Here is a 55,597-nt window from a genome sequence, read left to right as displayed (position 1 = left end):
CGGCAGTCTGGTGCAGGGTCGCGTTGTAGCGGCCTTCGGAGTGGGCGAAATGCTTGCCACCGTTGAGCAGTAAAACGTTTTTCATTGCAGCTCCCGAGTCGTTCGAGGGCGGCAGCTTAGACAGATCCCGCAAGGCCCGACAGCCGACATCAAGCAAATGAGTTTTGCTGAAAAGTCAGTAATGGACGCCAGGATGTTGCGTTAGCGTGCCCCCCAACCCATACGGAAACTCTTATGTCAGCGCCCTGCGGATTCATCCTCCACGCCCACGTCAAACCCGAGAAAGCCGAGGCTTTCGAGACGCTGTTCCGCGCCTATGTCGAGCCCAGCCGTGCCGAGCCTGGCTGCGTCGAATACCACATGCTACGTGACGCGCAGGACCCTAACCTGTTCATCTTCTTCGAGGTCTGGGCCTCGCCCGAGGCCTTCGCCGCGCACACTGCACTGCCGCACATGCAGCGTTTTCACGAACAGCGAATGGACTACCTGAGCCAGGATTTCGTGATACGTCCGATCGAGATGCTCAGCCAGGCATCAGCAGCCGCGGCGGCACCCGCTCGAACGTCTGTCGGCCAGCCTTGAAACCCATCAAGGGCGGACGGATCTCGGCGATGATCGCCGCTGGCGAGGGCGCGTCGAACACCACGAAATCGGCACGGCATCCCGGCGACAGTCCATAGTCCGGCAGACGCAGCAGGCGGGCGGATTCACTGGAGATCCAGCCGAGGCAGTCGAGCAGCTCCGCCTCGGTCGACAGCTGCGCAACATTGGCGAACAGGTTGGCCTGGCGCACCAGCGACGCATCGCCATAGGGCGTGAATGGATTGCCGATATTGTTGGTCGACACCGAGCAGGTCACGCCACACCGATGCAGATGGGCCAGCGGGGCGACACCCCTGGGTTTGTCATGGAAACGCTCCCGCGCACCCAGAAAGAGATCGGTCGAGGGCAGCGCGGTCACGCTCACGCCCGCCTGCGCCAGGGCCAGCGCAACGCCTTGCAAGTCTGCCAGGGGCAACGCGGAAAGCTTGGTCGCATGCCCGACCGCAACGCGGCCACCCCAGCCGTACCGCTCGGTACAGCGAATCACCTCGCTGATGGTCATGCCATTGGGGTTCAGGTCGAAGTCCAAGTGGAAGTCCAGGTCGCGCTCATAGCGAACCGCCAGTTCGAACAGTCGGCGGATCTGCGCCACCGGGTCAGCGTCCGTGTAGGGGCAACCCCCAAGCACCTCGGCGCCTTCCTCCAGGGCCTGGCACAACAGCGACTCGGTGCCGGGGTTGTTCAGCAACCCCTCCTGCGGGAACACGCAGATCTCGAGGGTGACAGCCCAGGCATAGTCCGCCTTGAGTCGACGGACCGCACGAAAGCCCGTCAAACCGATGCCCGGATCGATCTCCACATGGGTGCGCATGTGCGTGGTGCCCTGCACGATCGCCTGGTTCAGCACCTGCGCGCCACGGGCGTAGACATCCTCCTCGGTAAAGGACGCCTTGGCGTTGCGCGTCTGCGCGATGGCCTCGCCGAGCGTGCCTTCGGCCAAGCGGCAACGCTCCAGGATGCAGGCCTTGTCCAGGTGGATGTGGGTCTCGACCAGGCCGGGTACCACCAGCCGCCCTGCCAGATCGAGCCGTGCGGGCGAGCTCGCGGCGTCGAAGCGGCTGACGAAGCGCCCGTTTTCGACTCGCAGCTCAACCAGCGGAGCCTCGCTCCCCAGGCGCACGTTGAGCAGGCGCAAGGCGCTCATGCCGCGGCCCCCTGGCCCAGGTAGGCGGCTTCCAGCTCGCGATCGCCACGCAGCGCCTCGGCGGCACCGGATTTGACGATTCGGCCGGTCTCCAGCACGTAGGCACGATCGGCGATCTGCAGGGCCAGGTTGGCCATCTGATCGACCAGCAACAAGGTGACGCCTTCGTCCCGCAATGCCGCGAGCGCGTCGTAGAGTTCGCCGATCATTGCCGGCGAGAGGCCGAGGGACGGCTCGTCGAGCAAAAGGATCTTTGGCTTGGCCATCAGACCTCGGCCTACCGCGACCATCTGCTGTTCGCCTCCGGAGAGCAGGCCGGCAGGGCTGTCGATACGATCGCGCAAGCGAGGAAAGCGCCTGAGGATGGCTTCTATTTCAGCCTCGGCATCGAATGCCTCGGTACGCGAATAGCCGCCCAGTAACAGGTTGTCGCGCACGCTGAGTTGTGCGAACACCTGTCGCCCTTCCGGCACCAGCGCCAGGCCCCGCGAAGCGATGGCACTGGCGTCCAGGTGGTCGATGCTCTCGTTATCCAGCAGGATGCTGCCGGCGGTAGGGCGATGCAGCCCGGCCAGGCACTTCAAGATGCTCGACTTGCCGGCGCCGTTGGCGCCCAGTATCGCGATCAGCTCGCCGGGATTGACGACCAGGTCGACGCCCTCGACCACCGGGGCCGCGCCGTAATCCACCACCAGGTCCTTGATATACAGACGCGCGTCGCGCGAGCCGGACCAAGGTGCCTGCCGGGGGCTGGCCTGGTAGCTCGTGCCGCCCAGATAGGCGGCGACCACCCTGGGGTTGCCGCGGACCTCTTCGGGCGTGCCCGACGCGATCGGCTTGCCGGCATCCAGCACCAGGATGTGCTCGGAAACGGCCATGACCAGCGCCATGTCGTGCTCGACGAGAATCACTGCGATATTGAAGCGGGCCAGCGTCTTGAACAGCTCGGCAAGGCGGTCGGTATCGCCTCGGCCAAGGCCGGCTGCGGGCTCGTCCAGCAGCAGCACGGCCGGGCGCAAGGCCAGCGCGCGGGCAATTTCCACCAGGCGCCGGTCCACGTGCGGCAGGTCGTCAGCCGGGGTATTCAGCGAACCGCGATAGCCAACCAGTGCCAGCAGGTGCATCGCCAGCTCTCGCTCCTCTGCGCCCGGCCGCCGGAAGATACTGCCGAGACGGCCCTGCTGCAGCCCGGCGAGCACGTTCTCCAGCACCGTCAGCTCACCGAACAGCTGAGTCGTCTGATAGGTACGCGAGATACCGGCGCGCGCGATCTGCCAGGCGGACCGCCCGGAAACCACCTCCCCGAGCCGGATCTGGCCACTGTCCGGACAGTAGTAGCCGCTGATCATGTTGAGCACCGTGGTCTTGCCAGCGCCATTGGGGCCGATGATGCTGGTGATACTGCCTGGCCGCGCCTTGAGGCTGACCTTGTCGGCCGCTTGCACGCCGCCGAAACCGATGCTGATGCTATCGACCTCCAGCCCGGCACCTGACCGGCCCTCGCCGAAGAACGCCGCGAGCCGTGCCTGATCGGCGACCGCCGGTGGCAGCACGTTCACCGGACGCAACCACAGCCGAGCAAGGCTACCGAGCACGCCGCGCGGCGCCACCCAGAGCACCGCCAGCAGCAGCGCTGAAAACATCAGCAGGCGGTACTCGGCGAAGTCCGCCAGCATCTCGGGCAGCAGCACGATCAGCAGGGCCCCGAGCAGCGGGCCGAACAACGTGCCTGCCCCGCCGACGATTACCGCGAGCACGAACAGGATCGACTGGGAAAAGGGGAAGGACGCCGGGTTGATGAACATCATCAGCGGCGCCACCAAGGCCCCGGCGAAACCCGTCAGCGCCGCCGACAAGGCGAACGCCAGCGTCTTGGTCTGCACCGGATTGAAGCCCAGCGAACGTGCGGCGATTTCCGACGCCTTGACCGCGCGCATCGCCATTCCCCAACCGCTTTGGCGCAAACGCAGGTAGAACGCCAGGGCACCGACCATCATGGCCGAGGCCATCATCGCCATCACCACCGCCGGGTCCAGCGCGCCGGTATCGGGCATGGGGATGCCCATCAGCCCGTTCGCGCCGCCGGTGAGCCCGCGCCATTCGATCAGCCCGTGGTGAACGACCAGGGCGAAGGCGATGGTGATCATGGCCAGGTATGGCCCGCTGACACGCAACGCCGGAATCGCCAGCAGCGCCCCGACCAGGCCGCAGACCATGGCGGCCAGGATCATCGCCGGCCCGAGAGGGAAACCGGCCATGGTCAGCAGCGCCGTGGTGTAGGCGCCTATGGCGTAGAAGGCGATATGACCAAAGGAAATCTGCCCGCTGAGGCCGATCAGGATATTCAGCCCGACGCCCACGACCACGGTCAGTGCAAAGAAGCTGAAGACCAGCAGCGAATAGCTGTCGAGCGTCAGCGACAGCACGAGGCCGGCAACAGCCAGCAGGCCAATGCCTGCCGGCGCGAGAATCGTTGTCTTCATACTTTCACCAGTGTCTTGCTGCCGAACAGCCCGTTGGGCCTGACCGCCAGGGCCAGGATGACCAGCGCGAAGGTGAACAGCTGGGTAAAGGCCGATCCGAAGTAGAGGGTCACCACCGCCTCCACCAGGCCGAACAGCAAACCGGCGGCGAACACCCCACTGGCGCTGGCAATGCCGCCCAGGATGGCGACGGCGAACGCCTTGAGCCCGAACAGCGTGCCCATTTCGGCACTGACGTTGAAAAGCGGAGCGATCAGCAGGCCGGCCACGGCGGCGAACACGGCCGAAACGGCGAACGAGATCCCCACCACACGATTGACCCTGATGCCCATCAGCCGAGCGGCTGCGGCGTTCTGCACGCACGCTTCGAGCACCTTGCCCAGGCGCGTGTAGCGCCGCACCAGCAGCAGCGCGAGGGCGATGCCGGCGCCAACCAGAGGGATCAGCACCTGCAGCCAGGAGACATTCGCACCGAGCAGCGCGACCTGACTGTTGGCCAGTTCGGAAGTGAACTGCCTCGGCTCCTTGCCGAACGTGAACAGCGCCAGGTTGTCGACGAAGATCCCCGCCGCCACCGTCGCCATCAGCCAGGCTTCCGAGCCGCGCGAATGGAAGGGGCGAACGAGAAAGCGCTCGACCGCCAGCCCATAGAGCGCGCAGAGCGCCAGCGTCACCGGAATGGCCAACCACACGGGCCAGCCCCAGGTGATGGAGAAGCTGTACCCCAGCACCGCGCCGACCATCATGGCGCTGCCCTGGGCAAAATTGACGGTTCGCGAGACCACATAGGTCATGTGGAAACCCAACGCGAGCAGGGCATACATGCTGCCCAGCCCGAGTCCGGTGACGATGGCGGCGGTAATCATGAAACACACTCCTCGCAGGCGCCCCGGTCGATCGGAGCGCGCCGATCAGTTCAGGGCTGCAGCGGTACGATCTGCCCGTCGACGAACTGAGTGAACAGGTAGTCATCCGGGCCCAGCGCGTCATGCTGACCCGGCGAGAACGGCTTGCGGTACGGCTTGATCAGGCCGTCGTACTGCTCGATGGCGTAAAAGCCGTCGCGCACCTCACTGCCTTTCACCGACCCGGCCTTCTCGATCGCCAGCGCTGCCAGGTGCATGCCGTCATAGGCATTGGCGATGCCCACGGCCGGCGTGACATCGGCAAGCGACTTGATCTCCGGATAACGTTGCTTCAGCGCCGCCATGACCGCGTCGCCCTTCGCGCTGTTCTGCTCGCCGAATACGTAGGTCTGGATGAAGTGCACCCGACTGGCGTTGGGGCCCGCCAGCTCACTGAAACGCCCGCCTGCCGGGCCCCAATGCGAAATGACCGGCACATCCCAGCCCATGCGATCGAGGGATTTCACCACCTGCGCCGATGGGCCGACGTTCCCCACCATCAACAGCGCATCGGCACCGGCGCGCTTGAGTCGAGTCAGTTGAGGCACGACGTCCAGATCGCTGTCCTCGATCCGCTCGATGCCGGCGTACGGCATGCCGCGCTTCTCCAGGGCAGCCCTGAAACCGGCCTCGTTCGACTCGCCCCAGGGGTTGTTGACCAGGATCATGCCCGGCTTCTGCATGCCCTGCTGCTTGACGCCATAGTCCACCAGCGCCTCGTCAACCAGTTCGTCCACCGCCGAGACCCGGAAGACGTAATTGTCTTTCGCGCCATTGCGAGTGATGCCCGTGCCTGCGGCCCAGACGCCCATGAAGGGGACCTTGAGCTGGTTCGCCAGGGGCACGATGGCCAGGGATACGGGGGTATCCAGACCGCCGAACAAGACGGTGACCTTCTCCCGCTGAATGAGCTCGCGCGCGGCGAGCATGCCTTTGGCCGGGTTACTTTCATCGTCTCGGCGAATCAGCTCCACCGGCCGGCCGAGAATGCCGCCCGCCGCGTTGAGTTCGTCGATGGCAACGCTCAGTCCGCGGGTCAGCGCTTCCCCGGACTTGGCCGACTGACCGGACAGCGCCGCGACCAGGCCGATCTTGATGGGCTCCTCGGCATGAGCCGGCGTCTGCAACAACAGGCCAAGGGTGCCGATGGCTGCCGCTTTGGGCCACTGGCGGAGAAATCTGGACAGCTTGAACATGAGGCGACACTCCTGATAGCTAGCATTTGTACGAACTTTGCTAGCAAAGTAGGTGCCATCAGTCTCGAGCGATGCAAATCAACGACTTAGTCGACCCGAGGCGCGCTGGGCGCACCCTATTCGTGCGCCGCGCACTGATTGCAGGCAATCCCAATACTCAAGAGAGCCCCCATGAAATTCGAAAACGAAGCCGTTCAGATTGTTAGCGATTTCCTCGAAGCGTCGATGGCGCCGGACCCGATTCGGGCCGCGACCTACATGTCGGCGGACGTGCGCATCACGTTCACTGGCGGCAGAGTCATGCCCAGCACCACGGAGATCACCGCGTTCAATGCAGGTCGCTATCGCTGGGTAAAAAAGCAGCTGGGCGCATTCGACTGGGCCGAACACGAGGACCACACGGTGGTGTATTCCAACGGCACGCTGTATGGCGAGTGGCCCGATGGGAGCAGCTTTTCGGGCAACCGATACCTCGACCGTTTCGAGGTCCGCGACGGCAAGATCACCCGCATGGACGTCTGGAACGACAGCGCCGAGTGGATCCTGGCACCCGAGATCGCCAGGCCTTGAAGTGCACGTAGGCGCCATTGCAACAGTTGCAGCCAGACCGACCGGCACAGTTCATACGCTGCAGGAACTGCACCAGCACAATTCCCACTCCCTGTGACTGTTGCGCCACCGCCCCTCGCGCGACGCTATGAGCCCATCACCCATCCCCGTTTGACGCGGGAAGGAGCGGCTCATGGAGCGCGTACTGGTCCACAAGGCATCGACGGCAATCGGCCTGCCGTCCTTTGCCCACCTAGCACGGTTGTTCCACCTCTGGCGGTATCGCGCTCGCTCGCGGCGGCAGCTGGCGGCGCTCGATGAGCGCCTGCTAGCCGACGTGGGCATCAGCCATAGCGAGCGGCAGGAAGAGCTGAGCAAGCCCTTCTGGCGCTGAGGCAGCGCTTTACCGGCCATGACTTCGGGTGCCAAGCTGAACGGCACCCTCGCCCGACGGTCGAAGCGGCTATCGGCGGGGTGCCGTATCAAGCCTGGAGAACGCTATGAACAAATACCTGTTGTCACTCGCCACTGCTGCTTGCCTGGTGGCGGGCACCGCTTCGGCCGGAAGCGTCACCGGCACCCTCGATGCGATCGGCGGCTCGCTGGTCAACACCATCGAAGGCACCTCGGACATCACCTCCAACGTCGGCGACGACAAGCTGGTGCGTGACGCCCGCGACGATGCGGCGCGCTTCGTCGCCAGCGAAGGCCAGGCTCGCGGCGCTCAGCTGGAAGCCGCGCTGCAGCATATCCGCCGCCAGGCGCCCAGCCTGCAGGCGAGCGACCTGCAACTGGCCGAAGCCATCCTCGCGCTCTGAGGGCACCTGCGGGCGGGGCGAGCGATTGCCGCTGGCCCTGCCGCGGACGTTTCGCTAGCCTTGGCGGCTGTTTTTTGCCCGCACCAGGTTTCACATGCGTTCGCTCCTCCTTGCGCTCATCGGCTGCTGCCTCGGCGGCCACGCTCAGGCCTTCGATAGCCTCACGGCCGGCACGGTGGCCTCCAGTTATGTGGCCAGCCAATTGACCAGCGCCCCGTTCGACAACAAGCTGAACCTCGACGCTTACGATGACGCGGCCCGCTTCGTCGCCAGCCACGGCCAATGGCGTGGCGCGCGCCTGGAGGCGGCACTGCACCGACTGCGCGCGCAGTATCCCGAGCTGGCCGCGAGCGACCTTGAACTGGCCGAGGCCCTCCTCGTCCAATGACCCACCCGTTGTCTCGAGCAGGTTTCATGAATCTCAAACTGATCGTCCTTCCAATCGCCCTTGCCCTCGCCAGCGGCGCCCAGGCCCAGACACTCGTCGCCACCAGCAACATCGTGGTCAATGCGCTGGATCGCAGCATCAATTTCACCTCCGACGTCACCAGTCGCATCAGCGACATGAAGGTGGTCAGCGAAGCCCGCGACGAGGCCGCCGGCTTCGTCGCCAGCGGTGGCGAGATCCGTGGTGCACGGCTGGAAGCCGCCCTCGGCCGCTTGCGCGACCGCTTCCCCGAAGCGCAGCACGCCAGCGACCTGGCGTTGGCCGAAGTCATCCTCGCCCAGTGACAACCTTGCGTGCCTGGTGCGCGGCCGCGGCGCTGTCGCTGGTCGCCAGCCTGTGCCAGGCCGATCTGCGCCTGAGCCTGGACGACCGCGACCTGGCGCCCGCCGAGCGTGCCGCCAGCCAGGCGCTGATCGACCAGGCCATGGCCGTGCTGCCGCCAAGGATGGTCGAACGGCTCGACCGGAACGTACGGGTGCGCTGGCACCAGGGGTTGGTGCATGACGTCTATGGCAGCGCCGGCGGCAACCTCATCCTGCTCAACCGGCGCCTGCTGGACTCGCTGACCGATGGCAGCGCCGCCAGCGAACGCACCGAACGCCCCCACGGCACGGTGCGCCAGGAACTGCTGGCGACGCTGATCCACGAACTGGCGCACCTGTATGACCGCGCCCGCCTCTGGGCGCCGGAGGATCACCGGCAACTGGGCGTCTGTCGCCAGCGCGCTCGCAGCCTCGGCCCGGTCGGGCTGCCGGACGACTGCCGCGGCCAGACCGAGCGCCGCTTCACCCTGAGCGACGATCCTCGCCTGCTCGATCTCGCCGGCTGGCCCCAGCGGGTCGGGCAACGCGGCGAACGGGAGCATGACAACGCGCAGGATGCACGGAGTCCGGATCGTTACGAGCTGACCAGCCCGCTGGAATTCGTCGCGGTCAACCTGGAGTATTTCCTCCTCGACCCCTCCTACGCGTGCCGTCGGCCCTCGTTGCACCGATATTTCAGCGAGCATTTCGGCTGGCAGCCTAGCGGCGCCCAACCCTGCGCCGAGGGGCTGCCGATCCTCAACGCGGGCCACGATTTCGCGCGGACGCCGCTGGTCAAGCTCGACCCCGAGCGGGTCTACGAAGTCGATTACCTGTTCGCCGAAGCCAATGACGCCTGGGTCAGCCGCTGGGGCCACAGCATGCTGCGCCTGGTCATTTGCGCCCCTGGCCGGCCACGCGGACCGGATTGCCGCCTGGACCTGGACCATCACCTGGTGCTGTCTTTCCGTGCCTTCGTTGGCGACCTGCAGTTGTCCAGCTGGGACGGCCTGACAGGGGTGTATCCGTCGCGCCTGTTCGTGCTGCCCCTGGGGCAGGTCATCGATGAATACACCAAGGTCGAGCTGCGCAGCCTGGCCTCGGTCCCGTTGAAGCTCAGGCGCGAAGAGATCGAGCAGCTGGTTACGCGCAGCGCCGAGCTGCACTGGAGCTATGACGGGGACTACTACTTCCTCTCCAATAACTGCGCGGTGGAAACCCTCAAGCTGCTCCGCAGCGGGACGGCACGACCGGAGCTGACCGCGCTGGACAGCATCCTGCCCAGCGGCCTGCTGGAAATCCTGATCAACCGCGGCCTGGCCGACGCCCGCGTACTCGACGATCCGCGCGAGGCGCTGCGCCTGGGCTACCGCTTCGACTCCTACCGCGACCGCTACCAGGCGATGTTCGCGGTGCTGCGCCAACGCCTGGGACTGCCGCAGACCGATGTCGAACAGTGGCTGGCGTTGCCAGCGACACAACGCCAGCCCTGGATCGAAAAAGCCGACCTGCGCGCCAGTGCCGCCTTGCTGCTGGTGGAGCAGGCTGCCTTGCGCCGGCATCTGCTGCTCGCACAGGAAGAGCTGAAGAACCGTTATCTCGGCGCGCGCGGAGACGCCAGCCTGGCGCGGGCCGACGAGACCCTGCAGGGTATTCTCGCCAACAGCGGTTTTTTGAGTCAGCCGGCGCAACTGCTCGATGACGACGGCTATGGGCTGCCGCTGGCCAGTGAATGGCAGCGCCTGGAGCAGGAAAGCAGTCAGCGCCAGGCCATGCTGAACCAGCTCACCGAAACCTTGAATGAGGAAGTCCGCCGTCTGCTGGGCGAGGAGCGGCAACGGGAACTGGATGCCGTCGAGGCCAATCTCGCGCAGATCGGCACCCACCTGCGTGCGCTGCACAAGGCCGGAGGCGGGCTTCAGCTGCCCTGACGCGCGCATTACGCCACAGGCTTCGATGCCTGTTTCGTAGGCGCCAGCGCTGGCGATCCATATCCGCGCATCGCATTGAGCGTTGGGCAGCGCCGAGCATCGCGAGCAAGTACTGCCGTCCCTCGCCCCTACAAAGAGCGAAGCGGGGCGACATCCCATGGCAGGTAAGGAAATGCGCGATTTTGCGAGAGCCCGTTGCAGCCTTCCGCCACTTTTCCCGGGGCGAAAAAAAACCTCGAACTTCGTTGGGGGAGGGGGAAGTTCGAGGTCCAAGTCCGGAACGCCATGGGCGTTTCCAGAGATCTGCCAACACTTAACACAACAAGGAGCATCGAAGAGCTTTTACACCCTTCGTAGCCTAGGACCGGGCGATTGCTCCAACAGTTCAACCCGAGATGAAAAATATTTTCACTCGCTAGAAACCGCGGTCTCGGGCTTCAGTGCGCCTCGTCCCAGTTGTTGCCCACGCCGGCCTCGACCAGCAACGGCACGTCCAGCTGGGCCGCTTCACTCATCAACGGACAGATCCGCTCGCGCACCTGCTCGATCAGGTCCTCGCGCACTTCCAGCACCAATTCATCGTGGACCTGCAGGATCACCCGCGCATCCAGCCCGCTGTCCTGCAGCCAGCCGTCCACGGCGATCATGGCGCGCTTGATGATGTCCGCCGCGGTGCCCTGCATCGGCGCGTTGATCGCGGTGCGCTCGGCGCCCTTGCGCATGGCGCCGTTCTTCGAATTGATCTCCGGCAGGTACAGCCGCCGACCGAACAGCGTCTCGACATAGCCCTGCTCGGCGGCCTGGGTGCGGGTGCGCTCCATGTAGGCGAGCACGCCGGGGTAGCGGGCGAAATAGCGGTCGATGTACTCCTGCGCTTCCTTGCGGCCGACGTCGATCTGCTTGGCCAGGCCGAAGGCGCTCATGCCGTAGATCAGGCCGAAGTTGATGGCCTTGGCGCTGCGGCGCTGGTCGTTGCTGACCTGCTCCAGCGGTACGCCGAACACCTCGGCGGCCGTGGCGCGGTGCACGTCCAGGTCGTTCTGGAACGCGTGCAAGAGGCCGGCATCCTGCGCCAGGTGGGCCATGATGCGCAGCTCGATCTGCGAGTAGTCCGCCGCCAGCAGCTTGTAGCCCGGCGCCGCGACGAAGGCCTGGCGAATGCGCCGCCCCTCAGCGGTGCGGATCGGGATGTTCTGCAGGTTCGGGTCGCTGGAGGACAACCGGCCGGTGGCGGTCACCGCCTGGTGGTAACTGGTATGGATGCGCCCGGTGCGCGGGTTGATCTGCTGCGGCAGCTTGTCGGTGTAGGTGCCCTTGAGCTTGCTCAGGCTGCGGTGCTGCATGATCACCTTGGGCAGCGGGTAATCCTGCTCGGCCAGTTCGGCCAGCACGCTCTCGGCGGTGGACGGCTGGCCGCCGGCGGTCTTGGAGATCACCGGGCAGCCGAGCTTGTCGTAGAGGATCGCGCAGAGCTGCTTGGGCGAGCCGAGGTTGAATTCCTCGCCAGCGATGTCGAAGGCTTCGCGTTCCAGCTGCACCAGCTTGTCGCCCAGCTCGACGCTCTGCTGGCCGAGCAGCTGTGCATCGACCAGCGCGCCGTTGCGCTCGATGCGCGCCAGCACCGGCACCAGCGGCATCTCGATCTCGGTCAGCACCTTGAGCAGCGATGGCGTCTGCTCCAGCTTGCCGAGCAGGGTCTGGTGCAGGCGCAGGGTGACGTCGGCGTCCTCGGCGGCATACGGGCCGGCCTGTTCGATGGCGATCTGGTCGAAGGTCAGCTGCTTGGCGCCCTTGCCGGCAATGTCCTCGAAGCGGATGGTGCCGCGGCCGAGGTACTTGAGGGCCAGGCTGTCCATGTCGTGGCGGGTGGCGGTGGCGTCCAGCACGTAGGATTCGAGCATGGTGTCGAACGTCATGCCGCGCATCTCGATGCCGTAGTGCATCAGCACGTTCATGTCGTATTTGCCGTGTTGGCAGATCTTGGTCTTGGCTGGATCTTCCAGCAGCGGCTTGAGCGCGCCGAGCACGGCATCCAGCTCGAGCTGCTGCGGCACGCCCATGTAGGAATGGCGCAGCGGCACGTAAGCCGCCTGGCCCGGCTCGACGGCGAAGGACACGCCGACCAGCTCGGCGCGCTGCGCATCGAGGCTGGTTGTTTCGGTATCGAAGGCAAAGCATTCGGCCGCGTTCAGACGCGCCAGCCAGCGCTCGAAATCGGCCTGCTCCAGCAGCGTCTCGTACTGCGCCTCGGCCTGGATCGAACAGCCTTCGGGCTGCACCTCGCAGTTCTCGCCCGCCGCCTTGGCCTCGCGCAGCAGCTCGTCCAGCCATTGCTTGAATTCCAGCTCGCGATACAGCGCGATCAGCGCCTCGCGGTGCGGCTCACCGGGCATCAGGTCCGCCACCTCGACATCCAGCGGCACGTCGATCTTGATGGTCGCCAGTTCGTAGGACATGAACGCCGCCTCGCGGTGTTCCTCCAGCTTGGCAGCCAGCGACTTGGCGCCGCGAATCGGCAGCCCGGCAACCTGATCGAGGTTCTCGTACAGGCCCTTGAGCCCGCCCGGGATGCCGTTGAGCAGCCCGCACGCCGTCTTCTCGCCTACGCCCGGCACGCCGGGGATGTTGTCGACCTTGTCGCCCATCAGCGCGAGGAAGTCGATGATCAGCTCGGGCCCGACACCGAACTTGGTTTTCACACCCTCGATGTCATAGACGCTGCCGGTCATGGTGTTGACCAGCGTGACGTGCGGGCAGACCAGCTGGGCCATGTCCTTGTCACCGGTGGAGATGATCACGTCGCGGCCGAGCGCCGCGCACTGGCGCGCCAGGGTGCCGATGACGTCGTCCGCCTCCACGCCATCGACGCACAGCAGCGGCATGCCGAGCGCCCGGACGCTGGCGTGCAGCGGCTCGACCTGCGAGCGCAGGTCATCGGGCATGGGCGGGCGGTGGGACTTGTAGTCAGCGAACAGCGTGTCGCGGAAGGTCGGGCCCTTGGCATCGAAGACCACCGCGAAGGGGCTGTCCGGGTACTGTCGGCGCAGCGACAGCAGCATGTTCAGCACGCCCTTGACGGCGCCGGTCGGCTTGCCGGTGGACGTGGTCAGCGGCGGCAGGGCGTGAAAGGCGCGGTAGAGGTACGAGGAACCGTCCACCAGAACGAGGGGCGCTTGGCTCATGAGCGGGATCAACCTTTTCGGCGGGTCCGGGGCTAGAATGCACCGGACAACGTGTCGACAAAGGGGCAAGGTTATCATGCGTTCGATCAAAGCTTGGCTGCTGGCCAGCCTGCTGGTTGTGGTCCCGCTGAGCGGCTTCGCTCAGGAGTCGGTCGAGGGCGAGCCGGACGTCACCATCCGCCAGGAAGGCGAACGTACCGTCGAGGAATACCGCGTCAACGGCTTCCTCTACGCCGTGAAAGTCACGCCCAAGCACGGCAAGCCCTATTTCCTGGTGCGCGCCGACGGCGACAGCAACTTCATCCGCAGCGATCGCCCGGACATGCTGATCCCCGCCTGGGAAATCTTCAGCTGGTAAGCCACGCATAACGGAACGCTCCCCATGTCGGTTTTCACGCCCCTGCAACGCGACGAACTTGACGCCTTTCTGGCGCCCTACCGGCTCGGCCGGCTGCGCGACTTCGAGGGCATCGCCGCGGGTAGCGAGAACAGCAACTTCTTCGTCAGCCTCGAGCGCGGCGAATACGTGCTGACCCTCGTCGAGCGGGGGCCGGTCGCGGATCTGCCGTTTTTCATCGAGTTGCTCGACGTGCTGCACCAGGCCCGGCTGCCGGTGCCCTTTGCCATCCGCACCGAGGCCGGCGAGGCGCTCCGCAGCCTGGCCGAAAAGCCCGCGCTGCTGCAGCCGCGCCTGGCCGGCAAGCATGTGGCCTCGCCGAATGCGCACCATTGCGCCGAAGTGGGCCGGTGGCTGGCACGGCTGCACCTGGCAACGCGCGATCGGATCATCGAACGGCGGAGCGACCGTGGCCTGGACTGGATGCAGCAGGAAGGCCCGAGCCTGGCCATGAGCCTGCCGCCGGAGCCACTGGAACTGCTGCGCGACGGCCTGGCCGAGATTGCCGAACTCAAGCCGAAGATCCTCGCGCTACCACGCGCCAACCTGCATGCCGACCTGTTCCGCGACAACGTGCTGTTCGAAGGCAGCCACCTGACCGGGGTGATCGACTTCTACAACGCCTGCTCGGGACCGATGCTCTACGACCTTGCCATCGCGGTGAACGACTGGTGCTCGCACCCCAACGGCGAGCTCGACGAAGAGCGCAGCCAGGCGCTATTGGCTGCGTACTCCGCCCTGCGGCGCTTCAGCCCAGCCGAGGCCGAGCTGTGGCGGCCCATGCTGCGGGTGGCCTGCGTGCGCTTCTGGCTGTCGCGCCTGATCGCCAAACAGAACTTCGCCGGCCAATCGGTGCTGATCAAGGACCCGGATGAATTCTGCCGCCTGCTCGCCGCTCGCCAACGCTGCCATAGCGCCCTGCCGTTTGCCTTCTGAAGCGCGCCCGCCGCGGCAGGCTCAACGCCAAAGCCGTGCAATCAAACGGCCACACCCGTTGTCGAAGCCTCTGACACGGATCGCCAGACCGGAGGCTCGCATGCCCCAACCAGCGCCTGCCCAGCAGGCACTTCGAGGAACGTTTGTCCCGGTTCGGCGTCAAGTGAATCCTGCCCGCACGCGCCACCGCGAGCGGGAAACGACAACCGGGTCGATCACCGCGACGGTCGTCGACCTTGCCCGCCGGCCAGAGCGCCGTGCCGGCCCCCACGACCCGATTCACGCATCGCCGCCAACGGCGTCGATGCCTACCATCCCGATGCAGCGGCCCTTGCGGTGTGCGCTGCGTTGTTTCAAGGGAACAGAACAATGACCCAACGCTATGTGATCAACGCCTCGGTGAGCCCCAAGGGCAGCCTGGAGACCCTTTCCCAGCGCGAAGTGCAGCAACTGAGCGAAGCCGGTAACGGCAGCACCTATACGCTGTTCCGCCAATGCGCGCTGGCGATCCTCAACACCGGCGCTCGCATCGACAACGCCAAGACCATCCTCGAGGCCTACGACGACTTCGAGGTGCGGATCCATCAGCAAGACCGCGGCGTGCGACTGGAATTGCTCAACGCGCCGGCCGATGCCTTCGTCGATGGCGAGATGATCGCCAGCACGCGCGAAATGCTGTTCAGCGCCCTGCGCGACATCGTCTACACCGAGAGCGAGCTGGACAGCCCGCGCATCGACCTCGGCAGCTCACAGGGCATCACCGACTACGTCTTCCACCTGCTGCGCAACGCCCGCACGCTGCGCCCCGGTGTCGAGCCGAACATGGTGGTGTGCTGGGGCGGGCACTCGATCAGCAGTGAGGAATACAAGTACAGCAAGCGCGTCGGCCACGAGCTGGGGCTGCGCAACCTGAACATCTGTACCGGCTGCGGACCGGGCGTGATGAAGGGCCCGATGAAGGGCGCGACCATCGCGCACGCCAAGCAGCGCATCGTCGGCGGCCGCTACCTGGGCCTGACCGAGCCGGGCATCATCGCCGCCGAGGCACCGAACCCCATCGTCAACGAGCTGGTGATCCTGCCGGACATCGAGAAGCGCCTGGAGGCCTTCGTACGTGTCGGCCACGGCATCATCATCTTCCCCGGCGGCGTCGGCACGGCAGAGGAATTCCTCTATCTGCTCGGCATCCTGCTGCACCCGGACAACCGTGACCTGCCCTTCCCGGTCATCCTCACCGGGCCGGAAAGCGCCGCGCCCTACCTGCGCCAGCTGCGTGAGTTCGTCGGTGCCACGCTCGGCGAAGAGGCACAGGAACTCTACCAGGTCATCATCGACGACCCGGCCGAGGTGGCCCGGCAGATGGCCGAGGGACTCAAGGCGGTCAAGCAATTCCGCCGCGAGCGCAACGACGCCTTCCACTTCAATTGGCTGTTGAAGATCGAGGAAGGCTTCCAGCACCCCTTCGACCCGACCCACGAGAACATGGCCAGCCTGCAACTGACCCGCGATGTGCCGCCGCACATCCTGGCGGCCAATCTGCGGCGCGCGTTTTCCGGCATCGTCGCCGGCAACGTCAAGGACAAGGGCATCCGCCGTATCGAGCAGTACGGCCGCTACGAAATCCATGGCGCCCCCGCGATCATGAAACCGCTCGACCAGTTGCTGCAGGCGTTCGTCGAACAGCACCGCATGAAACTCCCCGGCGGCCGCCCGTACGAGCCGTGCTATCGCGTGGTGACCTGACGGCCAGCTGGTGGCCGGGCAGCCGATCGGCTGCCCGGCTCACACTTCAGGAGCGCTGCTGCGGCGCGGCCCTGAACACCAGCGCCAGCCCCACGAGGATCGCGCCCATGCCCAGCAGGCCAAGGCGCGACAAGGCATTGCCGAGAAACAGGTAATCCATCCCAACAGTCACGACCGGCACCAGGTAGAACAGGCTGGTGACGTTGACCAGATTGCCGGTCTGGATCATCCGATACAGCAACAGCTGCGCCGCGACCGAGATGACCAGGCCCAGCCAGAGAACCGGCACGATGAAGCCGGCGACCGCTTCGAATCGCACTGGTTGAAAGGGCACGAAGAGCAGGCACAGCGACAAGGTCACTGCGTACTGCAGGGGCAGCACCTCGACCGGGCTCTGGCGTATCTGTCGCTGGAGAATCGCACCGAGTGTCATGCAGAGCAGCGCGCCAAAGGCGAACAGCATCCCGTTCAGTGAGAAGCACGCCAGCACCAGGCTCTGAAAGACGACTGCCGCCAACCCGAGCAGCGCCAGTAGCAAGCCCGCGAGACGTAGCAGCGAGAAGCGGCGTTCCAGCAACACCAGCGTAAGGATCGGCTGGACGCCAAGCAGCGTCGCGATCACTCCGGGCGTGATGCCGAATGCCATGGCCTGGAAGTAGCAGATCGAATAACAGCCAATCATCAGCAGCCCCGTGGCCGTCACGTGCAGCCCGGAGCCCGGGGCAGGTTTCAAGCGGCGCCGATACAGCCCGATGCTGACGACCGCTGCCAGTGCCAAAGCGAACCGTACGATCAGCAGCGCAAACGGGGTGCCGTGATCCAGCCCCCAGCGGGTAAAGATGGCCGCGCTGCCCCAAAGCAGCACGAACAGCGTCATGACGCCGTAGGACGTCCAAAGCGATTTGTCGAAATTCATGAATCATCACCTGTCGAATCGAAACAGGCCTCAGCCGAGGGCAAGCAAGCACGCGCATCGGCTCGCAAGGGCCGAATTGCCGAGGCTGAAGCTGTGAAGTGGGCGAATCAGCCCAGCGCTACCGCCTGTGGAGGTGGCGGCGCGATTGCCAGAACGGCAACGACAGATGAAGGGGGTGCGATCGCGCACAGCCGCGCCATGCCGAGACCGGCTGGCTTCGATGAAACAGGGCTGTGGGCAATGGAAGGCATCAAACGGGAACCAGGGAAGGTGGTCGTGGAGCAAAATTAGCAGAGCCGGGCCCGCCGGGTAAAGGGGCCTGGCGGCGTAGCTGGTCAGGCTACAAGGCGCACCGGCTCAGCCGCACTTTGAATTGCCACAATTCAGGCAGGTTGCGCAGCCGTCCATCTGCACGACCGCCTGCGTGCTGCACTTGCTGCACAGCTGAGCGCCCGGCGGAAAGCCCTCGCCCGGCTCCACAGTCGCACCGCCCTGGCTGGCCTCATAGGCGGCGCGCTTCTCGGCCAGGTACTGGCGCTGGGTTTCGTCGAGCGCCTGCCCTTCGAGCAGGCCGATGGCGATCAGATGACGTTCCAGCACCGCGCCAATCTCGGCAACGATCGACGGCATGTAGACGCCGCCCTTCTTGAGGTAGCCGCCGCGGGGATCGAATACCGCTTTCAGCTCTTCGACGAGGAAGGTGCAATCACCACCCTTGCGGAACACCGCGGACATGATCCGCGTGAGCGCTACGATCCACTGAAAGTGATCCATGTTCTTCGAGTTGATAAAGATCTCGAACGGCCGGCGCTGCTCATGAGGCGTGCCGGCGTTGAGCACCACGTCGTTGACGGTGACATAGAGCGCGTGCTCGAACAGCGGCGACTTGATCTTGTAAGTCATGCCGACCAGCGTTTCGGGGCGCTGCAGGCTTTCGTCCATCTCCACCACGGTGACCTTGCCGCTGGCGTTGTCCGGCGTGACGGCCGGGCGTTCCAGGGTTTCGTCGACAACCTTGAAACCCTTGATGCGCTGGGTGATCTTGACGGTCATTGCACTTCTCCATCCGCACGGCGCGCCGCGCGGTTATCAGACGGGGCTCAATATTTGCCGTAGTAGCCTTCTTTCAAGGCATCGAACAGGTTCGCGGCGGTGTTCACTTCGCCGTCGTATTCCACTTCCTCGTTGCCCTTGAGTTCGACCACGCTGCCGTCCTCGAGGATGAAGCGATAGAGCGTCTTCTCCAGATCGGCCTCCTTGACCAGCACGCCCTGGAAGGCCGCCGGGTTGAAGCGGAAGGTGGTGCAGCCCTTGAGGCCCTGGTGCCAGGCGTAGCGGTAGATATCCTTGAACGCTTCGAAGGGGTAATCGGTCGGCACGTTGGCGGTCTTGGAGATCGACGAGTCGACCCACTTCTGCGCCGCGGCCTGGATGTCCACATGCTGGGTCGGGCTGACGTCATCGGCGGTGATGAAGTAGTCCGGCAGCTTCTCGCCCGGCTCGTCGGACCCGGGTCTGGCGCGCGCGTTGATCAGGGTGCGGTACGCCAGCAGCTCGTAGCTGAACACCTCGATCTTCTCCTTGGCCTTGCGCCCCGGGCGGATCAGATTGCGCGAGTACTGATGGGCGAAGCTCGGCTCGATGCCGTTGGAGGCGTTGTTGGCCAGGCTCAGGCTGATGGTGCCGGTCGGCGCGATGGAACTGTGGTGGGTGAAACGCGCGCCCTGCTCGGCCAGGGCGTCGACCAGATCCGGGGCGAATTCGGCGACCTTCTGCATATAACGCGAATAGCGGGCATGCAGGACACGGCCGAGGGCCCTGTCGCCGACCTTGTAGCCGTCCTTCTTCATCTCGGGACGCTTGCGCAGCATCTCGGCAGTGACCTCGAAGGTCTCGGCCAGTAGCGGTGCAGGGCCCTTCTCCTTCGACAACGCCAGCGCCTCTTCCCAGCCGACCAGCGCCATCTCGCGGGCCACCTCTTCAGTGAACACGCAGGCTTCCGGGCTGCCATAACGCAGCTTGAGCAGGGTCAGGGCCGAGCCGAGGCCGAGGAAGCCCATGCCGTGACGGCGCTTGCTCTCGATCTCGTGGCGCTGCTGCTCCAGCGGCAGGCCGTTGATCTCGACGACGTTGTCCAGCATGCGGGTGAAGACGCGCACCACCTCGCGGTACCTGTCCCAGTCGAAGCGCGCCTCGGCGCCGAACGGGTCGATGACGAAACGGGTCAGGTTGATCGAACCGAGCAGGCAGGAGCCGTACGGCGGCAACGGCTGCTCACCGCAGGGGTTGGTGGCGCGGATCGCTTCGCACCACCAGTTGTTGTTCAGCTGGTTGACCCGGTCGATGAGGATGAAGCCCGGCTCGGCGTAGTCGTAGGTGGAGACCATGATCATGTCCCACAGATGCCGCGCCTTGACCCGCCCGTAGGTCTTGCAGGCGACCAGACCGTCCTCGCGGACGACGTAGCCGTCGTGGCTCGGCCATTCGCGCCAGAGCACCTGCTCCGGGTCGCCGAGGTCGTGGTCGGCCTTTTCCTTGAGGTGCAGCGGAAAGATCAGCGGCCATTCGGCGTCGCTTTCCACCGCTTGCATGAATTCGTCGGTGATCAGCAGGCTCAGGTTGAACTGACGCAGACGGCCGTCCTCGCGCTTGGCGCGGATGAACTCGCGCACGTCCGGGTGGCCGACGTCGAAGGTGCCCATCTGCGCACCGCGGCGGCCGCCGGCCGAACTCACGGTGAAGCACATCTTGTCGAAGATATCCATGAACGACAGCGGGCCGCTGGTGTGTGCACCGGCGCCGGAAACGAACGAGCCGCGCGGGCGCAGGGTGCTGAACTCGTAGCCGATGCCGCAGCCGGCCTTGAGCGTCAGCCCGGCTTCATGGACCTTGCCGAGGATGTCGTCCATCGAGTCGGCGATGGTGCCGGACACGGTGCAGTTGATGGTTGAGGTGGCGGGTTTGTAGTCCTGCGCGCCGGCGTTGGAGATGATCCGCCCGGCCGGGATGGCGCCGTTGCGCAGCGCCCAGAGGAAGCGCTCGTACCAGTGCTCGCGTCGCTCGGCCGGCTCGACATCGGCCAACGCGCGGGCGACCCGCTGCCAGGTGGCGTCTACGCTGTCATCGACGGCGCTGCCATCCTTGCGGGCCAGGCGATACTTTTGCGACCAGATGTCCTCGGAGGCCGCCTGTAGGGGGATGTCGGGAGTGGTCTTCGTCTCTGCCGCGATGGGCCCGTCCGTCTTCGCCATGCGCTGCGCATCCTCGTGTCGATGAAATCCAGATCACGAAGGATAGTCAGCAGCGCCAGCGGCACTATGACGTGCATCAAGTTGACCGACGGATGACCCCTGCTCCGCCCGACGGCAGCGGCCGGGTTGCGCTCAAAGCGACTCCAGGCACCCGGCCAGCGAGCTTCCGAGGGTGTCGATCAGGAGCTCATAGCCCTGCGCGGTCGGCGCGATCTCATAGCCCAGTGCGTCCAGCTCCGCGACCTTGGCCGGCAGGCCGCGGACTAGGCTGTCGGCCAGACGCGGGCGCACCGGCGGTTCATAGAACACGCAGCTGGGGCCGGCCTGCTCCAGACGCTCGCGCATGGCAGCGACGTGGCGCGCGCCGGGCTGCGCTTCGCCACCGGCACTGAACACGCCGGCATGGCCGAGGCCATAAGCCGCCTCGAAATAGTCGTAGGCTTCGTGGAAGACGAAGTAAGGTTTGGCGCGCACCTTGCCCAGGCGTGCCTGCAGCCGCTCATCGAGCGCGTCCAGGCGCTGGCGGAAGGTGGCCAGGTTGGTGGCGTAGCGCTCGGCGTTGGCCGGATCGATTTCGGCAAGCTGATGAGCCATGTCTTCGGCGATCACCCGTGCGTTGGCCGGCAGCAGCCAGAGGTGAGCATCCAGACTGCCGGGGCGGTGGTCATGGTCATGCTCGTGGGTATCGGCGGCTGGCGCATCGTGATCGTGATCGTGATCGTGATCGTCATGCTCGTGGTTATCGTGGGCGGCATGGGCTGCGTCGCCATGCGCATTGTGCGCATGCGCGTCGCCGAAATGGCGCAAGGTCATGCCGGGCAGCGCCTGGACCGCGATGCTGGGTTTCTCGCGCCCCCTGAGTACCGGTGACAGGAAGCTCTCCATGTCCGGGCCGATCCAGTAGAACAGATCGGCACTGCGGATCTGCCGTACGTCGGATGGCCGCATCGCGTAATGGTGCGGCGAAGCGCCGGGCGGAAGCAGAACGGCGGGTTGGCCGACACCGTCCTGAACGGCCGCGGCAATCAGCTGCAGCGGCTTGATGCTAGTCAGCACCTCGACCTCGGCATGGGCCTGGACGCTGCCGAACAGCAGGGCGGAAACGAACACGGGGAGCGAAAAAAGACGGAACACGGGCAACACTCGATTGAACTGAATGGGTAACATAATAACGTCTCCCAGCTACAGCGTCTCCGCCCATGCCCAAGTCCCCGCTGGCCTGCACGCCTCATGACCACGAGCACTGCGTCAGCAGTGCACTGGCCGAAGCCGACCAACTTTGCGAGCGCTCCGGTGTTCGCCTGACCGCCCTGCGCAAACGCGTGCTGGAACTGGTCTGGCAGAGCCACAAGCCGCTCGGCGCCTATGACATCCTGGCCGAGCTGAGCGCCCAGGACGGTCGCCGCGCCGCCCCGCCTACCGTCTACCGAGCACTCGACTTCCTGCTCGAGAACGGCCTGGTGCACCGCATCGCCTCGCTCAACGCCTTCATCGGTTGCAACCATCCGGAGCACCCGCATCAGGGTCAGTTCCTGATCTGCCGTAACTGCCACACCGCCATCGAGCTCGAGCAGCCAGCGATCAGCGAGGCCATCGACGAAGCGGCGCGCGGCGTCGCTTTCCAGGTCGAGGGCCAGACGGTGGAAGTGGTCGGTCTTTGCGGTCAGTGCCGGAAAGCGGCATGAGCGACGCGCTGATCCGCCTGGATGACATCCATGTGCGCTTTGCCAATCAGGCCGTGCTGGAGGGGGCTCAACTGCAGGTGCACCAGGGCGAGATCGTCACCCTGATCGGCCCCAACGGCGCGGGCAAGACGACGCTCGTACGGGCAGTGCTCGGCCTGCTGAAGGCCGACAGCGGCACGGTCTGGCGCAAGCCACGGCTGCGCGTCGGCTACATGCCGCAGAAGCTGCACGTCGACGCCACCCTGCCCTTGTCGGTGCTGCGCTTCCTGCGGCTGGTGCCCGGCGTGGACCGTGCCGGTGCCCTGGCCGCGCTGAGCGAGGTCGGCGCCGAACATGTAGTCGATAGTCCGCTGCAATCCGTTTCGGGGGGCGAGATGCAACGGGTGCTGCTGGCCCGCGCCCTGCTGCGCCAACCGGAACTGCTGGTACTGGACGAACCCGTACAGGGCGTGGACGTTTCCGGGCAGGCCGAGCTCTACCGGCTGATCGGTCGATTGCGCGACCGCTACGGTTGCGGCGTGCTGATGGTGTCGCACGACCTGCACCTGGTGATGAGCGCCACCGACCAGGTGGTCTGCCTGAACCGCCACGTCTGCTGCTCGGGCCATCCGGAACAGGTCAGCACCGACCCGGCCTTCGTCGAACTCTTCGGCCAGGACGCGCGCAGCCTGGCGGTCTATCACCACCAGCACGACCACAGCCATGACCTGCACGGCAGTGTCGTCACCGGCACCCCTCACGTCCACGGCCCGAACTGCAAACACTAGTAGGGCCTATTGATGCTTTGTCACGGCCGCGCCGGATCCAGTTTTAGCGCGGGGCAAGGCATGAGGAGAGAAGTTTGGTTATGCCAAATAAACGACGAACAACGCAGCCCCGCGCTAAAACTGGCCCGGCCCTTCGGGTTGCGCGTCAAAGCATCAATAGGCCCTAGCATGCCCGACTTTCTTCTCAACGCCCTGCTCGCCGGCCTTGCCCTGGCGCTGGTGGCCGGCCCGCTCGGCTCCTTCGTGGTCTGGCGGCGGATGGCCTACTTTGGCGATACCCTCTCCCACTCAGCCCTGCTTGGCGTGGCCCTCGGGTTGATGCTCGACGTCAACCTGACCCTGGCCGTGACCTTCTGCTGCGTGCTGCTCGCGGTCCTGCTGGTCACGCTGCAACAGCGCCAGCCACTGGCCTCCGATACCCTGCTCGGCATCCTCGCCCATAGCAGCCTGTCGCTCGGGCTGGTGTCGCTGAGTTTCATGCAGAACGTGCGCATCGACCTGATGGGCTATCTGTTCGGCGATCTGCTGGCGGTGAGCCTCACCGATCTGGCGTGGATCGTCGCCGGCTGCGCCCTGGTTCTGCTCGCCCTGATCCCGCTGTGGCGCTCGCTGCTGGCGGTCACGGTGCACGAGGAGCTCGCCCGCGTCGAAGGGTTGCCGGTGACCGCGATCCGACTCGCGCTGATGCTGTTGATCGCCATGGTGATCGCCGTGGCGATGAAGATCGTCGGCGTGCTGCTGATCACCTCGCTGCTGATCATTCCCGCGGCCGCCGCGCAGCGCCACGCCCGCACGCCGGAACAGATGGCGCTGGGCGCGAGCATCCTGGGCATCGTCGCGGTGTGCCTGGGGCTGACGCTGTCCTGGTACGAGGACACACCGGCCGGCCCGTCCATCGTGGTCAGCGCCGCCGCGCTGTTCCTGCTCAGCTTCGCCTGGCCGAAGCGTTAGTGGCCGACTGTTCAGCGGGTCAATTTCCGCGAAATTGCCCTCAACCAACTCACCGCGTAGGCCACAGAGCATGACCGATCTCAAGTACCTGCGCGGCTACCCCGAGCCGCTGTTGGCTCAGGTGCGCCAGCTGATCGCCGAGGATCGCCTGGGCGACTACCTGTCACGACGCTATCCGGGGCGCCATCAGGTGCAGAGCGACAAGGCGCTGTACGGCTACGTGCAGCAGCTCAAGCAGGACCATCTGAAAAGCGCGCCGCCGATCGATAAGGTGCTCTACGACAATCGGCTGGACCTGACCCATCGCGCGCTGGGCCTGCATACCGCGGTGTCGCGGGTGCAGGGCGGCAAGCTCAAGGCGAAGAAGGAAATCCGTGTCGCCGCGCTGTTTCGCGAGGCGGCACCGGAGTTTCTCAAGATGATCGTGGTGCACGAGCTCGCCCACCTGCGTGAAAGCGAGCACAACCGCGCCTTCTACAAACTCTGTGAATACATGCTGCCGGACTACGGGCAGATCGAGTTCGACCTGCGCTGCTATCTGCATTTCCGGGAGCTGGCGACGCTCTGAGACCCCAGGTGTTGAGGGCAGCGCTTCGCCAGCAAGCAGGCTCGTGCGCAAAGCGGGCCGGGACAGCTGGTAGCCGGCCCAACCGCCGCATCGTGTAGAGGGCTACGGCCAACCACCTACGGCCGCGGAGCCGCCACGCCACACGAATCGCCCCGCCGGAGCGCCTGTCGTGAATCGACCGACGCCCCGAGCCAAGGTGCAGGCCGCTCGCCCAGCACGCTGGCGTCTACGTAGAGCGCTACGCCGGCACTTGCGCTGCCACTGCCTCGCGCGCCCAGATGCGGTGCTGCGCCAGCGCCTTGGCGAAGGCGCTGAACACATTACCCAGATCGCCCGCATCGCCCGCCACCAGGCCGGTGTCCTCCGGCAGGTTGAGCGCCGTGAGCAATTGCCGGGCATCACCCAGCACGGCGATCGGCTTGAGGTGCTTGTAGGCCTCGAGCAGGTAGTGCTTGGCCACGCCGGAGCCGAGCATTGCCTGCACGCTTTGCGCACCGCCGGGTACGAACACCGCATCGAAGGCGATCGACGGCATGCCATCCATCGCTGCGTCGGGGGTGAGCGTCTGCCCATCGGCGGTCTTCACCGGAGCCGGTGACGGCCCGATCAGCTTGGCCAGCGCACCTTCGTCGGCGAGCTTCTGCTTGAAGGCATCGATGGCCGCGCCATCCACGCCGTTGCCAATGAGGATCGCCACCTTGCGCGACTTGATGTTGCCGGACAGGTGATTGAGCAGGCTCAGCGCGGGCGAGCTGGCCGGTGTCGGCTGACGGGTCTGGACGGTCGGTGCCGTCGGCGGCGTGACGCCGATGTTTTCGGCCACCCGGCGCGCCAGTTCCAGGTCGATGTTGGCGAGGATTTCGTTGACCTGACGCTCGCGGATGAACACCCGCTCGACCTTGCCCAGTTCGAAGCTGTAGGCGCCGATGATGTGCTCCTTCTCCGCCGTACTCATGCTGTTCCAGAACAGCGTGGCCTGGGAGAAGTGATCGCCGAAGGATTCGCTGCGGTTGCGGATCTTGTGCCCCTCGACGCGTTCCGGGTAGCTCTCGAAACCGCCGCCCTGGGCTGCCGGCGGGGTTTCCTTGGGCCAGCCGCTATCGATGGAGTTGGGCTCGTAGTTGGCGCGCCCCTTGTTGATGGTCTGCCGGTGGAAGGCGTCGCGCTGGTTGTTATGCACTGGTGCAACGGGGCGGTTGATCGGGATTTCGTGGAAGTTCGGCCCGCCGAGACGCAGCAGCTGGGTATCGGTGTAGGAGAACAGCCGGCCCTGCAGCAGTGGGTCGTTGGTGAAATCGATGCCCGGCACGATGTGGCCGATGTGGAAGGCGGCCTGTTCGGTTTCGGCGAAATAGTTGTCCGGGTTGCGGTTCAAAGTCATCTTGCCGAGCTTCTGCACCGGCACCAGTTCCTCGGGGATGATCTTGGTCGGGTCGAGCAGGTCGAAGTCGAACTTATGTTCGTCGGCTTCCTCGACCACCTGCACGCCCAGCTCCCATTCGAAGTAGTCGCCCATCTCGATGGACTCCCACATGTCGCGGCGGTTGAAGTCCGGGTCCTTGCCGGCCAGCTTCAGGGTTTCGTCCCAGACCAGCGAGAAGGCGCCGGCGACCGGCTTCCAGTGGAATTTGACGAAGCGGCTGACGCCTTCGGCATTGATCAGGCGGAAGGTGTGCACGCCGAAGCCTTCCATCGCCCGGTAGCTGCGTGGCAGCGCGCGGTCGGACATGGTCCAGAGCACCATGTGCGCCGATTCGGGCGTCAGCGAGACGAAGTCCCAGAAATTGTCGTGGGCCGACTGGCCCTGGGGAATCTCGTTGTGCGGCTCGGGTTTGACCGCATGAACGAAGTCCGGAAATTTGATGGCGTCCTGGATGAAGAACACCGGCATGTTGTTGCCGACCAGGTCGAAATTGCCTTCGTCGGTGTAAAACTTGGTGGCGAAGCCGCGCACATCACGCACGGTATCGGCCGAGCCGCGCGAGCCCTGCACCGTGGAGAAACGCACGAACACCGGCGTCTCCTTGCCCTTCGCCGAGAGAAATGACGCCTTGGTCAGCGCGCTGTGGTCGTCGTAGCTGACGAACACGCCATGCGCCGCCGCGCCGCGGGCATGGACGATACGCTCGGGGATGCGCTCGTGGTCGAAGTGGGTGAGCTTCTCGCGCATGATGAAGTCTTCGAGCAGCGACGGCCCCCGGTCGCCGGCCTTCAGGGTGTTCTGGTTATCGGCGATCTTCACGCCCTGGTTGGTGGTCAGCGCTTCGCCAGTGGCATCGCTGCGGGTGACATCGAGGGCATCGAGCTTGGCATTGTGATTCTTGCGGTCGACGGTATCGGTACCGGCGAGCTCGCTGTGCTTGGGATCTTTGGACTGGGTCATCATCGGCCTCGGTTGAGCGTTCTGAGCTGAACCGCGAACGAACCTGGCCGCGACACGGGGCGGCCGATTGTGCGATCAATTCACGGCGTACCGGTTAGTGACCTGCGGCAAGGCTGCAAGGTTGCGCTGCGCGACGATTTACTCCATCTATCGAACCGATGGCTTGTCTCAATCAATGCCCGGCGTGCTACGCCGATGCGCTGCAAACGCGTAGAATGCTCGCCTTTCGCCGAGCATCCAGGCACTTACGACCGCACCCACAAGGTTCGCCCGTGATCGAATTCCAGCAAGTCCACAAAACCTATCGGACCGCCGGCCGCGATATTCCCGCGCTGCAACCGACGCAGCTGGAAATCGCCTCCGGTGAAGTGTTCGGTCTGATCGGCCATTCCGGCGCGGGCAAGAGCACCTTGCTGCGCCTGATCAACCGGCTCGAGGAACCGTCCGGCGGGCGCATTCTGGTCAACGGCGAGGACGTCACCGCGCTGGATGCCGATGGCCTGCGGCGCTTCCGCCAGCGCGTCGGAATGATCTTCCAGCACTTCAATCTGCTGATGTCCAAGACCGTGGCCGACAATGTCGCCATGCCGCTGCGCCTGGCCGGCATCCGCTCGCGCAGCGAGATCGACGCCCGCGTCGCCAGTCTGCTCGAACGCGTCGGACTCAAGGACCATGCCCGCAAGTACCCGGCGCAGCTTTCCGGCGGGCAGAAACAACGGGTCGGCATTGCCCGCGCGCTCGCCACCGAGCCGGACATCCTGCTCTGCGACGAGGCCACCAGCGCGCTGGACCCGCAGACCACCGCCTCGGTACTGCAACTGTTGGCGGAGATCAACGCCGAACTGAAGCTGACCATCGTGCTGATCACCCACGAGATGGACGTGATTCGCCGCGTCTGCGACCGCGTGGCGGTGATGGACGGCGGCGCGATCGTCGAGCAAGGCCCGGTCACCGAGGTCTTCCTGCACCCGAAACATCCCACCACCCAGCGATTCGTGCTCGAAGACGAGGCGGTCGACGAAGGCGAGCAGCGTGACGACTTCGCCCACGTGCCGGGCCGCATCCTGCGCCTGACCTTCCAGGGCGACGCCACCTACAAGCCGCTGCTGGGCACCGTGGCACGGGAGACAGGCGTGGATTTCAGCATCCTCTCGGGGCGCATCGATCGCATCAAGGAAACGCCCTACGGCCAGTTGACCCTCGCCCTGGTGGGTGGCGACATGACCGCCGCCCTGGCGCACCTGGACGCCGCTGACGTGCACGTGGAGGTACTGCGCTGATGGAAGCCCTCTTGGCAAACGTCGACTGGTACGAGATCTGGCTGGCCACGCTGGATACCCTGCTGATGCTCGGCGGCTCGCTGCTGTTCACCATTCTCCTCGGCCTGCCGCTGGGCGTGCTGCTGTTTCTCAGCGCCCCGCGCCAGCTGTTCGAGAACGGCCCGCTGTATGCCTTCCTCTCCTTCGTGGTCAACGTGCTGCGCTCGCTGCCGTTCATCATCCTCTTGATCGTGATGATTCCCTTCACCGTGCTGATCACCGGGACCTCGCTGGGCGTGGCCGGTGCCATCCCGCCGCTGGTGGTGGGCGCTGCACCCTTCTTCGCGCGACTGGTGGAAACCGCCCTACGCGAGGTGGACCGCGGCATCATCGAGGCGACCCAGGCGATGGGTGCCACCACCCGGCAGATCATCTTCAATGCCCTGCTGCCTGAGGCGCGTCCGGGCATCATCGCCGCCGTGACGGTCACTGCCATCACCCTCGTCTCCTATACCGCCATGGCGGGCGTGGTGGGCGCGGGCGGGCTGGGCGACCTGGCCATCCGCTTCGGCTACCAGCGCTTCCAGACCGACGTCATGGTGGTCACCGTGGTGTTGCTTCTGGTGCTGGTGCAGGTGCTGCAGAGCGTCGGCGACAGGCTGGTCACGTATTTCTCAAGAAAATAACTGCCTAACCGGCATCGCTACAGGAACCCACAAGGAGCCCTTCATGAAAAAACTGCTTGCCGCCCTGACCGCTGTCGCGGCCTTCTCCGCCCAGGCTGCCGACGAACTGAACGTCGCCGCCACTGCCGTTCCGCACGCGGAAATCCTCGAATTCGTCAAACCCCAGCTGGCCGAACAAGGCGTCGATCTGAAGGTCAAGGTCTTCACCGATTACGTCCAGCCGAACATCCAGGTCGCCGAAAAGCGCCTGGACGCCAACTTCTTCCAGCACCAGCCGTACCTGGATGAATTCAACAAGGGCAAGGGCACCGAGCTGGTCAGCGTGGCGGGCGTGCACATCGAGCCCTTCGGCGCCTACTCGAGCAAGCTGAAGTCGCTCGACGAGCTGCCCAAGGGCGCCACCGTGGTCATCCCCAACGACGCCACCAACGGCGGCCGCGCCCTGCTGCTGCTGGCCAAGGCCGGCGTGATCACGCTGAAGGACGGCGCTGGCATCACCGCCACGCCGAAGGACATCGCCGAGAACCCGAAGAACATCAAGATTCGCGAGCTGGAAGCCGCGACTCTGCCGCGCGTGCTGACCCAGGTCGACCTGGCGCTGATCAATACCAACTACGCGCTTGAAGCCAAGCTCAACCCCACCGAAGACGCCCTGTACATCGAAGGCAGCGACTCGCCCTACGTGAACATCCTGGTTGCCCGCCCGGACAACAAGGACAGCGCCGCCATGCAGAAGCTGACCGAGGCGCTGCACAGCGAAGCGGTCAAGCAGTTCATCGGCGAGAAATACAAGGGCGCCGTGGTTCCGGCGTTCTGACGCCTAAGAGCTGGCCCAACGAACCCCGCCCTGTGCGGGGTTTTTCGTGAGCGTAGATGCCCCGTGTAGATAAATTGGCCAGCTGCGCAGCTGAGCGCTTCGCGGCCAGGCTCACGCCTGCAAACCCGGTTTGGGTTTGAGCGCCTGTAAGGTTCTAGCGCACCACCACCAGCGGATGCCCCCGCTCGGGATGGCGCTGTACCAGTACATCCAGGCCGAACACCTCGCGCAGGGGCTCGGCCCGCAGCACGGCGTCGACCGAGCCCTGCAGGTGCGCACGCCCTTCGTGCAGCAGCAGCAGCCGATCGCAATAGCGCGCCGCCAGGTTGAGATCATGAAGGATCACCAGCACCGCCGCGCCGCGCTCGGCAAAGCCACGTACGGCCTGCAAGGTGCTGTGCTGATGCAAGGGATCGAGGGCAGAGGTCGGCTCGTCGAGCAGCAGCACCCGGCCTTCAGCGCCGGGCCAGAGCTGCGCCAGCACCCGCGCCAGGTGTACCCGCTGGCGTTCGCCCCCGGACAGCGACAGGTAACTGCGACCCTCGAGGTGGCTGGCATCAGCCGCCGCCAACGCCTGCTCGACGATCAGCCGATCCGCCGAACGCCCTTCTGAGTGGGGCAGGCGGCCCATGGCGACGACCTCCTCCACGCGAAAGCCAAAGCTCAGGCCGGACTGCTGCGGCAACACCGCCAGACGCTGGGCACGTTCGCGCGAAGGCCACTCATGCAGCGGGCGATCCGCCACCAGGACGCGCCCGGAGCTGGCCGTCAGTTCTCCGCTGAGCGCGCCGAGCAGGCTGCTCTTGCCGGCACCGTTCGGGCCCAGGACACCAAAGACCTCACCGGCTCGCAAGTGCAGATCGATGCCCTGCAGGACGCAACGGGCTCCGCGGCGCACCTCTAAGCTTTCCGCGCGGAGCATCAGTTGCGCCCCCGAACCAGCAGGAAGAGAAAGAAAGGCGCGCCGAGCAATGCGGTGACGATACCGATCGGCAGCTCGGCTGGTGCCAGCAGCAGCCGTGCCAGCAGGTCGGCGAACAGCAGCAGGCTGGCACCCGCCAAGGCCGACGCGGGCAGCAGCACGCGATGATCCGGCCCGCTGAGCAGACGGATCAGATGCGGCACCACCAGGCCGATGAAGCCGATCAACCCCGCCGCCGCTACCGCCGCACCGACGCCAAGGGCGGTGAGAAACACCAGTTCACGCTTGAGCGCTTCGACCGAATAGCCCAGATGACCGGCTTCGGATTCACCCAGCAGCAAGGCATTCAGCGCTGCCGCACGACGCGGCAACCAGAGCGCCACGCCCATGACGATGACCAGCAGCGGCCAGAGCCGGGCGTAGCTCGCACCGTTGAGGCTGCCCAGGTTCCAGAAGGTCAGGGTCCGCAGGGTGGCGTCATCGGCGAGGTAGGTGAACAGGCCAATGGCCGCCCCCGCCAACGCCGTCAGGGCGATACCGGCTAGCAGCATGGTGGCGACGCTGGTCTGCCCATCGCGCCGACCCAGGCGGTAGACCGTGGCGGTCACCACCAGCCCGCCCGCAAAGGCGCTCGCCGACAGCACGTAGGGTTCGAACGCGGAGGGCAGCCCGCCGAGCGCCGCGCCGAAGACGATGGCCACCGCGGCCCCCAGCGCCGCGCCGCTGGAGACGCCGATCAGCCCCGGATCGGCCAGCGGATTGCGAAACAGCCCTTGCATCGCCACCCCTGTCAGCGCCAGCACCGCACCGACCGCGAGCCCCAGCAGCGTGCGGGGCAAACGGATCTGGCCGAGGATGAGTTCGGCCTGGGCCAGCCCGGGGTCGGTCCCACCAAGCCCGAACAGGCTGAGCGCGGCGCGCCAGGTGTCACCCGGAGCAAGGCTCACCGGCCCGAGCGCGAGTGACAGCCAGATCGAGAGCAACAGGAGGACCGCCAGCAGCACGAACAGCAGGCGCGGAGGCAAGACGCGGGTCATCGGGACATGTCGGTAAGGGCCTGGGCGTGAGGATAAAAGGCTGCGGACAGCACCGCCAGCTCCAAGGGAAAGGGCGGCCCGAGCCGCCGACCAGCAAGGCCGGGTCGAGACTGTCGAGCCGTGGCGCGCGTGGCCACAACGAAGCCGGTGCCAAATGCCGCGCCGACGAGGCATCACGCTCAAGCCCCGTGTCGACCTACAACGCTGCCAAGCTGGCACAGACCTGCACGACCATGAGCGAACGGGCTGACTCAGTGCCACCAAGCTCGACCGCTGACGCGCCGGTTACTCTGGTCTGACTCCACTGGCACAGGCGGGTATTCAGCCGTCCTGGCCGATCACCGCCGGGAGCTGCTCAGCGAGCTTTTCGGTGCGCAACGGCGCGCGGATGAAGCCGCGCAGGCGGCCGTCGGGGCCGATGAGGGCGAGGTTGCCGCCGTGGTCGACGGTGTAGTTGTCCTTCGAGGTATCGGCGGGGATGAAGGGCACGCCCACGGCGTTGGCCAGGGTCTGGATGTCGTCCAGTGGGCCGGTGAGGCCGATGAAACCGGCCTTGAAATAGTCCAGATACATCTTGAGCTGCTCGGGCGTGTCCCGGTCAGGGTCGACACTGACCAGAATCGCCTGCATCCGCTGGCGCGTCTCGTCGGGCAGCATGCCCTGGAGCTGGCGCAGCTCGGCGAGGGTCGCCGGGCAGATGTCGGGACAGAAGGTGTAGCCGAAGAACAGCAGGTGCCAGCGGCCTTGCAGCTGCGCCGTGGTCATCGGCTCGCCGTCCTGGTTGGTCAGGGTCAGGTCCGGCACGTCGCGGCCCTGGGGCAGCATGACGATGCCGGCATCGAGCAGCGCGGCGGTATCGACCTGCTGGCCGGTATTGAGGACACGGTAGGCCGTCAGGCCAATGACCAGCGCAACCAGCGCCACGAGGATGAGTACGGTTTTCTGGATGCGGGTCATGAGATCCTGGGCCGAGCTAGAAGGTCAGCGGTAGATAATGATCAACGAGCAGGGCAATGAACAGGGCGAACAGGTACCAGATGCTGAACTTGAACGTCTTGATCGCCGCATGGGGCCGGCTGTCGCGGTAGAGCACGACCGCCCAGAACAGGAAGCGCGCGCCCAGGAGCACCGCGGCCGCCAGGTACAGCACGCCACTCATGTGAATGGCGAAGGGCATGACGCTTACGGCGAGCAACATCACGGTATAGAGCAGGATGTGCACCTTGGTGTAATGCTCGCCATGGGTCACCGGCAGCATCGGTACATTGACCTTGGCGTATTCGTCCTTGCGATGAATCGCCAGCGCCCAGAAGTGCGGTGGCGTCCAGGCGAAGATGATCAGCACCAGCAGCAAGGGTTCGGCGGTGATCTGCCCGGTCACGGCGACCCAGCCAAGCAACGGCGGCGCGGCGCCGGCCAGACCGCCGATCACGATGTTCTGCGGCGTGGCGCGCTTGAGAAAGCCGGTGTAGACGACGGCGTAGCCGACCAGCGAAGCCAGCGTCAGCCAGGCAGCCAGCGCGTTGGTGAAGGTCAGCAGCAGGCTCATCCCGGCCACGGCGAGCAGCAGCGCGAACAGCAGTGCCGCGCCCGGGGCTACCCGCCCCTCGGCCAGCGGCCGCTTGTGGGTGCGCGCCATCACCGAATCGATGCGACGGTCCACGACATGGTTGATTGCCGCCGCGCCGCCGGCACACAGGGCGATCCCCAGGTTGCCGAACAGCAGCACCGTCCAGGGCACCCCGGCACGGGTCGCGAGAAACATGCCCACCAGCGAGGTGATGAGCATCAGCAGCACCACCTTGGGCTTGGTCAGCTCGAGATAGTCGCGCCAGCTGGCCTGGGCGCCGCGTTCGCTGAGTAGAGTCGCCATGGAGGTTCTCCTTGTGGTCAAGCGCGGGGCAGGTCGAGCCCGCCCGTCGAGTTCGAATTCAGGGGTGACCGGCGCGTGGCGGCAACGGTCGCCGGGGCGCTCAAGTGCAGGCGGTGATTGATCAGCACGGTGACCAGCAGCAGCAGCGCGCCGCCGCCGTTGTGCGCAACGGCCACGGCAAGCGGCAGGTTGAGCAATACGTTGCTGATGCCCAGGCCGATCTGCAACGCCAGCGCTGCCAGCAGCAACGCGGCCAGGCGAGCGAGACCATGCCGCCAGAGCCGCCAGGCGAGCGTCAGCAGCACGAGGGTCACGACCAGCGCGCCAAGCCGATGCGTGAGGTGGATGGCCGTGCGTGCCTCGCCGTAGAGCAGGCCGCCGAGGTAGTTGGGGCCGATGTCATGGTGCGCGAGGTTGAAGGCGTTGGCGAAATCCATCGCCGGCCACCACTCGCCGTGGCAGGTCGGAAAGTCTGTGCAGGCGACCGCCGCGTAGTTGCTGCTGACCCAACCACCCAGCGTGACCTGAGCGACCACCACGGCCATGCCGATCGCCGCCAGCACCCTCAAACGGCTCGGCACGGGCGGGATCGCCGGTCGTCGTCCGGACAGCCGCAGGCTCAGCAGAAACAGCAGGCTCAGGGTCGCGAAGCCGCCCAACAGGTGCGCAGTGACCACCTGCGGCCACAGTTGCAGGGTGACCGTCCACATGCCGAAAGCGGCTTGTGCGATGACCACGGCAAGCAGCAGCAACGGCAGTTTCAACGGCTGGCCCGGCTGCGCCCGCTGCCGCACGGCCTGCACCGCAAGCCCGAGGATCACCAGCCCCAAGGCGCCGGCGAAGTAGCGATGGACCATCTCGTTCCAGCCTTTGTGCACCTCCAGCGGCGCCTCGGGAAAGCGCTGCGCCGCCAGGCTCTGGGCCTGTTCGCTCATCGGCACCGCGAGAAAGCCGTAGCACCCGGGCCAGTCCGGGCAGCCCAGACCGGCGTGGGTCAGCCGCGTGTAGGCGCCCAGCAACACCACGACCACGGCCAGTAGCGTGGCGATCACGGCGAGGCGGTATCCGGGTTTTGCCATGGTGTTCTCCTTGGGCGACCTCATTGGGACTTCAGCGAGGCGGGCGAGTGCCTTGATCAGCCGATCTGCGAGATCTTCAACAGGTGTTTGAGATCGTCCAGGATCGCCTTGCCCTTGGCATGCTCGTCGTAGCGCAGCACCAGATTGCCGAGCGGGTCGACGATCCACAGCTGCGCGCCTCTGGGCAGCGCGGCGTTCGCGTCATAGACGGCAGGGTCCAGCGTGTAGCGCTTGAGCTGCGGATACTCGCGCGTCAGGCGCTGTTCGTAGGCGTCTTCCAGCGCGGCCCCGACGGCCAGCGCATGGCCGGCACGCCCCGCCTCTCGCGCCAGGCCGATGTTGATCTGCCGCGCCAGGTACACCAGGTCCTGGCAGGCCTCGGCGCAGCCGTGCGGGGCCGTCACCAGCAGCTCCCAACGCGGTTCACTGGTCACCGGCGCGGTAATGCCGAGCGCGTCGCGCCCCTCCCCCGTGGCGATCAGTACACCGTCGTAACTGCGCGACTCGGGCACCCAGAAGCCAAAGCGATACATGGCCGAAGCCAGCAGCATCGGGCCAAGCACCACGGCGACGATGAGCAGCAATTGCAACCGACCACGGCGGCGCTGCGAGTGAGAGGGGTGAATGCCTGAGCTCATCGTGTTCATGGTCGGGTCCCCCGTGCCTGGTGCACGCCGAAATAGATGAACAGCGCCAGCAAGGCCACCGCCAGCGCGAACCACTGCACGGCGTAGCCAAGATGTTGCTGGGGTTGCATGGTGGTCACTGGCCAGTCGGCCCGGTACGCGGCCGGCCCCGGCTCGAGGCGCAATTCGTAGCCGATGCCATCGCGGTCGAGGGTCTGCCAGAGCGCCTCGATGTCGACGTGGTTGATCAGCCGCGGCCAGCCCTCGGCTTGCCGCCGGTTCAGTACGAACGGCTGGCCAGAGGGCGCATAGACCCAGGCGGCCAGTTTCAGAGGGCGATCGGGCGTGTCGAATTCGGGTGGGACGCGACGATCCGGCCAGGGAATCCAGCCGCGGTTGACCAACACCCAGCGCCCGCTCGGCTGGTCCTGGAACGGCTGGATCAACTCGACGCCGACCCGGCCGTCACGGGTCCGGCTGTCGAGCAGAAAGCTGTGCTCGGCATCGAAGCGGCCCTGCAGGTGGATGCGACTGTAGGCCGGCTCGGGCAAATGCTCGATCTGCTCGGGGCCGACCGGAGCGGCCTGCTGTTGCGCGTCCTGCCGGGCCAACATTTCGCGCTTCTGCTCGCCGCGCTCCAGTTGCCAGAACCCCAGCCAGACCAGCAGCGGCAACAGGATCAGGACCACCAGGGTCGGTACGAGGCCCGGTCGGAACCCGCTCATGCCCCGCCCCGCAGCACGTTGATAAGGCTGGCTATACTGCACCCCCACTTCCCCCAGTTCCCCTGTCACGGCGGACCCGCTCATGCTCAAGGCGGCGATTGTTCTGTTATTAGTGGCCACGCTGGTCAGTCTGTTCAGTGGTCTGTTCTTCCTGGTCAAGGACGAAAGCCGCAGCGCACGCCTGATCACGGCCCTCTTCGTGCGTGTTTCCCTCACCGCCCTGACCGTTGCGCTGATCGCCTGGGGCTTCTGGTCCGGCCAGCTGCAGCCCGGTTTCGGCCCCTAGCGCGGCCCGCTACAGCACGTAGACGAAGATGAACAGGCCAATCCACACCACGTCCACGAAGTGCCAATACCAGGCCGCTGCCTCGAACCCGAAGTGCTGCTCGGGCGTGAAGTGGCCGCGAAAGCTGCGCACCAGCATGACCGTCAGGATGATTGCGCCCATGGTCACGTGCGCACCGTGAAAGCCCGTGAGCATGAAGAAGGTCGCCCCGTAGATGCCCGACCCCAACGTCAGCCCGAGCTCGGTGTAGGCGTGCACGTATTCCTCGGCTTGCAGCGCCAGGAAGATCGCGCCCAGCAATATGGTGATGCCCAGCCCGAGCTTGAGCTGCTGGCGGTTGCCCTTGCGCAGCGCGTGGTGCGCCCAGGTCAGGGTGAAGCTGGAGCTGACCAGCAGAATGGTGTTGATCAGCGGTAGACCCCAGGGGCTGATCGTCCCCTCCGGCGCGGGATAGACCTTGGGGTCGGGATTGTTCAGCAGCGGCCAGCTGTATTCGAAATTGGGCCAGAGCATCGCACTGACGCCCTTGTCGCCGTCGCCGTCGAGCCAGGGCCCGACCCAGTAACGGATGTAGAACAGGGTGCCGAAAAAGGCCAGGAAGAACATGACCTCGGAGAAAATGAACCAGCTCATGCCCCAACGGAAGGAGCGGTCCATCTGCGCGCTGTAGAGCCCCGCTCGCCCTTCTCGTACCACGGCGCCGAACCAGCCGAACATCATGTAGGCGATCAGCAGGCCACCGACGAAGAAGATCACCGGGCCGGTTATCTCGTCGCGATCGGCCTTGAGGTCGTTGAACCAGGTACCCAGCCCGTAGACGGTGGTCAGCAGGGCGATGGTCCCGACGATGGGCCATTTGCTCTGGGCGGGAACGTAGTAGGGCTCGTGCGTGCTGGTCTGTTGGCTCATTGCAGACTCTCCTTGGCCGGCCGCGAGGCTGCCGGATCGAGCGCGGCGACAGGCGGCTGGCGGGACGTGATGTCGAACAGGGTGTAGGCGAGCGTCAGGTGACGCACATCCGCAGGCAGGTCACGGTCGACGATGAAACGCACGGGCATTTCGATGCGCTCACCGGGTTGCAGCACTTGCTGGGTGAAGCAGAAGCATTCGGTCTTGTGGAAGTAGGCGGCCGCCTTGGCCGGCGACACGCTGGGCACCGCCTGGGCGGTCATCGGCTTGTCGGTCGGGTTGTAGGCGACGAAGCGCATTTCCTGGCTGGATCCCGGGTTGACGTTGAGTTGGTCGGCCATCGGCTTGAATTCCCAGACCATCCCCGACGCGTTGGTGGCGAGAAACTGCACGCGAACCTCACGCGCTTCGTCGGCGGTCTGCGAGCCCTCATAGGCCCCGGCCGTCTTGCCGTTGATGCCGAAGGCCTGGCACATGACGTCATAGATCGGCACCAGTGCGAAGCCGAAGGCGAACATTGCCACCACGACGAACAGCAGGCGGCGGACCAGTTGCGCAAGGCTGAGATCGGTTTTCATGGGCGTTCTCTCGACAAGGCGGCAGGTTCCAGCCTCCAGCCTTCAATGGCCTCAGTCATCATGCTTGGGCCCCGTGCGATGCTCATGCAGGGTGTGCATGTCCGGCGGCACGCTGAAGGTGTGATAGGGCGCTGGCGACGGCACGCTCCACTCCAGCCCCTCGGCACCGTCCCAGGGCTTGGCCGGTGCCGCCGGGCCACCGCGGATGCACTTGATGACGATGAACAGGAACAGCAGCTGGGTCGCGCCGAACATGAAAGCGCCGATGCTGGAGACCATGTTGAAGTTGGCGAACATCATGTTGTAGTCCGGGATGCGCCGCGGCATGCCCGCCAGACCGACGAAGTGCATCGGGAAGAACGCCAGGTTCATGCCGACGAAGCTCATCCAGAAATGCAGCTTCGCCAGCGTTTCGTCATACATGTGTCCGGTCCACTTCGGCAGCCAGTAGTACGCCGAGGCGAAGATGCCGAAGATCGCCCCCGGCACCAGCACATAGTGGAAGTGCGCGACCACGAAGTAGGTGTCGTGGTACTGGAAGTCCGCCGGGGCGATGGCCAGCATCAACCCGGAGAAGCCGCCGATGGTGAAGAGGATCACGAAGGCCACGGCGAACAGCATGGGCGCCTCGAAGGTCAGCGAGCCGCGCCACATGGTCGACACCCAGTTGAACACCTTCACCCCGGTGGGCACGGCGATCAGCATGGTCGCGTACATGAAGAACAGCTCGCCCACCAGCGGAATGCCCACGGTGAACATGTGGTGCGACCAGACGATGAAGGACAGGAAGGCAATGGCCCCGGTGGCGTAGACCATCGAGGTGTAGCCGAACAGCGGCTTGCGCGAGAACGCCGGGATGATCGAGCTGACCGCGCCGAACGCCGGCAGGATCATGATGTACACCTCGGGATGGCCAAAGAACCAGAAGACGTGCTGGAACAGCACCGGATCGCCCCCACCGGCTGCGCTGAAGAAGCTGGTGCCGAAGTGGATGTCCATCAGCATCATGGTCACCACGCCGGCCAGCACCGGCATCACCGCGATGAGCAGGAAGGCGGTGATCAGCCAGGTCCAGACGAACAGCGGCATCTTCATCAGCGTCATGCCGGGCGCGCGCAGGTTGAGCACGGTGGCGATCACATTGATCGCGCCCATGATCGAGCTGATGCCCATGAGGTGGATGGCGAAGATGAAGAAGGTCACCGATTCGGGCGCGTAGGTCGTCGACAGCGGCGCGTAGAAGGTCCAGCCGAAGTTGGGCCCGCCCCCCTCCATGAACAGCGTGCTCACCAGCAGCCCGAACGCCGCCGGGAGCAGCCAGAAGCTGAAATTGTTCATCCGCGGCAGTGCCATGTCCGGCGCGCCGATCATCAGCGGGATCATCCAGTTGGCCAGGCCGACGAAGGCCGGCATCACCGCGCCGAACACCATGATCAGGCCGTGCATGGTGGTCATCTGGTTGAAGAACTCGGGCTGCACGATCTGCAGACCCGGCTGGAACAGCTCGGCGCGGATCACCATGGCCATCGAACCGCCGAGCAGAAAGGCGCAGAAGCTGAACCACAGGTACATCGAGCCGATGTCCTTGTGGTTGGTGGTCAGCAGCCAGCGGGAGATTCCCTTGGCCGGGCCATGGTGGTGGTCATGCTCGGCATGACCATGATCGTCGATCACTGCACTCATCGCCGCCACTCCTCTTATTGACTGGCTTCTTCGGCCTGTTTGAAGTCGAGCACGTCTTTCGGCGTGACCATGTCGCCCTTGTCGTTGCCCCAGGCGTTGCGCTCGTAGGTGATGACCGCGGCGATATCGACCTCCGAGAGCTGCTCACCGAAGGCCGGCATGCTGGTGCCGCGCTTGCCATGCACGACGATGTCCAGATGCCCCTCGGCCTCACCCGTAGCGATGGGTGATCCCTTGAGTGCGGGGAACATCGGTGGCAGGCCCTCGCCGGTGGGCTGGTGGCAGCTGGCGCAATTGGACAAGTAGACCTTCTCGCCGCGCTCGACCAGCTCTTCCAGCGTCCATTCCTTGCTGGTCAGTTCGGCGAGCTTGGCCGCCTCGGCCTTCTTCTCGCCGAGCCAGGCGGCGTAATCGTCTTGCGACTTGACCTCCACCACCACGGGCATGAAACCGTGGTCCTTGCCGCAGAGCTCGGTGCACTGGCCACGGTAGATGCCGGGCTCATCGATGCGCGTCCAGGATTCGTTGATGAAGCCGGGTATGGCGTCCTTCTTCACCGCCAGGTCCGGCACCCACCAGGAATGAATCACATCCGCCGCGGTGATCAGAAAGCGCACCTTGGCGCCGGACGGGATCACCAGCGGTTCGTCGACTTCCAGCAGGTAATGCTCGCCCTTGGGCTCGAGGTTATTGATCTGATCGCGCGGCGTGGTGAGGTTGCTGAAGAACTCGACGTCCTCACCCAGGTACTTGTAGTGCCACTTCCACTGGTAGCCGGTGATCTGGATGTCGACATCCGACTCGGAGGCGTCGTAAATGTGAATCAGCGTGCGGGTCGCCGGCACCGCCATGCCGATCAGGATCAGCAAGGGGATGATGGTCCAGAGCACCTCGACCTTGGTGTTCTCGTGGAAATTCGACGACTCCTGCCGCTTGGCGCGGCGGTGGGCGATCATCGACCAGAACATCGCCGCGAACACCAGCACGCCGATGACCACGCAGATCCAGAAGATGGTCATGTGCAGGTCGAAAACGGAGCGACTGACGTCGGTGGCGCCGGAGCGCATGTTCACGTCCCAGGCCGCCTCGGCCTGACCGAACAGCGAACACAATCCGATCCCCATCCAGGCTCGTGGATGTCGCGACATTGCGGGTTCCCCTTATGGTTCTTGTTATCCCGCCGACTGCCCTATCAGCCCGTGGAAACTGCCTGCGTCGGCAACTCCTCGTTGAAAAGCGCCTCGGTTGCGAGTCCGGTCAGACTGCTCATGTGCAGCCGCGAACTCCGCTTCTCTGGCTCTTCTCGCCTCGTATTGCCTGCCTCGCCTACATTTTCAGCGGCCTGCTTGGCTCCGATCTGGCTCCCCCCAATTCCTGGTTGCCAGGCTTCGCTTTGCACGCACAGTCGGATTCGATCAATACGCCTACGATCGGAGTATAGACAGGGTTCGATACCTGGCAATTTGGTGGTTCAAACGCTGGCTTCGGCCTCTGCCGGATGGTCATTCTTCTTCACGCCGCGGATGTTCATCAGCGCCAGGCATACCTGTAGCGTGATCAGCGCCCAGGCTTCGGCGTGCCATCCCCAGATGACCCAGAGCAGATTGCTCAGCAGAAAACACCAGAATCCCACCGTGCGGCGCCGCGGCTTCAACGAGCCGATCAGCCAGGCCGCCAGGACCGTGACCAGCATGGCGGGCCACTGCAGCAGGTCGATGAAAGGGTCCAAATCAATCCTCCAGAACGAACGACAGCGCATCGGCTCGCCGATGCGCTGCATCTGGCCACACGACGGCGTGGCCTACCGGAAATGGAAGGCTCGCCGCTGTGATTAGTTCCCCTCGGCCAACCCCGCCAGATGGGCCGCCTGTCGCCGTCGGCCCTCGACGCGCCGGGTCAGCGCACGCGGCTCGATGATCAATCGGGCACCCTGTGGCGCGTTGGAGCGCTGCCACTCCTCGAGCAGTTCCATGCAGGCGTGGTCGATGTAGCGCAGGTGCTCCATCGGCACCTGCAGCCAGGCATCCGGCGGTACCGATTCGAGCGCTCGCGACAGTTGCGGCACCTTGAGGAAGGTCGCTGCCCCCTGCATGCGCAACTCGATCCGGCGACCCTCGTGGATCAGGTTGATCTTCAAACGCGACGCCTGCCAGGCCAGTTGCGCCAGGGTCAGCGCGAAGCCCACCAACACGCCAGTCAGCAGATCGGTCGCGACGATGGTCAGCGCCGTGACGACATGGATCAGCATCGCCATACGGCCGTAGCGACCGAGCTGGCGCAGCGCGCGCAGGTCGATCAGCTTGAAGCCGGTATAGATCAGCACGCCGGCCAGGCTCGCGACCGGGATGCGCTCGAGCAATGCCGCCAACAGGACCACCGCCGCCAGCAGCCAGAGCGCGTGCAGCATGGCGGAGAGCCGTGTCCGCGCACCGGCCTGCACGTTAGCCGAGCTGCGCACGATCACGCCGGTCATCGGCAAGGCACCGAGCATCCCGCAGAGCATGTTGCCGACGCCCTGCGCCGCCAGCTCACGGTCGAAATCGGCCCGCGGCCCCTGATGCATACGGTCCACCGCGGCGGCTGACAGCAATGTCTCGGCGCTGGCGATGAAGGCAAGCGCCAGCGCCGCGACCAGCAACGTTGGATCGGCCAGCGCCAGCAGGTCAGTCGGGCGCAGCCAGGTGATCGCATCGGCGAGGTTGTCGGGCACCTCGACGCGGCGCACATCCAGCTCCAGCCACAGGCCAACCAGCGTCGCTGCCGCAACCCCCAGCAGTGCACCGGGCAACAGGCGCAGACGCTGCGGTTTGAGCCGATCCCAGGCAGCCATGCAGACGATTGTCAGCAGCCCCAGCGAAGCGGCGATCATGCCGTCGCCGCCGCCGGAAAAGGGCAACGCCGCCCAGAGTGCGGCGGGAAATGCGCTGAGGTTGCCCAGCCCCGAGGCCTCGGGCTTCGCGTCCATCATCACGTGCAATTGCGAGAGCACGATCAGAATGCCGATCCCCGCCAGCATGCCGTAGACCACCGCCGGCGCGGTGACCCTGAACCAGCAACCCCATTTCAGGCGCCCGGCCACCCATTGCAAGGCGCCAGCCAGCAGCAGAATCGGCCCGAGCATGGCGGCACCATGCTGCTGCACCAGCTCGAACACCAGCACCGTAAGCCCGGCCGCCGGGCCGCTGACCTGCAGCGGTGCACCGGCCAACCAGCCCACCACCAGCCCGCCGATGATCCCAGTCACCACGCCCTTGGCTGGCGGCATGCCCGAGGCGATGGCAATGCCCATGCACAGAGGCAGCGCCACCAGGAACACCACCACGGACGCCATCAGGTCGCGTGGCAGGGTCGATTTGATCGTTTCCTGATTCATGGCCGTCTCCTCAAGCCGACGCGTAGCGCGGTGCGGGCGTCGCGACCGGTAGCTGCCCCTCGCCGTCGAGCGGCGCGAAGCGGCCCGATCGAGCGTCATAAGCGAGGATCTCGCTCGTCTCGATGCAATACACCCAACCGTGGATAGCGAGCTGCCCACCCGCCAGCCGCGCGGCCACCGAAGGGTGCGTGCGCAGGTGGTCAAGCTGGGCCACGACGTTTTCCTCGGTAAGCACCCCGAGGTGCTCGCCCCCGCAGCCGCAGTTCTGCTCGACCAGGCTGCGCGCCACCTCACAGTGCCTGAGCCAGGCGCGGACCGTGGGCATACGCTGCAGCCCGTCCGGGTTGAGCACCGCCTTCATCGCACCGCAATCGGAGTGGCCACAGATGATGATGTGCTGGACGTTGAGCACCATCACCGCGTATTCGATGGCCGTCGACACGCCGCCATTCATCTGGCCGTACGGCGGCACCACATTCCCGACGTTGCGGGTGACGAACAGGTCGCCGGGCGAACTTTGGGTAATCAGCTCCGGCACGATGCGCGAGTCGGCGCAGGTGATGAACATGGCGCGTGGGTGCTGCGCCTTGGCCAGGCGGGCGAACAGCGTCTGCTGTTCGGGATACACCTCGGTACGGAAGCGGCGAAAGCCGTCAACGAGACGGGCGAAGGACTCGTCGGCGCTTTCGCCGCGTGCAGGCAAGTCGAGGGGCTCGGGACGGGTACGGATGGGTTCACGCATGGCGGGTCTCCTGTTTGGCGAGGGCGCGTGCCAGCGGTCAGGGGCCGAAAGCGCCCCGTGACTGACTGGTCACGACTGCCCGAAGGCTAGCCAGCGAGACTTAACCGAAACTGAACGAGCCGCTCTATCTCAAGCCTTTGCGATGAAATACAGCTTCACCGCGACGGCAATGCCTTACGCCAACAGGCTCAGATCAGCGACAGCTGCGCGCCCGGCGGAGCAAAACGGGTGCAATCCAGCCCGAAGTTCTGGTCCCGACGGTTGAAGCCCAGACGTTTGCAGGCCAGCTGAAAACGCTGGGCCAGCAGCTGGGCGAACTGACCCTCGCCGCGCATGCGGCTACCGAAGCGGCTGTCGTAGTCCTTGCCGCCGCGCGACTGGCGCACCAGGCTCATCACGTGAGCGGCTCGCTGTGGGAAGTGCTCCTGCAGCCATTCATCGAACAGCCCGGCCACCTCATGCGGCAGGCGCAGCAACACGTAGCCCGCCGAGCGCGCCCCGGCCTCCCGCGCGGCTTCGAGCAGGCGCTCCAGTTCCATGTCGTTGATCATCGGAATCATCGGCGCGCACATCACGCTGACCGGCACGCCCGCCTCGTTCAGCGAGCGCAGAACGCGAAGTCGCGCCGAGGGCGAGGCCGCACGGGGTTCCATGATGCGCTTGAGCTCGTCGTCCAGCGTGGTCAGGCTGACCGACACACTGACCAGCCGCTGCTCGGCCAGCGGCACCAGCAGATCCAGGTCGCGCAACACCAGTGAACCCTTGGTGATGATGTGCACCGGATGCTTGAACCGCAGCAGGATCTCGAGCGCCTGCCGCGTCAGCCGCTGCTCGCGCTCGAGTGGCTGATAGGCATCCGTGTTCACGCCCAGCGCAATGGGCTGCGGCACGTAGCCGGGTTTGCTCAACTCGGCTTCCAGCCGCTCGGCGAGGTTGGTCTTGGCAATCAGCCGCGTCTCGAAATCGATGCCGGGCGAAAGGTCCCAATAGGCATGCGTGGGCCGCGCGAAACAGTAGATGCAGCCGTGCTCGCAACCGCGATAAGGGTTCACGGACCGATCGAAGCCGACGTCCGGCGACTGGTTGCGGGTGAGCACCGTCTTGGCCGTCTCATGCCGGACCTCGGTGGCGCGGGTGGGCGGCACGTCCTGTTCCCAACCATCGTCATAGGCCTCGCTGCGCGTCGGAGCGAACCGGTTGTCCGGGTTGATGGCCGTGCCGCGCCCGCGGGGTGTGCTGTTTGGCGGGAGCATGAGTGATCTCCAATACTGTATATCGATACAGTATCAGCTTGGGTCCTCCTGTCGCCAACCCGTCTGTCGCCTTGCCGCCGAGTTGGGCGGCGCTCAGCCGGATCGTCGGCGTACTTGCACCAGGCGGTAATCCGTCTGTCAACTGTCGTCCAGCTGGATCACGCCTCTTCGCGCTAATGCCCGGGCGCGCCAGTAGAGGAACAGGTCGGTCGGAAAAAAGCCGTCGCAACGCCCCATGACTTCGGCCATGGCGCGGGCAAGCGGCATCCAGTCGTCGCGGCAGGCAGCGAACAGCTCGCCGTCGATCCGCGCATTTTCTTCACCGAGAAAACGATCATCGATCCAGCGACGTACCGCAGCGTTCTCCCCAACGGCTGCGCGCCATTGGCAGGCAAGGTCGGCGAGGCGAGCGTCTTCAACGAGGCGCGGTCGATATCGCCTCGCCAAGGCCTCCGGGGCGTGCATGGACACCGCCATCCGCGTGCCGACACGGCTGTCGCCCGTGCCACAGGCGACTTCATGCAGCGCTGTCGGCGAGCCTTCCAGTGCCGCGGCCACCCGTGCCAGCATCAGCTGCTCGGACGCGCTGTCGCCATGCCAGACGGTAATCGGCCGCGGCTGGTCGTGCAGCCGGGCCAGCCACTCGGCGTCACTGGCAATGCCTGAGAAATCCGGACGAGGTTTCAGACCGACAGGCCAGACCTCTTCCCAGAAGGCGATCCGCTTCCTGCAGGGCGGGGATTCGATATCTGCAAGCGGACCGACAGCCAGGTCATCACGCAGCACGCGAATCTCATCGCCTGCGACCAGCAGCGGCCGGACGCTGTCGGCAGCCAGGTCGCCGCAGGTGAGATGCCACATGGTAGCGTTCGCTCAGTCGGACTTTTTCTTCAGCTTCGGGTTGGGGAAAAACTGTACCGCCTGCACCTGCGGGTCGGCCGGCTTCGGCTTGGCCTTGTTGACTCGCGTGCTCAGTTCCGAGGGCACCGACTGGCCCTGTGCATTGAGCGTATCGGCGTAGCCGCATTCGACGCACTCGCGGTGCGGCACACCCTCGACGTCCCACATCTTGATGCTGTCGGTGGCGCTACACGCCGGGCACACGGCACCGGCGATGAAGCGCTTGGGGGTCACTTTCGGCTCGTCGCTCATGCCGCGTCCTCGCTCAGACCCAGGTGCCGCAGGAGCGCGTCGGTCGAGGGTTCGCGCCCACGAAAGTCGACGAACAACACCATCGGTTCCTGCGAACCGCCGCGTGCCAGTATCGCCTCGCGGAAAGCGCGGCCGGTGTCGGGGTTGAACACGCCCTCTTCCTCGAAGCGCGAGAAGGCGTCGGAAGACAGCACCTCGGCCCATTTGTAGCTGTAGTAGCCCGCCGCATAGCCACCCGAAAAGATGTGCGCGAAGCTGTTGGGGAAACGATTGCTGGCCGGCGGACGCATCACCGAGACTTCGGCGCGGACGCTTTCCAGCACCTCGAGCACGCTGCGCCCATCGCCATGGGTGGCATGCAGCTCGAAGTCGAACAGCGAGAACTCCAGCTGGCGAACCATCATCAGGCCGGACTGGAAATTCTTCGCCGCCAGCATCTGGTCCAGCTTGTCCTGCGGCAGGCGTTCCCCCGTCTGGTAGTGACCGGAGATCAGCGCTAGCCCCTCCGGCTCCCAGCACCAGTTCTCCATGAACTGGCTGGGCAGCTCGACCGCATCCCAGGCGACGCCATTGATGCCCGACGCCCCGGCATGCTCGACCTTGGTCAGCAAGTGGTGCAGGCCATGGCCGAACTCGTGGAACAGGGTGGTGACCTCGTCATGAGTGAGCAGCGCCGGGCGCTCGCCTACGGGCGGGGTGAAGTTGCAGACGAGGTTGGCCACCGGCGTCTGCAGCGTGCCCAGGCAGGTGCGGCGCTTGTCGCGCGCGCCATCCATCCAGGCACCGCCACGCTTGTTCGGCCGCGCGTACAGGTCGAAGAAGAAGCGCCCGACGTGCTCGCCGTTTTCACGGATCTCGAACAGGCGGACGTCCGGGTGCCAGCTGTCGAAGTCTTCCAGCTCATGGATCTCGATGCCGTACAGACGCTTGACGATGGCAAACAGGCCGGACAGCACCTTGTCCACCGGGAAGTAGGCACGCAGCTCTTCCTGGCTCAGGCTGTAGCGTGCCTGGCGCAGCTTCTCGCCGAAGTAGTTGACGTCCCAGCTCTGCAGATCGGTAACGCCGTGCTCGGCGGCGAAGGCGCGCAACTCTTTCAGGTCGCGCTCGGCGAAGGGCTTGCTGCGCTGCGCCAGGTCACGCAGGAAACCCAGCACCTGGTCGGTACTTTCGGCCATCTTGGTCGCCAGAGAGAGCTCGGCGTAATTGCCGAAGCCCAGCAGCTGCGCCAGCTCCTGACGCAGGTCGAGAATCTGCTCCATCACCGGGCCGTTATCGAACTGTCCAGCGTTCGGCCCCTGGTCGGAAGCGCGCGTGGAATAGGCAACATAGACCTCTTCACGCAGTGCGCGGTTATCGGCGTAGGTCATCACCGCGTAGTAGCTGGGGAATTCCAGGCTGATCAACCAGCCCTGCAGATCCTTGGCCTTGGCGGCTTCGGCCATCTGCGCGCAGGACGACTCGGGAATGCCGGACAACAGGCTGGCGTCGGTGACGTGCTTGGTCCAGGCCTGGGTGGCATCGAGCAACTGGTTGGAAAACGTACTGCCCAGCTCGGCGAGCTTCATGCGGATCGCGCCGAAGCGCTGCTGCTCGGCCGGTGGCAGATCGATGCCGGACAAGCGGAAATCGCGCAACGCGTGCTCGATGATGGTTTTCTGCGCGACGTCGAAACCGTCGGCCTCGGGGCTGACGGACAACGCCTGGTAGGCGGCGAACAGGTCGGCGTTCTGGCCAAGCTCGGTGGCATAGGCCGACAACTTCGGCAGGCAGGCCTCATAGGCGCTGCGCAGTTCCGGGTTGTTGCGCACGGCATTGAGATGGCTGACCGGGCCCCAGGCGCGACTGAGGCGCTCATTCATCTCGTCCAGACCGACCACCAGGGTGCTCCAGTCCAGGCTTTCGGCCGGACGGCTGAGCAGCTCCTGCAAGGCGACGCGGTTGTCACCCAGGATGGTGTCCACGGCCGGCTCGACGTGCTCGGGGCGAATCTCGGAATAAGGCGGCAGGTCGAAATCCCGAAGCAGCGGATTGGTATCGGTCACGGCAGTTGCCCCTTCTGAAGAATGATCACGCGGGCATGTTAAAGACAAATGCCCGACCGCGCAGCTGGGAAACGCCTCGATAGAGCGGCTCTATCCCGCGCAGGCGGCGGCCGCAGGTGCCCCCGCGTCTCGCTATTGGACAGCCGCCTGCGCGGGCAATTCGGGCCGGCGCGCATAACGCTGGGCCAGCACGGTGCAGACCATCAGCTGGATCTGATGAAAGAGCATCAACGGCAGGATGATCATGCCGACCGCGCTCGTGGCGAACAGCACCTGCGCCATGGGGACGCCGGTCGCCAGGCTCTTCTTCGAGCCGGCGAAGAGGATGGTGATGCGGTCTTCCAGATTGAAGCCGAACACCTTGGCCAGCACGCTGGTCAGCCAGAGGACGATGGCCAGCAGCAGGCAGCAGGCAACGACCAACCCCAGCAGGTGGCCGAGGGGCACGATGCGCCACAGCCCATCGACGACCGCGCCACTGAAGGCGGTGTAGACCACCAGAAGAATCGAGCTCTGGTCGACGGTCTTCAGCCAGCTCTTGTTGCGCGTCACCCAGGCGCCGATCCAGCGCCGCGCGATCTGACCAGCGATGAAGGGCACCAGCAGCTGAAGCACGATCTTGCCGATCGAGTCGAGTGTCGAGCCGCTGTCACCTTCGACGTCCATCAGCAAGAGCACCAGCAGCGGCGTGAGGAAAATACCGATCAGGCTGGACGCGGCAGCGCTGCAAATCGCGGCCGGCACGTTGCCTCGCGCCAGGGAGGTAAAGGCGATGGCCGATTGCACCGTGGCCGGTAATGCGCAGAGATAGAGCATTCCCAGATAGAGTTCCGTGCCGACCAGGGGCGTCAGTACCGGCTTGAGGGCCAGCCCCAGCAACGGAAACATGACGAAGGTGCAGGCAAATACCAGAAGGTGCAGCCGCCAGTGGCCCGCCCCGGCGAGAATCGCCTCGCGCGAGAGCTTGGCACCGTGCATGAAGAACAGCAGCGCAATGGCCGCCGCCGTCAGCCACTCGAAAAACACCGCACCGCGGCCCTCGCAAGGGAAGACGGTCGCGACGGCGACCACGGCCAGCAGGGCAAGGGTGAAGTTGTCGAAGAGTAGGCGAAGCTTGGCCATGGCTGTTCCTCAGGGCTTGCGGGCAACGGGGAACGACCTTAACGTGGACGCCACCTTCCGACTAACGCCAGGCAGGCATGAAATGTCGTCAATCGGACAACAAGCCGCCGTGATCACGCGCCTCGAGGCGCTCAAGTCCCTGCCGCGTCCCGTCTATGGCCAGCTCGACTCGCCGCCCAATCTCAAGCTTGGCTATCGTCACAGCCATCCTTGGGTGCAACTGTCCCACGCAGTGGAGGGCGTGCTCGAAGTGCGCACCGACAGCGGTCGTTTTATCGCCCCGCCACTGCGCGCGGTCTGGATCCCGGCGGGCGTCACGCATCAGGTGTTCTGCGCGCCGGATACCTGTATCCGCAGCCTCTATATCGATCAGGGCGTGGCGGGGGACGCGCCCGACCATTGCCGCGTCCTGCAGGTCAGCCCATTGCTGCGCGAGCTGATCCGGCATTTCAGCACGCTGCCCGAAACGTACGCCGAGGAGGGTCCTGAGGGGCGGCTCGTACAGGTATTGCTCGATCAGTTGAGCTGTGCGCCGGAGGTCGAGCTGGTCTTGCCACTCCCGGCGGAGCCGCGTTTGCAGCAGCTCTGCAGAGGTTTGCAGGCGCAACCGGAATCTCAGGAAAGCCTGGCGGACTGGAGCCATGTGTTGGGTGTGTCGGAACGCACCCTGAGCCGGTTGTTCCTGCGCGAAACCGGCCTGACCTTTCGTGCCTGGCGCCAGCGCCTGCGGCTGCTCAGTGCGCTACCGCCACTCGAGCGCGGCGAGCGCGTCACCGATGTCGCACTGGGCTGCGGCTACGAGTCTCTGTCGGCTTTCATTGCCGCCTTTCGTGAACAATTCGGTTCCACGCCGGGCGAGTTCTTTCGCGCCGACAATGGCGTTTCCCGGCACCCTTACTAGCCACGCCCTTTCTCAGCCTACAGGAGCGCAAACATGAGCATCCGGACCTACCAGGGTCAAACCCCCATCCTGGGCGAACGCGTCTTCGTCGACCCCAGCGCCGTACTCATCGGCGACATCGAGATTGGCGAGGACAGCTCCGTCTGGCCGCTCACGGTGATCCGCGGCGACATGCACCGCATCCGCATCGGCAAACGCAGCAGCATCCAGGATGGCAGCGTGCTGCATATCACCCATGCCGGCCCGTTCAACCCTGACGGCTTCCCGCTGACCATCGGTGACGAGGTGACGGTCGGCCACAAGGTCACCCTGCACGGCTGCACGCTGGGCAGCCGAATTCTGGTGGGTATGGGGTCGATCGTGATGGACGGCGCGGTGGTCGAGGATGAGGTGATCATCGGCGCTGGCAGCCTGGTGCCGCCGGGCAAGACGTTGGAGAGCGGCTTCCTGTACGTCGGCAGCCCGGTCAAGCAGGCGCGCCCACTGACCGAGAAGGAGCGGAGCTTCTTCAGCTACACGGCCGGAAACTACGTGAAGCTGAAAGCCCACCATCTCGAACAGCATTACGCAGACTGAGCGACCGGCAGCCCGTTGGGCCGGACGCCATACACCGCGCCCGGCCCACACGGCCATCAGAGGAACATACCGCCCGACGCTTCGATGCGCTGGCCAGTGATCCAGCGGCCACCCTCGCCAAGCAAGGCTGCAATGGCGAGACCGATATCGTCCGCCTGGCCAACGCGACCAAGTGCGGTATTGCCCGCGACAAAAGCGTTGAGGTCTGCATTGTCGCGCACCGCGCCGCCGCCGAAGTCGGTTTCGATGGCACCAGGGGCGAGCACATTGACAGCGATACCCCGCTCACCCAGTTCACGCGCCTGATAGCGCGTCAGCACCTCGATGCCACCTTTCATGGCCGCATACGCGGCATAGCCTGGCAGCGAGAAGCGCGCCAGGCCGCTCGATACGTTCAGGATACGTCCGCCGTCGCTGATCAAGGGCAGCAGCGTCTGGGTCAGGAAGAACGGACCCTTCAGATGAATCTTCATCATCAGGTCGAACTGCGCTTCGCTGGTTTCGGCGAAGCTGGCGTGCTGCCCGATGCCCGCATTGTTGACCAGAAAATCGAACTGCTGACGACCGAAGCGCTCAGACAATGCCGCGCGCACCTGATCAGCGAAGGCAGCGAAGCTCGCGCTGTCGCTGACATCGAGGTGCAGCATCAGCGCGCGCGAGCCAAGACGCTCGATTTCATCGGCCACTGCCTGCGCTTCGTCGACCTTGCTGTGGTACGTGCCGATGATGTCCGCACCCTGCTTTGCCAGGTGCAAGGCCGCACTGCGGCCGAGACCGCGGCTGGCTCCGGTAATCAATGCAAGTTTGCCGTTCATGGTGTGCCTCCGTCTTGTGGATGATGGAGACCACTTTATTGTTCGTTACATGGCGGATAAATCAGCAAACAGCGAATAGACTATTCGGCATTTCCGACGAAATGGACGGGCCAAACATGCTGGAATCCCTGCGCACCTTTGTCCGCGTCTATGAACTGGCCAGTTTTACGGCTGCGGCCGATAGCCTAGGGCTGCCCCGCTCGACGGTCTCCGAACAGATTCGCGCACTCGAGCAACGACTCGGTGCGCGGCTGCTGCAGCGCACGACGCGCAAAGTCCAGCCGACGCAGGACGGCACGCTGCTCTATGAGCGCTGCCGCGACATGCTCGATCAGATCGAGGAACTCGAAGGGCTGTTTCGCGAGGGCAAGGCGTTGAAGGGCCGCCTGCGCATTGATCTTCCGGTCGCGCTCGCGCGCAACCTGGTGGTGCCAAGACTGGGTGAATTTCTGAATCAGCATCCCGATCTGGAGATCGAGGTCAGCGCCACCGACAGGCGCGTGGACCTGGTGCGAGAGGGTTTCGATTGCGTGCTGCGCATCGGCGAGGTGATGGATGCCGGACTGGTCGCCCGCCGAATCGGCCGTTATCCACTGGTCAACTGCGCCAGCCCCGCCTACCTGAGTCAGTACGGCACGCCACGGACGCTAGACGATCTTGCCCACCACTACCTGGTGCACTACGTGCCGGTGCTCGGTGCTCGCTCGACCGGTTTCGAGTACGAGCAAAACGGCAAGACGATTTGCCTGCCCATGCGCGGCCGTGTCACGGTCAACAACAGTGATAGCTACAAGGAAGCCTGTATAGGCGGCTTCGGTCTAATCCAGGTACCGCTGGCAGGTGTCTGTGAGTCGCTCGACCGGGGTGAGTTGCAACTCGTCCTTCCGGAGCATGTGCCGGCCCCGATGAGCGCTTCGCTGCTTTACGCCCACCGTCGTCACTTGCCGCGTCGTGTACGGCTGTTCATGGACTGGCTGGCCGCCGTCATTGGCCAGGACATCACTACAGCGACAGCGCTCGCACAACGCCTGCAGATCCAGGCCAGCTGAGGCGCAGCGTTACCCGCCTGGTTTGCCGCCGAACGGGGAGTTACGGGACAATCGACCCCATCCTCCAGCTGCCGGCCCTGCCTTCATGCATCACGCCACGATTCTGTTCGACCTAGACGGGACCCTAACCGACCCGCGAGAAGGCATCACCCGCTCCATCCAGCATGCCTTGGCCCAACTCGGCATTGACGAGCCGGACCTGGCCAGGCTCGAGCCCTTCATCGGCCCGCCCCTTTTGCAGGCATTCATGGAGTTCTACGGCTTCGATGAAGCACGGGCCTGGGAAGCCGTGACCCATTACCGCGAGCGATTCAAGACGGTCGGGTTGTACGAAAACCTGCTATTCGACGGCGTACTCGAGATGCTCGAGCACCTGCGCGGCCAGGGCCGTACGCTCTACGTGGCAACCTCCAAGCCTTCGGTGTTCGCCCGCGAGATCGCCCGCCATTTCGCCTTCGACCATCACTTCAGGATGATCTATGGCAGCGAGCTGGATGGCACACGAACCAACAAAGTCGAACTGATCGCTCACCTAGTCGCCGAAGAGCGCCTGGAGCCGGCGCAGACACTGATGATTGGCGACCGCAAGCACGACCTTATCGGGGCCCACCGCAACGGCTTGCAGGCCGTTGCGGTAGGTTATGGGTTCGGTAGTCACGACGAGCTGATGGCTGAATCGCCGGCGTACTACTACGCAACGCTTCCCGCGTTGCGCGCGGCATTCGGCTGATCATTCGCGAACGGGATCGAAGGTCACCGGGGCTGACCCATCGGCGTTGATCTGCTCGATCCGGACCGGACGCCCGGCGGCATCAAGCCGGACCCGCCCGATGCCCGAGCCGTTCCACAAACGCTCACCGGATTGGCTGCGGCTGGGCAGCCACGGCTGAACCCGTACCCGGCGGCGCTTGGTAAACCAGTTCAACGGCGAGCGCGGCGAGTAAAGCCAGCGGTTGAGCCGATCGAACAGGTCCAGAAGCCGCCGGGGGAATTCGTTCTTGATGCCGCTGCTGGTGATCTGCCACAACCGTGGACCTTCCACACGGCCTCGGATACGCACCTCATAGGCGAACGAATAATGCACGTCGCCGGAAAGGATGACGTAATTGCCGGGGGTACGAGTATGCCGAAAGATATTGAGCATCACCTGCGCGGCGCCACGATGGGCCATCCAGTTTTCCGCATCCACCAGCAGTGACTGACCTAACCAGCTGAACACGCGCTGCACGGTCTCGATCAACTTGACGCCAAACATCGGTGCTGGCGAAACGATGATTACCGAGGGCTGATCGAGTAGGTGCTGCTGAAAATCGGTTAGCGCCTCCCAATCCATCAGGCCCGAGGGGCGGCTCAGGTTGCTCTCGCTCCGCCAGCGCCGCGTGCGGGTGTCCAGCACCAACAAGGTCGGCTCGGTAGGCAATACATACCCCCAATCGCCCCACCGCAACAGGTCATCCACCACTCGGTCGTGCAACGGGCAAGCAAGCTGACCTTGCTCTGCGCTGGCCATTAGCGCCTGAATCGCGGGCAGGAGGGACGCGTAATCTTCAGGCGCGTTGCCCCATGCCTGGCAGAGAAGATAACCGAGCAAGGCGTTACCGATGATGCGCCTCGAAAACGGGTGACCATAGGCCGTGTGCTCCCAGCGGGCGCTCAGATTCCAGTCATCGGTGATGTCATGATCGTCGAAAATCATCAGTGCGGGCAGATGCGCCAGCGCCCGCGCGGCGGCCGGCAGGCCATGCCGAAATGCGTCCATGCACTGCGCCTCGTGCGCATACCGCTGCGCCATCTTGGCATCCAGCTGGGGCATCTCCGGCTCGATGAGCCTCCATGGCACGGGGGACCACACCAGCAGGTACATGGCGATCACTTCGGCGAAAGACACCAGGTGGTTATGCGCGTTGGCCGTGGTGAAGACAGGCTTCTCGGCACCGCCGAAAAATCGCTCGCGAAGCGCTTCGTTGGACTTGAATGCTGGCAGCAACGCTTCACGCCGATAATAAGTCGCAGGATGAGCCATCAGCTCGTCGCTGTTGGCAACCACCGCGCCCTCAAGGCATTCGCCATACAGTCCGAGCAGGCGAATCAATGCGTGTATGGCTACCAACGTTGGGCCGGCCACATCGTCGGCGTAAACCTGGTCTCCGGACATGATCAACGCCGCTGGCCATTGCGCTGGCGTTGCGCGGGCCCGTTTTATTAGCGCATCAACGACGACTAATCCATCGGCAGACGCATGATGCGGTTTACGGCAAGATCCATGGAGCAGATCGTCGTACCGTGACCGAACCACGAAAGCCGGACGGTTGAAACCTTCATGAATCAGATGCGGCGCCCAATCGCTGATCCCAAACGCTTTGCCCTCGAGCAAAATCGAAAGGTCGTATTCGATCAAGGTATCTGTGGGTAGTGGCGCGTCCAGCCTGATGTCAATCAGTTGCAACCAGGCCGAGCTGCCGATCCTCAGCGGGGTACACCTGCCGCCGTCGAGCGCAAACAGCCGCGGCGATTCACCCTCGGGATAGAGCGACATGTGCAGAGACAGCGACTCACGGGTCACCATCCACATTACCAACCGATCCGGTTCTAGACGTCGCAAGAGCGGGCCAGCCAGTACGAGCGGCATATCGGCCTGAAGGGAGGGAGGGGCGGGCGTGACAGAATTCTGCATGCATCGCTCAAGCGGATGGGCAAGCATGGAGTGTAACGATAGTCAGGGCAGAGACTGAAGCTGCTGTTCCATGAGAAATCATCAATCATGCATCAGGTGCCACCGTGGCGACGCTGGGAAACCGAAGCCATGGGCGTCTTCGTATGCCTCTTCTACACGTGCTTGGCCAACAGCCAGCCGCAAAAGCCGGTCGATTAGTGGAGAAGGCTCAGCTCCTTGTCCCAGCGATAGCGTCTCTCGCCCTCCGTCATACCAGA

General features: G+C 65.0%; 54 protein-coding genes (1 of these 54 cut by a window edge). 22 read left to right on the top strand and 32 right to left on the bottom strand.

Annotated elements, in window-relative coordinates; genetic code table 11:
• Window positions 1-85, bottom strand: the 5' end (the start) of a protein-coding gene (gene mdaB / locus MST27_RS17675) for an NADPH:quinone oxidoreductase MdaB (RefSeq protein ID WP_243607255.1). 512 nt of this gene lie to the left of the window's left edge; 85 of the gene's 597 nt are visible here — the first part of the coding sequence; its start codon is at window positions 83-85; its stop codon lies beyond the left edge, outside the window.
• A 149-nt stretch (window positions 86-234) separates the two neighbouring features.
• On the opposite strand from mdaB, the gene MST27_RS17670 reads away from it, so the two are divergent.
• The gene (locus tag MST27_RS17670) at window positions 235-582 is read left to right on the top strand and encodes a putative quinol monooxygenase (protein ID WP_243607254.1); all 348 of its coding nucleotides are present in this window, start codon (window positions 235-237) and stop codon (window positions 580-582) included.
• Here MST27_RS17670 and MST27_RS17665 read toward each other — a convergent pair.
• Genes MST27_RS17665 through MST27_RS17650 form a run of 4 tightly spaced genes read right to left on the bottom strand, consistent with a single transcriptional unit; the run spans window position 524 to window position 6,331 of the window.
• Complete coding sequence (locus MST27_RS17665) at window positions 524-1,747, bottom strand: amidohydrolase family protein (protein WP_243607253.1); 1,224 nt, start codon at window positions 1,745-1,747, stop codon at window positions 524-526. The two genes, MST27_RS17670 and MST27_RS17665, sit on opposite strands and share 59 nt — an antisense overlap.
• Entirely contained in the window at window positions 1,744-4,230 is a 2,487-nt protein-coding gene (locus MST27_RS17660) for a branched-chain amino acid ABC transporter ATP-binding protein/permease (RefSeq protein WP_243607252.1), read from the bottom strand. The genes MST27_RS17665 and MST27_RS17660 overlap by 4 nt, the downstream gene beginning before the upstream one ends.
• Window positions 4,227-5,096, bottom strand: a complete 870-nt coding sequence (locus tag MST27_RS17655; protein WP_243607251.1) for a branched-chain amino acid ABC transporter permease — start codon at window positions 5,094-5,096, stop codon at window positions 4,227-4,229. Before MST27_RS17655 ends, MST27_RS17660 begins: the two co-directional genes overlap by 4 nt.
• Window positions 5,097-5,146: 50 nt before the next feature.
• The gene (locus MST27_RS17650; protein WP_243607250.1) at window positions 5,147-6,331 is read right to left on the bottom strand and encodes an ABC transporter substrate-binding protein; all 1,185 of its coding nucleotides are present in this window, start codon (window positions 6,329-6,331) and stop codon (window positions 5,147-5,149) included.
• Window positions 6,332-6,502: 171 nt separating this feature from the next.
• Between MST27_RS17650 and MST27_RS17645 the strand changes: the two genes are divergently transcribed.
• From MST27_RS17645 to MST27_RS17620, 6 genes are all read left to right on the top strand, one after another.
• Entirely contained in the window at window positions 6,503-6,901 is a 399-nt protein-coding gene (locus MST27_RS17645; protein WP_243607249.1) for a nuclear transport factor 2 family protein, read from the top strand.
• Window positions 6,902-7,073: 172 nt separating this feature from the next.
• On the top strand, window positions 7,074-7,274 hold the full coding sequence (locus MST27_RS17640; protein ID WP_243607248.1) for a DUF1127 domain-containing protein: 201 nt from the start codon (window positions 7,074-7,076) through the stop codon (window positions 7,272-7,274).
• A 106-nt stretch (window positions 7,275-7,380) separates the two neighbouring features.
• The gene (locus MST27_RS17635) at window positions 7,381-7,698 is read left to right on the top strand and encodes a DUF2388 domain-containing protein (RefSeq protein ID WP_243607247.1); all 318 of its coding nucleotides are present in this window, start codon (window positions 7,381-7,383) and stop codon (window positions 7,696-7,698) included.
• Window positions 7,699-7,792: 94 nt separating this feature from the next.
• Window positions 7,793-8,086 carry a DUF2388 domain-containing protein gene (locus MST27_RS17630; RefSeq protein ID WP_243607246.1) on the top strand — a complete coding sequence of 98 codons (294 nt, stop codon included), beginning with the start codon at window positions 7,793-7,795 and terminating at the stop codon, window positions 8,084-8,086.
• A gap of 26 nt (window positions 8,087-8,112) precedes the next feature.
• The gene (locus MST27_RS17625) at window positions 8,113-8,430 is read left to right on the top strand and encodes a DUF2388 domain-containing protein (RefSeq protein WP_243607245.1); all 318 of its coding nucleotides are present in this window, start codon (window positions 8,113-8,115) and stop codon (window positions 8,428-8,430) included.
• The gene (locus MST27_RS17620) at window positions 8,427-10,379 is read left to right on the top strand and encodes a DUF7844 domain-containing protein (protein ID WP_243607244.1); all 1,953 of its coding nucleotides are present in this window, start codon (window positions 8,427-8,429) and stop codon (window positions 10,377-10,379) included. Before MST27_RS17625 ends, MST27_RS17620 begins: the two co-directional genes overlap by 4 nt.
• Window positions 10,380-10,816: 437 nt before the next feature.
• Here the strand turns inward: MST27_RS17620 and polA are convergent, their stop codons facing one another.
• Window positions 10,817-13,561 (bottom strand): DNA polymerase I, encoded by a 2,745-nt coding sequence (gene polA, locus MST27_RS17615; protein ID WP_243607243.1) that lies wholly within the window; start codon window positions 13,559-13,561, stop codon window positions 10,817-10,819.
• Window positions 13,562-13,637: 76 nt separating this feature from the next.
• Between polA and MST27_RS17610 the strand changes: the two genes are divergently transcribed.
• From MST27_RS17610 to ppnN, 3 genes are all read left to right on the top strand, one after another.
• Window positions 13,638-13,919 carry a DUF2782 domain-containing protein gene (locus tag MST27_RS17610; RefSeq protein ID WP_243607242.1) on the top strand — a complete coding sequence of 94 codons (282 nt, stop codon included), beginning with the start codon at window positions 13,638-13,640 and terminating at the stop codon, window positions 13,917-13,919.
• Window positions 13,920-13,943: 24 nt separating this feature from the next.
• Window positions 13,944-14,894, top strand: a complete 951-nt coding sequence (locus MST27_RS17605; RefSeq protein WP_243607241.1) for a homoserine kinase — start codon at window positions 13,944-13,946, stop codon at window positions 14,892-14,894.
• Between the two features lie 369 nt (window positions 14,895-15,263).
• On the top strand, window positions 15,264-16,637 hold the full coding sequence (ppnN, locus tag MST27_RS17600) for a nucleotide 5'-monophosphate nucleosidase PpnN (RefSeq protein WP_243607240.1): 1,374 nt from the start codon (window positions 15,264-15,266) through the stop codon (window positions 16,635-16,637).
• Between the two features lie 46 nt (window positions 16,638-16,683).
• On the opposite strand, the gene MST27_RS17595 is transcribed toward ppnN, so the two are convergent.
• The 4 genes from MST27_RS17595 to znuA all read right to left on the bottom strand — a co-directional run bounded on the left by MST27_RS17595 (window position 16,684) and on the right by znuA (window position 21,938).
• Window positions 16,684-17,553: a DMT family transporter gene (locus MST27_RS17595; protein WP_243607239.1), complete on the bottom strand. Its 870-nt coding sequence runs from the start codon at window positions 17,551-17,553 to the stop codon at window positions 16,684-16,686.
• Window positions 17,554-17,910: 357 nt separating this feature from the next.
• Complete coding sequence (locus MST27_RS17590) at window positions 17,911-18,606, bottom strand: TSCPD domain-containing protein (RefSeq protein ID WP_243607238.1); 696 nt, start codon at window positions 18,604-18,606, stop codon at window positions 17,911-17,913.
• 47 nt (window positions 18,607-18,653) lie between these two features.
• Complete coding sequence (locus MST27_RS17585; protein ID WP_243607237.1) at window positions 18,654-20,804, bottom strand: adenosylcobalamin-dependent ribonucleoside-diphosphate reductase; 2,151 nt, start codon at window positions 20,802-20,804, stop codon at window positions 18,654-18,656.
• A 132-nt stretch (window positions 20,805-20,936) separates the two neighbouring features.
• Window positions 20,937-21,938, bottom strand: coding sequence for a zinc ABC transporter substrate-binding protein ZnuA (gene znuA / locus MST27_RS17580; RefSeq protein ID WP_243607236.1), 1,002 nt, complete (start codon window positions 21,936-21,938; stop codon window positions 20,937-20,939).
• A 65-nt stretch (window positions 21,939-22,003) separates the two neighbouring features.
• Here znuA and zur point away from each other — a divergent pair, with 65 nt between their 5' ends.
• From zur to MST27_RS17560, 4 genes are all read left to right on the top strand, one after another.
• Complete coding sequence (zur, locus tag MST27_RS17575) at window positions 22,004-22,489, top strand: zinc uptake transcriptional repressor Zur (RefSeq protein WP_243607235.1); 486 nt, start codon at window positions 22,004-22,006, stop codon at window positions 22,487-22,489.
• Window positions 22,486-23,256 (top strand): zinc ABC transporter ATP-binding protein ZnuC, encoded by a 771-nt coding sequence (znuC, locus tag MST27_RS17570; protein WP_243607234.1) that lies wholly within the window; start codon window positions 22,486-22,488, stop codon window positions 23,254-23,256. Before zur ends, znuC begins: the two co-directional genes overlap by 4 nt.
• A gap of 168 nt (window positions 23,257-23,424) precedes the next feature.
• Window positions 23,425-24,207: a zinc ABC transporter permease subunit ZnuB gene (znuB, locus tag MST27_RS17565; protein ID WP_243607233.1), complete on the top strand. Its 783-nt coding sequence runs from the start codon at window positions 23,425-23,427 to the stop codon at window positions 24,205-24,207.
• A 70-nt stretch (window positions 24,208-24,277) separates the two neighbouring features.
• Window positions 24,278-24,775, top strand: a complete 498-nt coding sequence (locus MST27_RS17560) for a M48 metallopeptidase family protein (RefSeq protein ID WP_243607232.1) — start codon at window positions 24,278-24,280, stop codon at window positions 24,773-24,775.
• Between the two features lie 238 nt (window positions 24,776-25,013).
• Here the strand turns inward: MST27_RS17560 and katE are convergent, their stop codons facing one another.
• Window positions 25,014-27,161, bottom strand: coding sequence for a catalase HPII (gene katE / locus MST27_RS17555; protein WP_275973292.1), 2,148 nt, complete (start codon window positions 27,159-27,161; stop codon window positions 25,014-25,016).
• 269 nt (window positions 27,162-27,430) lie between these two features.
• Here katE and MST27_RS17550 point away from each other — a divergent pair, with 269 nt between their 5' ends.
• From MST27_RS17550 to MST27_RS17540, 3 genes are read left to right on the top strand one after another with little or no spacing between them, the layout of a single operon-like run.
• Complete coding sequence (locus MST27_RS17550; RefSeq protein ID WP_243607230.1) at window positions 27,431-28,438, top strand: methionine ABC transporter ATP-binding protein; 1,008 nt, start codon at window positions 27,431-27,433, stop codon at window positions 28,436-28,438.
• A complete protein-coding gene (locus tag MST27_RS17545; protein WP_243607229.1) occupies window positions 28,438-29,103 on the top strand; it encodes a methionine ABC transporter permease in 666 nt (221 codons plus the stop codon). The genes MST27_RS17550 and MST27_RS17545 overlap by 1 nt, the downstream gene beginning before the upstream one ends.
• A gap of 43 nt (window positions 29,104-29,146) precedes the next feature.
• A complete protein-coding gene (locus MST27_RS17540) occupies window positions 29,147-29,920 on the top strand; it encodes a MetQ/NlpA family ABC transporter substrate-binding protein (RefSeq protein ID WP_243607228.1) in 774 nt (257 codons plus the stop codon).
• A 154-nt stretch (window positions 29,921-30,074) separates the two neighbouring features.
• Here MST27_RS17540 and MST27_RS17535 read toward each other — a convergent pair whose 3' ends face one another.
• From MST27_RS17535 to MST27_RS17505, 7 genes are all read right to left on the bottom strand, one after another.
• Window positions 30,075-30,842 carry a heme ABC transporter ATP-binding protein gene (locus tag MST27_RS17535; protein WP_243607227.1) on the bottom strand — a complete coding sequence of 256 codons (768 nt, stop codon included), beginning with the start codon at window positions 30,840-30,842 and terminating at the stop codon, window positions 30,075-30,077.
• On the bottom strand, window positions 30,842-31,879 hold the full coding sequence (locus MST27_RS17530; RefSeq protein ID WP_476756133.1) for a FecCD family ABC transporter permease: 1,038 nt from the start codon (window positions 31,877-31,879) through the stop codon (window positions 30,842-30,844). The genes MST27_RS17535 and MST27_RS17530 overlap by 1 nt, the downstream gene beginning before the upstream one ends.
• A 321-nt stretch (window positions 31,880-32,200) precedes the next feature.
• Window positions 32,201-32,836, bottom strand: coding sequence for an SCO family protein (locus tag MST27_RS17525; protein ID WP_243607226.1), 636 nt, complete (start codon window positions 32,834-32,836; stop codon window positions 32,201-32,203).
• Window positions 32,837-32,852: 16 nt separating this feature from the next.
• Window positions 32,853-33,752 carry a heme o synthase gene (gene cyoE, locus MST27_RS17520; protein ID WP_243607225.1) on the bottom strand — a complete coding sequence of 300 codons (900 nt, stop codon included), beginning with the start codon at window positions 33,750-33,752 and terminating at the stop codon, window positions 32,853-32,855.
• 17 nt (window positions 33,753-33,769) lie between these two features.
• Window positions 33,770-34,831 carry a COX15/CtaA family protein gene (locus MST27_RS17515; RefSeq protein WP_243607224.1) on the bottom strand — a complete coding sequence of 354 codons (1,062 nt, stop codon included), beginning with the start codon at window positions 34,829-34,831 and terminating at the stop codon, window positions 33,770-33,772.
• A 56-nt stretch (window positions 34,832-34,887) separates the two neighbouring features.
• Entirely contained in the window at window positions 34,888-35,478 is a 591-nt protein-coding gene (locus MST27_RS17510) for a hypothetical protein (protein ID WP_243607223.1), read from the bottom strand.
• On the bottom strand, window positions 35,475-36,182 hold the full coding sequence (locus MST27_RS17505) for an SURF1 family protein (RefSeq protein ID WP_243607222.1): 708 nt from the start codon (window positions 36,180-36,182) through the stop codon (window positions 35,475-35,477). Before MST27_RS17505 ends, MST27_RS17510 begins: the two co-directional genes overlap by 4 nt.
• An 82-nt stretch (window positions 36,183-36,264) precedes the next feature.
• Here MST27_RS17505 and MST27_RS17500 point away from each other — a divergent pair, with 82 nt between their 5' ends.
• The gene (locus MST27_RS17500; protein ID WP_243607221.1) at window positions 36,265-36,468 is read left to right on the top strand and encodes a twin transmembrane helix small protein; all 204 of its coding nucleotides are present in this window, start codon (window positions 36,265-36,267) and stop codon (window positions 36,466-36,468) included.
• A gap of 9 nt (window positions 36,469-36,477) precedes the next feature.
• Here MST27_RS17500 and MST27_RS17495 read toward each other — a convergent pair whose 3' ends face one another.
• From MST27_RS17495 to MST27_RS17440, 12 genes are all read right to left on the bottom strand, one after another.
• The gene (locus tag MST27_RS17495; protein WP_243607220.1) at window positions 36,478-37,377 is read right to left on the bottom strand and encodes a cytochrome c oxidase subunit 3; all 900 of its coding nucleotides are present in this window, start codon (window positions 37,375-37,377) and stop codon (window positions 36,478-36,480) included.
• A complete protein-coding gene (locus MST27_RS17490) occupies window positions 37,374-37,955 on the bottom strand; it encodes a cytochrome c oxidase assembly protein (RefSeq protein ID WP_243607219.1) in 582 nt (193 codons plus the stop codon). Before MST27_RS17490 ends, MST27_RS17495 begins: the two co-directional genes overlap by 4 nt.
• Before the next feature lie 51 nt (window positions 37,956-38,006).
• On the bottom strand, window positions 38,007-39,638 hold the full coding sequence (gene ctaD / locus MST27_RS17485; protein ID WP_243607218.1) for a cytochrome c oxidase subunit I: 1,632 nt from the start codon (window positions 39,636-39,638) through the stop codon (window positions 38,007-38,009).
• Window positions 39,639-39,652: 14 nt separating this feature from the next.
• Window positions 39,653-40,786: a cytochrome c oxidase subunit II gene (gene coxB, locus MST27_RS17480; RefSeq protein ID WP_243607217.1), complete on the bottom strand. Its 1,134-nt coding sequence runs from the start codon at window positions 40,784-40,786 to the stop codon at window positions 39,653-39,655.
• 323 nt (window positions 40,787-41,109) lie between these two features.
• On the bottom strand, window positions 41,110-41,367 hold the full coding sequence (locus MST27_RS17475) for a hypothetical protein (protein ID WP_243607216.1): 258 nt from the start codon (window positions 41,365-41,367) through the stop codon (window positions 41,110-41,112).
• Window positions 41,368-41,469: 102 nt separating this feature from the next.
• Window positions 41,470-43,011 carry a SulP family inorganic anion transporter gene (locus MST27_RS17470; RefSeq protein ID WP_243607215.1) on the bottom strand — a complete coding sequence of 514 codons (1,542 nt, stop codon included), beginning with the start codon at window positions 43,009-43,011 and terminating at the stop codon, window positions 41,470-41,472.
• A gap of 10 nt (window positions 43,012-43,021) precedes the next feature.
• Window positions 43,022-43,753: a carbonic anhydrase gene (locus tag MST27_RS17465; protein WP_243607214.1), complete on the bottom strand. Its 732-nt coding sequence runs from the start codon at window positions 43,751-43,753 to the stop codon at window positions 43,022-43,024.
• A gap of 188 nt (window positions 43,754-43,941) precedes the next feature.
• Window positions 43,942-45,006 (bottom strand): PA0069 family radical SAM protein, encoded by a 1,065-nt coding sequence (locus MST27_RS17460; RefSeq protein WP_243607213.1) that lies wholly within the window; start codon window positions 45,004-45,006, stop codon window positions 43,942-43,944.
• A 138-nt stretch (window positions 45,007-45,144) separates the two neighbouring features.
• On the bottom strand, window positions 45,145-45,867 hold the full coding sequence (locus MST27_RS17455; protein ID WP_243607212.1) for a DUF1835 domain-containing protein: 723 nt from the start codon (window positions 45,865-45,867) through the stop codon (window positions 45,145-45,147).
• 12 nt (window positions 45,868-45,879) lie between these two features.
• Complete coding sequence (locus tag MST27_RS17450) at window positions 45,880-46,158, bottom strand: YheV family putative zinc ribbon protein (protein ID WP_243607211.1); 279 nt, start codon at window positions 46,156-46,158, stop codon at window positions 45,880-45,882.
• Entirely contained in the window at window positions 46,155-48,203 is a 2,049-nt protein-coding gene (prlC, locus tag MST27_RS17445) for an oligopeptidase A (RefSeq protein ID WP_243607210.1), read from the bottom strand. The genes MST27_RS17450 and prlC overlap by 4 nt, the downstream gene beginning before the upstream one ends.
• A gap of 132 nt (window positions 48,204-48,335) precedes the next feature.
• On the bottom strand, window positions 48,336-49,325 hold the full coding sequence (locus MST27_RS17440) for a bile acid:sodium symporter family protein (protein ID WP_243607209.1): 990 nt from the start codon (window positions 49,323-49,325) through the stop codon (window positions 48,336-48,338).
• An 82-nt stretch (window positions 49,326-49,407) separates the two neighbouring features.
• Between MST27_RS17440 and MST27_RS17435 the strand changes: the two genes are divergently transcribed.
• Window positions 49,408-50,226 (top strand): AraC family transcriptional regulator, encoded by an 819-nt coding sequence (locus MST27_RS17435; protein WP_243607208.1) that lies wholly within the window; start codon window positions 49,408-49,410, stop codon window positions 50,224-50,226.
• 33 nt (window positions 50,227-50,259) lie between these two features.
• Window positions 50,260-50,802 (top strand): gamma carbonic anhydrase family protein, encoded by a 543-nt coding sequence (locus MST27_RS17430; protein WP_243607207.1) that lies wholly within the window; start codon window positions 50,260-50,262, stop codon window positions 50,800-50,802.
• Window positions 50,803-50,858: 56 nt separating this feature from the next.
• Here the strand turns inward: MST27_RS17430 and MST27_RS17425 are convergent, their stop codons facing one another.
• Window positions 50,859-51,617 (bottom strand): SDR family NAD(P)-dependent oxidoreductase, encoded by a 759-nt coding sequence (locus MST27_RS17425; protein WP_243607206.1) that lies wholly within the window; start codon window positions 51,615-51,617, stop codon window positions 50,859-50,861.
• A gap of 116 nt (window positions 51,618-51,733) precedes the next feature.
• On the opposite strand from MST27_RS17425, the gene MST27_RS17420 reads away from it, so the two are divergent.
• Window positions 51,734-52,666, top strand: coding sequence for a LysR family transcriptional regulator (locus tag MST27_RS17420; RefSeq protein WP_243607205.1), 933 nt, complete (start codon window positions 51,734-51,736; stop codon window positions 52,664-52,666).
• Window positions 52,667-52,751: 85 nt separating this feature from the next.
• Complete coding sequence (locus tag MST27_RS17415) at window positions 52,752-53,396, top strand: HAD family hydrolase (RefSeq protein WP_243607204.1); 645 nt, start codon at window positions 52,752-52,754, stop codon at window positions 53,394-53,396.
• Here the strand turns inward: MST27_RS17415 and MST27_RS17410 are convergent, their stop codons facing one another.
• Entirely contained in the window at window positions 53,397-55,340 is a 1,944-nt protein-coding gene (locus MST27_RS17410; RefSeq protein ID WP_243607203.1) for an alkaline phosphatase D family protein, read from the bottom strand.
• Window positions 55,341-55,597 lie beyond the last annotated feature (257 nt).

Source organism: Stutzerimonas marianensis, assembly GCF_022810315.1.
In the GTDB taxonomy this organism is placed as follows: domain Bacteria; phylum Pseudomonadota; class Gammaproteobacteria; order Pseudomonadales; family Pseudomonadaceae; genus Stutzerimonas; species Stutzerimonas marianensis.
Note: the sequence above shows the minus strand (reverse complement) of the source record. Positions and strands in the feature narration are given on the sequence as shown.

What these genes read in the sequence shown, in the direction of transcription:
- MST27_RS17490 (WP_243607219.1), bottom strand. Translation starts at nt 37,955, where the DNA reads ATGAAAACCGATCTCAGCCTTGCGCAACTGGTCCGCCGCCTGCTGTTC.
- MST27_RS17585 (WP_243607237.1), bottom strand. Translation starts at nt 20,804, where the DNA reads ATGGCGAAGACGGACGGGCCCATCGCGGCAGAGACGAAGACCACTCCC.
- polA (WP_243607243.1), bottom strand. Translation starts at nt 13,561, where the DNA reads ATGAGCCAAGCGCCCCTCGTTCTGGTGGACGGTTCCTCGTACCTCTAC.
- MST27_RS17415 (WP_243607204.1), top strand. Translation starts at nt 52,752, where the DNA reads ATGCATCACGCCACGATTCTGTTCGACCTAGACGGGACCCTAACCGAC.
- MST27_RS17435 (WP_243607208.1), top strand. Translation starts at nt 49,408, where the DNA reads ATGTCGTCAATCGGACAACAAGCCGCCGTGATCACGCGCCTCGAGGCG.
- zur (WP_243607235.1), top strand. Translation starts at nt 22,004, where the DNA reads ATGCCCAAGTCCCCGCTGGCCTGCACGCCTCATGACCACGAGCACTGC.
- MST27_RS17665 (WP_243607253.1), bottom strand. Translation starts at nt 1,747, where the DNA reads ATGAGCGCCTTGCGCCTGCTCAACGTGCGCCTGGGGAGCGAGGCTCCG.
- MST27_RS17660 (WP_243607252.1), bottom strand. Translation starts at nt 4,230, where the DNA reads ATGAAGACAACGATTCTCGCGCCGGCAGGCATTGGCCTGCTGGCTGTT.
- MST27_RS17455 (WP_243607212.1), bottom strand. Translation starts at nt 45,867, where the DNA reads ATGTGGCATCTCACCTGCGGCGACCTGGCTGCCGACAGCGTCCGGCCG.
- MST27_RS17420 (WP_243607205.1), top strand. Translation starts at nt 51,734, where the DNA reads ATGCTGGAATCCCTGCGCACCTTTGTCCGCGTCTATGAACTGGCCAGT.
- MST27_RS17425 (WP_243607206.1), bottom strand. Translation starts at nt 51,617, where the DNA reads ATGAACGGCAAACTTGCATTGATTACCGGAGCCAGCCGCGGTCTCGGC.
- MST27_RS17510 (WP_243607223.1), bottom strand. Translation starts at nt 35,478, where the DNA reads ATGAACACGATGAGCTCAGGCATTCACCCCTCTCACTCGCAGCGCCGC.
- MST27_RS17590 (WP_243607238.1), bottom strand. Translation starts at nt 18,606, where the DNA reads ATGACCGTCAAGATCACCCAGCGCATCAAGGGTTTCAAGGTTGTCGAC.
- cyoE (WP_243607225.1), bottom strand. Translation starts at nt 33,752, where the DNA reads ATGGCGACTCTACTCAGCGAACGCGGCGCCCAGGCCAGCTGGCGCGAC.
- MST27_RS17440 (WP_243607209.1), bottom strand. Translation starts at nt 49,325, where the DNA reads ATGGCCAAGCTTCGCCTACTCTTCGACAACTTCACCCTTGCCCTGCTG.
- MST27_RS17505 (WP_243607222.1), bottom strand. Translation starts at nt 36,182, where the DNA reads ATGAGCGGGTTCCGACCGGGCCTCGTACCGACCCTGGTGGTCCTGATC.
- znuB (WP_243607233.1), top strand. Translation starts at nt 23,425, where the DNA reads ATGCCCGACTTTCTTCTCAACGCCCTGCTCGCCGGCCTTGCCCTGGCG.
- MST27_RS17465 (WP_243607214.1), bottom strand. Translation starts at nt 43,753, where the DNA reads ATGCGTGAACCCATCCGTACCCGTCCCGAGCCCCTCGACTTGCCTGCA.
- MST27_RS17530 (WP_476756133.1), bottom strand. Translation starts at nt 31,879, where the DNA reads ATGACCCGCGTCTTGCCTCCGCGCCTGCTGTTCGTGCTGCTGGCGGTC.
- MST27_RS17460 (WP_243607213.1), bottom strand. Translation starts at nt 45,006, where the DNA reads ATGCTCCCGCCAAACAGCACACCCCGCGGGCGCGGCACGGCCATCAAC.
- MST27_RS17610 (WP_243607242.1), top strand. Translation starts at nt 13,638, where the DNA reads ATGCGTTCGATCAAAGCTTGGCTGCTGGCCAGCCTGCTGGTTGTGGTC.
- MST27_RS17450 (WP_243607211.1), bottom strand. Translation starts at nt 46,158, where the DNA reads ATGAGCGACGAGCCGAAAGTGACCCCCAAGCGCTTCATCGCCGGTGCC.
- MST27_RS17630 (WP_243607246.1), top strand. Translation starts at nt 7,793, where the DNA reads ATGCGTTCGCTCCTCCTTGCGCTCATCGGCTGCTGCCTCGGCGGCCAC.
- ctaD (WP_243607218.1), bottom strand. Translation starts at nt 39,638, where the DNA reads ATGAGTGCAGTGATCGACGATCATGGTCATGCCGAGCATGACCACCAC.
- MST27_RS17535 (WP_243607227.1), bottom strand. Translation starts at nt 30,842, where the DNA reads ATGCTCCGCGCGGAAAGCTTAGAGGTGCGCCGCGGAGCCCGTTGCGTC.
- MST27_RS17500 (WP_243607221.1), top strand. Translation starts at nt 36,265, where the DNA reads ATGCTCAAGGCGGCGATTGTTCTGTTATTAGTGGCCACGCTGGTCAGT.
- MST27_RS17560 (WP_243607232.1), top strand. Translation starts at nt 24,278, where the DNA reads ATGACCGATCTCAAGTACCTGCGCGGCTACCCCGAGCCGCTGTTGGCT.
- MST27_RS17515 (WP_243607224.1), bottom strand. Translation starts at nt 34,831, where the DNA reads ATGGCAAAACCCGGATACCGCCTCGCCGTGATCGCCACGCTACTGGCC.
- MST27_RS17605 (WP_243607241.1), top strand. Translation starts at nt 13,944, where the DNA reads ATGTCGGTTTTCACGCCCCTGCAACGCGACGAACTTGACGCCTTTCTG.
- MST27_RS17430 (WP_243607207.1), top strand. Translation starts at nt 50,260, where the DNA reads ATGAGCATCCGGACCTACCAGGGTCAAACCCCCATCCTGGGCGAACGC.
- MST27_RS17495 (WP_243607220.1), bottom strand. Translation starts at nt 37,377, where the DNA reads ATGAGCCAACAGACCAGCACGCACGAGCCCTACTACGTTCCCGCCCAG.
- ppnN (WP_243607240.1), top strand. Translation starts at nt 15,264, where the DNA reads ATGACCCAACGCTATGTGATCAACGCCTCGGTGAGCCCCAAGGGCAGC.
- MST27_RS17525 (WP_243607226.1), bottom strand. Translation starts at nt 32,836, where the DNA reads ATGACCCGCATCCAGAAAACCGTACTCATCCTCGTGGCGCTGGTTGCG.
- MST27_RS17640 (WP_243607248.1), top strand. Translation starts at nt 7,074, where the DNA reads ATGGAGCGCGTACTGGTCCACAAGGCATCGACGGCAATCGGCCTGCCG.
- MST27_RS17670 (WP_243607254.1), top strand. Translation starts at nt 235, where the DNA reads ATGTCAGCGCCCTGCGGATTCATCCTCCACGCCCACGTCAAACCCGAG.
- MST27_RS17635 (WP_243607247.1), top strand. Translation starts at nt 7,381, where the DNA reads ATGAACAAATACCTGTTGTCACTCGCCACTGCTGCTTGCCTGGTGGCG.
- MST27_RS17470 (WP_243607215.1), bottom strand. Translation starts at nt 43,011, where the DNA reads ATGAATCAGGAAACGATCAAATCGACCCTGCCACGCGACCTGATGGCG.
- katE (WP_275973292.1), bottom strand. Translation starts at nt 27,161, where the DNA reads ATGATGACCCAGTCCAAAGATCCCAAGCACAGCGAGCTCGCCGGTACC.
- MST27_RS17540 (WP_243607228.1), top strand. Translation starts at nt 29,147, where the DNA reads ATGAAAAAACTGCTTGCCGCCCTGACCGCTGTCGCGGCCTTCTCCGCC.
- znuC (WP_243607234.1), top strand. Translation starts at nt 22,486, where the DNA reads ATGAGCGACGCGCTGATCCGCCTGGATGACATCCATGTGCGCTTTGCC.
- MST27_RS17595 (WP_243607239.1), bottom strand. Translation starts at nt 17,553, where the DNA reads ATGAATTTCGACAAATCGCTTTGGACGTCCTACGGCGTCATGACGCTG.
- coxB (WP_243607217.1), bottom strand. Translation starts at nt 40,786, where the DNA reads ATGTCGCGACATCCACGAGCCTGGATGGGGATCGGATTGTGTTCGCTG.
- MST27_RS17545 (WP_243607229.1), top strand. Translation starts at nt 28,438, where the DNA reads ATGGAAGCCCTCTTGGCAAACGTCGACTGGTACGAGATCTGGCTGGCC.
- MST27_RS17655 (WP_243607251.1), bottom strand. Translation starts at nt 5,096, where the DNA reads ATGATTACCGCCGCCATCGTCACCGGACTCGGGCTGGGCAGCATGTAT.
- MST27_RS17410 (WP_243607203.1), bottom strand. Translation starts at nt 55,340, where the DNA reads ATGCAGAATTCTGTCACGCCCGCCCCTCCCTCCCTTCAGGCCGATATG.
- MST27_RS17625 (WP_243607245.1), top strand. Translation starts at nt 8,113, where the DNA reads ATGAATCTCAAACTGATCGTCCTTCCAATCGCCCTTGCCCTCGCCAGC.
- MST27_RS17645 (WP_243607249.1), top strand. Translation starts at nt 6,503, where the DNA reads ATGAAATTCGAAAACGAAGCCGTTCAGATTGTTAGCGATTTCCTCGAA.
- MST27_RS17650 (WP_243607250.1), bottom strand. Translation starts at nt 6,331, where the DNA reads ATGTTCAAGCTGTCCAGATTTCTCCGCCAGTGGCCCAAAGCGGCAGCC.